At 65.5% G+C, this 53,985-nt stretch carries 60 protein-coding genes, 1 tRNA gene and 3 pseudogenes (1 of these 64 running past the window's edge); 25 read left to right on the top strand and 39 right to left on the bottom strand.

Translation table 11 applies throughout. The features are described 5' to 3' along the window. Positions 1-94, bottom strand: partial view of a hypothetical protein gene (locus QM712_RS15525; protein ID WP_415023985.1) — the start only. Its footprint begins 107 nt before the window's first position; only the first 94 of its 201 coding nucleotides appear in the window; its start codon is at positions 92-94; its stop codon lies beyond the left edge, outside the window. A 475-nt stretch (positions 95-569) separates the two neighbouring features. On the opposite strand from QM712_RS15525, the pseudogene QM712_RS15530 reads away from it, so the two are divergent. Beyond that, a pseudogene (locus QM712_RS15530) lies at positions 570-764 on the top strand (DUF6496 domain-containing protein); the annotation flags it as partial. A 30-nt stretch (positions 765-794) separates the two neighbouring features. Here QM712_RS15530 and QM712_RS15535 read toward each other — a convergent pair. Further along, positions 795-1,858 (bottom strand): annotated as a pseudogene (locus QM712_RS15535) (ROK family protein). A gap of 152 nt (positions 1,859-2,010) precedes the next feature. Between QM712_RS15535 and QM712_RS15540 the strand changes: the two are divergent. After that, positions 2,011-2,526: a ferritin-like domain-containing protein gene (locus QM712_RS15540; RefSeq protein ID WP_415023986.1), complete on the top strand. Its 516-nt coding sequence runs from the start codon at positions 2,011-2,013 to the stop codon at positions 2,524-2,526. Positions 2,527-2,535: 9 nt separating this feature from the next. On the opposite strand, the gene QM712_RS15545 is transcribed toward QM712_RS15540, so the two are convergent. From QM712_RS15545 to QM712_RS15560, 4 genes are read right to left on the bottom strand one after another with little or no spacing between them, the layout of a single operon-like run. After that, positions 2,536-3,027, bottom strand: a complete 492-nt coding sequence (locus QM712_RS15545) for a hypothetical protein (protein ID WP_415023987.1) — start codon at positions 3,025-3,027, stop codon at positions 2,536-2,538. Then, positions 3,024-3,371: a DUF3147 family protein gene (locus QM712_RS15550; protein WP_415023988.1), complete on the bottom strand. Its 348-nt coding sequence runs from the start codon at positions 3,369-3,371 to the stop codon at positions 3,024-3,026. Before QM712_RS15550 ends, QM712_RS15545 begins: the two co-directional genes overlap by 4 nt. Then, positions 3,368-3,973, bottom strand: a complete 606-nt coding sequence (locus QM712_RS15555; protein ID WP_415023989.1) for a cupin domain-containing protein — start codon at positions 3,971-3,973, stop codon at positions 3,368-3,370. The genes QM712_RS15550 and QM712_RS15555 overlap by 4 nt, the downstream gene beginning before the upstream one ends. Continuing rightward, a complete protein-coding gene (locus QM712_RS15560) occupies positions 3,960-4,538 on the bottom strand; it encodes a phosphatase PAP2 family protein (protein ID WP_415023990.1) in 579 nt (192 codons plus the stop codon). The genes QM712_RS15555 and QM712_RS15560 overlap by 14 nt, the downstream gene beginning before the upstream one ends. 148 nt (positions 4,539-4,686) lie before the next feature. Here QM712_RS15560 and QM712_RS15565 point away from each other — a divergent pair, with 148 nt between their 5' ends. The 7 genes from QM712_RS15565 to QM712_RS15595 all read left to right on the top strand — a co-directional run bounded on the left by QM712_RS15565 (position 4,687) and on the right by QM712_RS15595 (position 7,708). Continuing rightward, positions 4,687-4,890 carry a hypothetical protein gene (locus QM712_RS15565; protein WP_415023991.1) on the top strand — a complete coding sequence of 68 codons (204 nt, stop codon included), beginning with the start codon at positions 4,687-4,689 and terminating at the stop codon, positions 4,888-4,890. A 19-nt stretch (positions 4,891-4,909) separates the two neighbouring features. After that, complete coding sequence (locus QM712_RS15570; RefSeq protein WP_415023992.1) at positions 4,910-5,308, top strand: low affinity iron permease family protein; 399 nt, start codon at positions 4,910-4,912, stop codon at positions 5,306-5,308. A gap of 45 nt (positions 5,309-5,353) precedes the next feature. After that, complete coding sequence (locus QM712_RS15575) at positions 5,354-5,686, top strand: SemiSWEET family sugar transporter (RefSeq protein WP_415023993.1); 333 nt, start codon at positions 5,354-5,356, stop codon at positions 5,684-5,686. Beyond that, positions 5,670-6,305 carry a cysteine hydrolase family protein gene (locus tag QM712_RS15580; RefSeq protein WP_415023994.1) on the top strand — a complete coding sequence of 212 codons (636 nt, stop codon included), beginning with the start codon at positions 5,670-5,672 and terminating at the stop codon, positions 6,303-6,305. Before QM712_RS15575 ends, QM712_RS15580 begins: the two co-directional genes overlap by 17 nt. A 31-nt stretch (positions 6,306-6,336) precedes the next feature. Next, positions 6,337-6,573, top strand: coding sequence for a zinc-binding dehydrogenase (locus QM712_RS15585; RefSeq protein ID WP_415023995.1), 237 nt, complete (start codon positions 6,337-6,339; stop codon positions 6,571-6,573). 155 nt (positions 6,574-6,728) lie between these two features. Then, a complete protein-coding gene (locus QM712_RS15590; protein WP_415023996.1) occupies positions 6,729-7,049 on the top strand; it encodes a hypothetical protein in 321 nt (106 codons plus the stop codon). A gap of 38 nt (positions 7,050-7,087) precedes the next feature. Further along, positions 7,088-7,708, top strand: a complete 621-nt coding sequence (locus QM712_RS15595; protein ID WP_415024047.1) for a hypothetical protein — start codon at positions 7,088-7,090, stop codon at positions 7,706-7,708. 132 nt (positions 7,709-7,840) lie between these two features. Here the strand turns inward: QM712_RS15595 and QM712_RS15600 are convergent. From QM712_RS15600 to QM712_RS15610, 3 genes and pseudogenes are all read right to left on the bottom strand, one after another. Further along, positions 7,841-8,090 (bottom strand): annotated as a pseudogene (locus tag QM712_RS15600) (hypothetical protein). Positions 8,091-8,335: 245 nt separating this feature from the next. Then, the gene (locus tag QM712_RS15605) at positions 8,336-9,655 is read right to left on the bottom strand and encodes a PQQ-dependent sugar dehydrogenase (RefSeq protein WP_415024048.1); all 1,320 of its coding nucleotides are present in this window, start codon (positions 9,653-9,655) and stop codon (positions 8,336-8,338) included. After that, complete coding sequence (locus tag QM712_RS15610) at positions 9,655-10,089, bottom strand: DUF2231 domain-containing protein (protein ID WP_415023997.1); 435 nt, start codon at positions 10,087-10,089, stop codon at positions 9,655-9,657. The genes QM712_RS15605 and QM712_RS15610 overlap by 1 nt, the downstream gene beginning before the upstream one ends. Before the next feature lie 217 nt (positions 10,090-10,306). On the opposite strand from QM712_RS15610, the gene QM712_RS15615 reads away from it, so the two are divergent. Next, positions 10,307-10,942, top strand: a complete 636-nt coding sequence (locus tag QM712_RS15615; protein ID WP_415024049.1) for a PepSY domain-containing protein — start codon at positions 10,307-10,309, stop codon at positions 10,940-10,942. Between the two features lie 930 nt (positions 10,943-11,872). On the opposite strand, the gene QM712_RS15620 is transcribed toward QM712_RS15615, so the two are convergent. The 3 genes from QM712_RS15620 to QM712_RS15630 form a co-directional block, all read right to left on the bottom strand. Beyond that, positions 11,873-11,949, bottom strand: a tRNA-His gene (locus tag QM712_RS15620). A gap of 191 nt (positions 11,950-12,140) precedes the next feature. Beyond that, on the bottom strand, positions 12,141-12,575 hold the full coding sequence (locus tag QM712_RS15625) for a phasin (RefSeq protein ID WP_415023998.1): 435 nt from the start codon (positions 12,573-12,575) through the stop codon (positions 12,141-12,143). A 603-nt stretch (positions 12,576-13,178) separates the two neighbouring features. After that, the gene (locus QM712_RS15630) at positions 13,179-13,562 is read right to left on the bottom strand and encodes a phasin family protein (protein WP_415023999.1); all 384 of its coding nucleotides are present in this window, start codon (positions 13,560-13,562) and stop codon (positions 13,179-13,181) included. Positions 13,563-13,877: 315 nt separating this feature from the next. Between QM712_RS15630 and QM712_RS15635 the strand changes: the two genes are divergently transcribed. Then, complete coding sequence (locus QM712_RS15635) at positions 13,878-17,363, top strand: PAS domain-containing protein (RefSeq protein ID WP_415024000.1); 3,486 nt, start codon at positions 13,878-13,880, stop codon at positions 17,361-17,363. Between the two features lie 184 nt (positions 17,364-17,547). On the opposite strand, the gene QM712_RS15640 is transcribed toward QM712_RS15635, so the two are convergent. From QM712_RS15640 to QM712_RS15695, 12 genes are all read right to left on the bottom strand, one after another. Next, positions 17,548-18,720 (bottom strand): thiolase family protein, encoded by a 1,173-nt coding sequence (locus QM712_RS15640; protein ID WP_415024001.1) that lies wholly within the window; start codon positions 18,718-18,720, stop codon positions 17,548-17,550. A gap of 299 nt (positions 18,721-19,019) precedes the next feature. Next, entirely contained in the window at positions 19,020-20,609 is a 1,590-nt protein-coding gene (serA, locus tag QM712_RS15645; RefSeq protein WP_415024002.1) for a phosphoglycerate dehydrogenase, read from the bottom strand. Between the two features lie 19 nt (positions 20,610-20,628). Beyond that, a complete protein-coding gene (locus QM712_RS15650; RefSeq protein ID WP_415024003.1) occupies positions 20,629-21,405 on the bottom strand; it encodes an enhanced serine sensitivity protein SseB C-terminal domain-containing protein in 777 nt (258 codons plus the stop codon). A gap of 74 nt (positions 21,406-21,479) precedes the next feature. Further along, the gene (locus QM712_RS15655) at positions 21,480-22,652 is read right to left on the bottom strand and encodes a phosphoserine transaminase (protein WP_415024004.1); all 1,173 of its coding nucleotides are present in this window, start codon (positions 22,650-22,652) and stop codon (positions 21,480-21,482) included. 79 nt (positions 22,653-22,731) lie between these two features. Continuing rightward, the gene (locus tag QM712_RS15660; RefSeq protein ID WP_415024005.1) at positions 22,732-22,938 is read right to left on the bottom strand and encodes a hypothetical protein; all 207 of its coding nucleotides are present in this window, start codon (positions 22,936-22,938) and stop codon (positions 22,732-22,734) included. A 158-nt stretch (positions 22,939-23,096) separates the two neighbouring features. Next, on the bottom strand, positions 23,097-23,561 hold the full coding sequence (locus QM712_RS15665; protein ID WP_415024006.1) for a GNAT family N-acetyltransferase: 465 nt from the start codon (positions 23,559-23,561) through the stop codon (positions 23,097-23,099). A 17-nt stretch (positions 23,562-23,578) separates the two neighbouring features. Beyond that, positions 23,579-24,169: a glutathione S-transferase family protein gene (locus tag QM712_RS15670; RefSeq protein ID WP_415024007.1), complete on the bottom strand. Its 591-nt coding sequence runs from the start codon at positions 24,167-24,169 to the stop codon at positions 23,579-23,581. Between the two features lie 74 nt (positions 24,170-24,243). Beyond that, complete coding sequence (locus QM712_RS15675; RefSeq protein ID WP_415024008.1) at positions 24,244-25,131, bottom strand: outer membrane protein; 888 nt, start codon at positions 25,129-25,131, stop codon at positions 24,244-24,246. 168 nt (positions 25,132-25,299) lie between these two features. Beyond that, entirely contained in the window at positions 25,300-26,136 is an 837-nt protein-coding gene (locus QM712_RS15680; RefSeq protein WP_415024009.1) for an outer membrane protein, read from the bottom strand. Positions 26,137-26,363: 227 nt separating this feature from the next. Beyond that, positions 26,364-27,614 carry an MFS transporter gene (locus tag QM712_RS15685; RefSeq protein WP_415024010.1) on the bottom strand — a complete coding sequence of 417 codons (1,251 nt, stop codon included), beginning with the start codon at positions 27,612-27,614 and terminating at the stop codon, positions 26,364-26,366. Positions 27,615-27,795: 181 nt separating this feature from the next. Further along, on the bottom strand, positions 27,796-29,139 hold the full coding sequence (gene glmM / locus QM712_RS15690) for a phosphoglucosamine mutase (RefSeq protein ID WP_415024011.1): 1,344 nt from the start codon (positions 29,137-29,139) through the stop codon (positions 27,796-27,798). A gap of 233 nt (positions 29,140-29,372) precedes the next feature. Then, positions 29,373-29,540, bottom strand: a complete 168-nt coding sequence (locus QM712_RS15695; protein ID WP_415024012.1) for a hypothetical protein — start codon at positions 29,538-29,540, stop codon at positions 29,373-29,375. A gap of 92 nt (positions 29,541-29,632) precedes the next feature. Between QM712_RS15695 and QM712_RS15700 the strand changes: the two genes are divergently transcribed. Then, the gene (locus tag QM712_RS15700) at positions 29,633-30,769 is read left to right on the top strand and encodes an L-lactate dehydrogenase (protein ID WP_415024013.1); all 1,137 of its coding nucleotides are present in this window, start codon (positions 29,633-29,635) and stop codon (positions 30,767-30,769) included. Positions 30,770-30,867: 98 nt separating this feature from the next. On the opposite strand, the gene QM712_RS15705 is transcribed toward QM712_RS15700, so the two are convergent. The 8 genes from QM712_RS15705 to QM712_RS15740 all read right to left on the bottom strand — a co-directional run bounded on the left by QM712_RS15705 (position 30,868) and on the right by QM712_RS15740 (position 39,830). Then, on the bottom strand, positions 30,868-31,494 hold the full coding sequence (locus QM712_RS15705; protein ID WP_415024014.1) for a hypothetical protein: 627 nt from the start codon (positions 31,492-31,494) through the stop codon (positions 30,868-30,870). Positions 31,495-31,550: 56 nt separating this feature from the next. After that, on the bottom strand, positions 31,551-32,396 hold the full coding sequence (locus tag QM712_RS15710) for a shikimate dehydrogenase (RefSeq protein ID WP_415024015.1): 846 nt from the start codon (positions 32,394-32,396) through the stop codon (positions 31,551-31,553). 51 nt (positions 32,397-32,447) lie between these two features. Continuing rightward, on the bottom strand, positions 32,448-33,092 hold the full coding sequence (locus QM712_RS15715; protein ID WP_415024016.1) for a YoaK family protein: 645 nt from the start codon (positions 33,090-33,092) through the stop codon (positions 32,448-32,450). 288 nt (positions 33,093-33,380) lie between these two features. Further along, the gene (locus QM712_RS15720) at positions 33,381-35,123 is read right to left on the bottom strand and encodes a SulP family inorganic anion transporter (protein ID WP_415024017.1); all 1,743 of its coding nucleotides are present in this window, start codon (positions 35,121-35,123) and stop codon (positions 33,381-33,383) included. Positions 35,124-35,175: 52 nt separating this feature from the next. After that, positions 35,176-35,484 carry a helix-turn-helix domain-containing protein gene (locus tag QM712_RS15725; RefSeq protein ID WP_415024018.1) on the bottom strand — a complete coding sequence of 103 codons (309 nt, stop codon included), beginning with the start codon at positions 35,482-35,484 and terminating at the stop codon, positions 35,176-35,178. A 266-nt stretch (positions 35,485-35,750) separates the two neighbouring features. Beyond that, positions 35,751-37,799 (bottom strand): elongation factor G, encoded by a 2,049-nt coding sequence (locus QM712_RS15730; protein ID WP_415024019.1) that lies wholly within the window; start codon positions 37,797-37,799, stop codon positions 35,751-35,753. A 185-nt stretch (positions 37,800-37,984) separates the two neighbouring features. Beyond that, positions 37,985-38,467 carry a DUF992 domain-containing protein gene (locus QM712_RS15735; RefSeq protein WP_415024020.1) on the bottom strand — a complete coding sequence of 161 codons (483 nt, stop codon included), beginning with the start codon at positions 38,465-38,467 and terminating at the stop codon, positions 37,985-37,987. Between the two features lie 160 nt (positions 38,468-38,627). Beyond that, entirely contained in the window at positions 38,628-39,830 is a 1,203-nt protein-coding gene (locus QM712_RS15740; RefSeq protein ID WP_415024021.1) for a pyridoxal phosphate-dependent aminotransferase, read from the bottom strand. 627 nt (positions 39,831-40,457) lie between these two features. Here QM712_RS15740 and QM712_RS15745 point away from each other — a divergent pair. The 4 genes from QM712_RS15745 to QM712_RS15760 all read left to right on the top strand — a co-directional run bounded on the left by QM712_RS15745 (position 40,458) and on the right by QM712_RS15760 (position 42,605). Further along, positions 40,458-41,108 (top strand): glutathione S-transferase family protein, encoded by a 651-nt coding sequence (locus QM712_RS15745; RefSeq protein WP_415024022.1) that lies wholly within the window; start codon positions 40,458-40,460, stop codon positions 41,106-41,108. A gap of 152 nt (positions 41,109-41,260) precedes the next feature. Continuing rightward, a complete protein-coding gene (locus QM712_RS15750) occupies positions 41,261-41,437 on the top strand; it encodes a hypothetical protein (RefSeq protein WP_415024023.1) in 177 nt (58 codons plus the stop codon). 73 nt (positions 41,438-41,510) lie between these two features. Beyond that, on the top strand, positions 41,511-41,669 hold the full coding sequence (locus QM712_RS15755) for a hypothetical protein (RefSeq protein WP_415024024.1): 159 nt from the start codon (positions 41,511-41,513) through the stop codon (positions 41,667-41,669). A gap of 129 nt (positions 41,670-41,798) precedes the next feature. Further along, positions 41,799-42,605, top strand: a complete 807-nt coding sequence (locus tag QM712_RS15760; RefSeq protein WP_415024025.1) for a PAS-domain containing protein — start codon at positions 41,799-41,801, stop codon at positions 42,603-42,605. A 14-nt stretch (positions 42,606-42,619) separates the two neighbouring features. On the opposite strand, the gene QM712_RS15765 is transcribed toward QM712_RS15760, so the two are convergent. Beyond that, entirely contained in the window at positions 42,620-42,805 is a 186-nt protein-coding gene (locus tag QM712_RS15765) for a hypothetical protein (RefSeq protein WP_415024026.1), read from the bottom strand. On the opposite strand from QM712_RS15765, the gene QM712_RS15770 reads away from it, so the two are divergent. Both QM712_RS15770 and QM712_RS15775 read left to right on the top strand, forming a co-directional pair. Continuing rightward, a complete protein-coding gene (locus QM712_RS15770; RefSeq protein WP_415024027.1) occupies positions 42,795-43,250 on the top strand; it encodes a GNAT family N-acetyltransferase in 456 nt (151 codons plus the stop codon). The genes QM712_RS15765 and QM712_RS15770 overlap by 11 nt on opposite strands. Positions 43,251-43,515: 265 nt before the next feature. Then, a complete protein-coding gene (locus tag QM712_RS15775) occupies positions 43,516-44,460 on the top strand; it encodes an aldo/keto reductase (RefSeq protein ID WP_415024028.1) in 945 nt (314 codons plus the stop codon). 27 nt (positions 44,461-44,487) lie between these two features. Here the strand turns inward: QM712_RS15775 and QM712_RS15780 are convergent, their stop codons facing one another. The 3 genes from QM712_RS15780 to QM712_RS15790 all read right to left on the bottom strand — a co-directional run bounded on the left by QM712_RS15780 (position 44,488) and on the right by QM712_RS15790 (position 47,733). Then, positions 44,488-44,811: an antibiotic biosynthesis monooxygenase family protein gene (locus tag QM712_RS15780; RefSeq protein ID WP_415024029.1), complete on the bottom strand. Its 324-nt coding sequence runs from the start codon at positions 44,809-44,811 to the stop codon at positions 44,488-44,490. Positions 44,812-44,953: 142 nt separating this feature from the next. Beyond that, positions 44,954-46,174: a DUF1501 domain-containing protein gene (locus tag QM712_RS15785; protein WP_415024030.1), complete on the bottom strand. Its 1,221-nt coding sequence runs from the start codon at positions 46,172-46,174 to the stop codon at positions 44,954-44,956. After that, positions 46,171-47,733, bottom strand: coding sequence for a DUF1800 domain-containing protein (locus tag QM712_RS15790; RefSeq protein WP_415024031.1), 1,563 nt, complete (start codon positions 47,731-47,733; stop codon positions 46,171-46,173). Before QM712_RS15790 ends, QM712_RS15785 begins: the two co-directional genes overlap by 4 nt. Positions 47,734-47,847: 114 nt before the next feature. Here QM712_RS15790 and QM712_RS15795 point away from each other — a divergent pair, with 114 nt between their 5' ends. The 3 genes from QM712_RS15795 to QM712_RS15805 all read left to right on the top strand — a co-directional run bounded on the left by QM712_RS15795 (position 47,848) and on the right by QM712_RS15805 (position 49,267). After that, positions 47,848-48,054: a hypothetical protein gene (locus QM712_RS15795; RefSeq protein WP_415024032.1), complete on the top strand. Its 207-nt coding sequence runs from the start codon at positions 47,848-47,850 to the stop codon at positions 48,052-48,054. A gap of 140 nt (positions 48,055-48,194) precedes the next feature. Beyond that, positions 48,195-48,791: a hypothetical protein gene (locus QM712_RS15800; protein WP_415024033.1), complete on the top strand. Its 597-nt coding sequence runs from the start codon at positions 48,195-48,197 to the stop codon at positions 48,789-48,791. Beyond that, a complete protein-coding gene (locus QM712_RS15805) occupies positions 48,788-49,267 on the top strand; it encodes a hypothetical protein (RefSeq protein WP_415024034.1) in 480 nt (159 codons plus the stop codon). Before QM712_RS15800 ends, QM712_RS15805 begins: the two co-directional genes overlap by 4 nt. A 16-nt stretch (positions 49,268-49,283) precedes the next feature. Here the strand turns inward: QM712_RS15805 and QM712_RS15810 are convergent, their stop codons facing one another. From QM712_RS15810 to QM712_RS15820, 3 genes are all read right to left on the bottom strand, one after another. Beyond that, complete coding sequence (locus tag QM712_RS15810) at positions 49,284-49,982, bottom strand: glutathione S-transferase family protein (RefSeq protein ID WP_415024035.1); 699 nt, start codon at positions 49,980-49,982, stop codon at positions 49,284-49,286. A 120-nt stretch (positions 49,983-50,102) separates the two neighbouring features. Continuing rightward, on the bottom strand, positions 50,103-50,333 hold the full coding sequence (locus QM712_RS15815; protein WP_415024036.1) for a hypothetical protein: 231 nt from the start codon (positions 50,331-50,333) through the stop codon (positions 50,103-50,105). Then, positions 50,330-51,109: a TSUP family transporter gene (locus QM712_RS15820; RefSeq protein WP_415024037.1), complete on the bottom strand. Its 780-nt coding sequence runs from the start codon at positions 51,107-51,109 to the stop codon at positions 50,330-50,332. The genes QM712_RS15815 and QM712_RS15820 overlap by 4 nt, the downstream gene beginning before the upstream one ends. 309 nt (positions 51,110-51,418) lie before the next feature. Here QM712_RS15820 and QM712_RS15825 point away from each other — a divergent pair, with 309 nt between their 5' ends. The 4 genes from QM712_RS15825 to QM712_RS15840 form a co-directional block, all read left to right on the top strand. Beyond that, positions 51,419-52,336, top strand: a complete 918-nt coding sequence (locus QM712_RS15825) for a LysR substrate-binding domain-containing protein (RefSeq protein ID WP_415024038.1) — start codon at positions 51,419-51,421, stop codon at positions 52,334-52,336. 99 nt (positions 52,337-52,435) lie between these two features. Then, positions 52,436-52,657, top strand: a complete 222-nt coding sequence (locus QM712_RS15830; RefSeq protein ID WP_415024039.1) for a hypothetical protein — start codon at positions 52,436-52,438, stop codon at positions 52,655-52,657. 62 nt (positions 52,658-52,719) lie between these two features. Beyond that, positions 52,720-52,950, top strand: coding sequence for a hypothetical protein (locus QM712_RS15835; protein WP_415024040.1), 231 nt, complete (start codon positions 52,720-52,722; stop codon positions 52,948-52,950). Between the two features lie 93 nt (positions 52,951-53,043). Then, a partial coding sequence (locus QM712_RS15840; protein WP_415024041.1) for a DEAD/DEAH box helicase family protein occupies positions 53,044-53,985 on the top strand: 942 nt, incomplete at its 3' end.

Genomic DNA, 53,985 nt, shown 5'->3' on the forward strand with positions numbered 1-53,985 from the left:
AGGCTTCCCTGGCCTTCTCTCGAAGACGAGTGGCCTCGGCGGCGAGGCGCTCTTCGAGAGATTTCGTCTGCTTGAAACGGTGCCGCTCCGTCATGTCGGTGCGTCCTCATTGGCCCGGTAGCTGCAGCCGCGCGCGGCGGCACCACCATGAAAGGGCCCATGGCCGTAGCTTGCGGTCCAAGCATTCGAAATTCCAGCGGTATATTTCGCGCCCTCGGAGGAACTTTTCGCTGCAGTCCTCGGGCCGGCGATCACATGCCTGACGCCGCGGCATCTCCCGACGCTGCCATCCAATCCTCCAACAGGTCTTCGGGATCATCCTCCGCAAGCCGCCGGTCCCGTCTCCAGCGGTCCCGCGCGCGTTTGCGCAGATCTCGTCTTGAATGACATCGCATGTCGTCTTGCCTTCTCGCGCCGTGAAAACGGAGGAGGAAGATCGCCGTTCTTAGTCGCAAGAGGCCCCGGACCGTCACCGTGTTTCCGACGAGGAACGAATCATTCAGCGCGCTATTTTCCCGAACGACCACAGAGGCGGTCGCAGGCCCGCTCACTCGACCAAGGAAAAGCAGATGGCGCGCAAAGCGAAGAAGCGGAAATCATCCAAGAGTTCGAGCAGCGATGTCAAAAGCGAGATGCGCCGCTACAAGAAAGGCAAGGCGAAGAGCGGCAAGGCCGGCAAGGGTGGCAAGGTCAAGAGCCGCAAGCAGGCCATAGCGATCGGCCTCTCGAAGGCGCGCAAGAAGGGCAAGAAGGTCCCGAAGAAAAAGAAGTAGCCTTGCCGGACAGCGGCTCGGTCAGCCCTTTCCGTTGCTGCGGTTGGTGAACCGCGCGTTTCCGAGACCCGTCCCGATCGTCAGCACACCCCAGCGCTTGACGTCCTGCATGAACGGCACTTCCGAGAGCCCCTGCACGACGCCGTCGTTATGCATCACGATGGCCGTGTCGTGCTCGCCGATCTGGGGAATGCCTTCGACCAGGCTGGCCGGGAGGTTGAACTTGCTGCTCTCCCAGTTGCCCGGCAAGTTCTGCGCGCCCTTCTCGATGGACCCGTCGCGCTCGGTGACGCCAGGGCAGGCGACTTCGATGAAAGGCGCCAGTCTGAGCCCTTCCTTTTCCGCCTTCGCGAGCAGGTCCTTGAGCATCTTCACCATGCGCTTGACCGCCTGCTCGCGGCTCGCTCGTCGTCGGCATGACGCCAGAGCTCGGACATCCAGACGCACGCCTTGGACAGATCCTCGGCCTTCTTGCGCCGGGTCTCCACGACCCCACAGCGGATATTTGTACCGCCGATGTCTACGGCCAGTATCGAGTCGTGGCTCTCGAATATCCACGAAGGCGCGAGGTGCAGCGCTCCGATCAGACCGGCGTCGTCCGGATGATGCCGGATCGGCACCATGTCGATCTTGAAATCTTCGGCCCGCAGGATGATCTCGGTACGGGCGATGGCGAGTTCTCCGAGCCGGCTGTCGCGAAAGCCGCCACCGACCACGATGCGCTCGGTCTTTTCCCAGGCTTTCGATTTCAGGAAGCGGCGCGTGACGTAAGCCAGCTCCTGGGCGAATTCCTCGATCGCGCTGTGGACCACGGCCGACGCTTCGGTGTCGTCGCCGACAAGGATGTCATCGAGCAGTTTCTTGCCGATTTTCTCCGTCGGCTCCTTGCCGAAGGGATCCTCGCCGGTCTTGCGCAGCGGCTTGCGCCACTTCTCGAGGATGTCACGGAACGCGCCCTTGCTGGCGCGGTCCCCGATGAATCCTTCGTCGTCCTTCAGTTCGATGTTGAAGCCGTCGATCTCCACGGAGGGCAAGCGGGAGGCGCCGTGGGCGGCGATGCCGGTAGTCGTGACGGTGTCGGACATTCTGAACTCTGAACAAGCCACCGATGCGCGGCCCGTCCGGTAAACCTCGAGGGCGAAGCCGTAGTTCCTAAGGCCGCCCCCGTTGCCGCAGGCGGGAACGCGGGCCAGCCGCATGCGTTCATGTGCCATCATTGCGAAAGGATAAATCGATTATGGGCCTCTTCACCAAGGACATCAAAACCATGGACGACCTGCTAATCCACGGTCTGCAGGACATCTACTACGCCGAGCAGCAGATCCTCAAAGCGTTGCCGAAGATGATCGACAAGGCCACCAACCGCGACCTGGTCACGGGCCTGAAGAACCATCTGGAGGAGACCAACAAGCAGGTCGAGCGGCTCGAGAAGGCGTTCGCGAAGCTCGGCAAGGAGCCCAGCGGAACGAAGTGTCCGGCCATCGACGGCATCATCAAGGAAGCGGACGAGACCGCCGGCGAGATCGAGGACAAGGCTGTGCTGGACGCCGCAATCGTCGCCAACGCACAGGCCGTCGAGCACTACGAGATGTGCCGCTACGGCACCCTGATCGCCTGGGCGGAGGAGCTCGGACACGACGAGATCGTGCGCTTCCTCACCACCAATCTCAACGAGGAGAAGGCTGCGAACACCAAGCTCAACACGGTGGCGCTGCGCAAGGGCGTCAACGCCAAGGCCTCCAGCGCGGCCTGATGCGGCCCATCAAAACGAGCGTCTTCGCGGTTGCGCCGAGGCGCTCGTTTCCCAAGCTTTACGCGGACGCCGAGCAACCCGCAGCTTCCGTCGTATGAACCAAGCCGTCACCGACACACACAGCCACGCCAGGGACGCGCCAGCAAAGGCGCCGGCGACGCTGCGCTCGACCAGCAGCCAGAATACGGCTGCGAAAGCCAGCATATCGAAGGCCCCGAGGGCAGTTCCTGCGGCGTCCAGCGCGGCCGCCTCCCGTCCGCGACGCTCGCCGGCCAGTCCTGCCTCGTGCTTCCGTCGGATCTCGTGCTTCTCGATCAGCGTCGCGCTTGCGCAGAAGATCGCCGGAAGCGCGAGAAAGAGACCGCCGACCGAGGCGCCGTAGCGACTGCTGGCGAGGCCGGTGAAAACCGTCGCCGCTCCGCCGAGCGCGAACCGGACCACATACTCGTACCAGCGCCCCTCCCGCAACGAAGATGGCGAAACGCGGATCGGCGTCGTCATGTGTGGCCTCCCGCGAGCGACCAGAGCCCGAAGGCGGCCGCGAACCAAACCGCGATCGACAGCAGCGTCGCCGGCAGCGCCCGCAGGCACGCCCGCATCAACAGTTGGCAGACGACGACGCTGTAGACCGCCAGCGCAATCGCGCCGGCCATCATAGACAGGGTCTGCGACGCCGCATAAGATTCGCCATGCTTCCAGATCGCGATGCCAAGCGTCGCGAGCGCCACCGACGGCGCGGCGCCGAACAGGCCCGCGAAGCTCTTGGGCCTTAGCACGTCTCCCAGCATCGCGAACGCCGAAACCACGGCCCCGCCGACCAGGAAGCGGATGACGTACTCGGTCATTTCGGCTTCTTCCAGAGCTTCACGAGCGGGCCATCCGCGCCATACACCGGATCCTTGCGCGGGACCGGCACCTTCGGGATCGTCTTCAGCGCTCGCGGGCGGTCCTCCACTGTCGTGCATTCGTCGTAGGTGCCGGCCGGCGGATAGGCACCGACGACGAGGAAGTCGTCGTCCGCCGAGAGGCATTGGTGACCGGTCCCCGCCGGCAGGATTGCGACGTCGCCGGCCTTCAGCGTGAAGATGCGGCCCTTGTTGCCGCCGAAGCGCACCCGGCCCTTGCCACGGGCGATGCCCAGCACCTCGTGGATGCGGGAGTGATAGTGGACGTAGTCGTAGATGCCGTCGCGCCAGGTCTCTCCCCAGCCGTTGGCTTCGAAGAGGTCCTCCATGACCACCGCGGGATCGTGGCCGTCGGCGGGCTCGACAGCGCCCCGATAGATCACGAACGGCCACCGCGGATGGTTCGGAATGAGACCGTCGTCCTTGAAGCGGACTTTGTGAGGCTTCCTGGGCCGCGCCAGGCGGGCGGCTTCCTTCTTGCCTGGCCGTCCCATGCCGGTCGCGCGCTGAACGTACTCCTTCACGTCTTCAAGAATCGGCACGATCTTCCTCCTTCGATAGCGGATAGCCGGTCCAGAAGCGCATCAGACGCTCGATGAGAGCGCCGAGCACGAAGCCCGCGACGACGTCGCTGGCCCAGTGCGCCAGCACGACGATGCGCGTCAAAGAGAGGCCGACGGCCAACGCGCGTACCGCCCTCCGCGGACCGGACGGCAGCGTGCCCGCAGCGGATGCCAGCGCGCCCATGTGCAGGGCGTGCCCCGACGGGAAGGCATCCTCTCTCTTTCCGGAGAAGGAGACGCCGTGCACATGGCCGAGAACCGTCTTGCGGTCCGGGCGGGTCTGGTCGAACACCGCCTTTAGACCGTGCGGAAGCAGCGAGGCCGCGACCGTGACCAGCAGCGCGTGATTGCCAGCACGTTGGAGCTGTTCAGATCTACCTCGCGACGCAATCCAGCCGACAAGCGCCAAGGCCATGAGGATCTTCTCATCGGCGCCCCAGGTCAGACCGCGCGAGACGATCTCCGCGCGATGGTTGGTGTTGCGCGCCACCGTCCGCGCGATCTGCACGTCCGCCTTCGTCGGCTTTACGGTCAAAACAGCCATCACCTCGTCCGCAGCGGCAATCTGCGGTACCCGCAGTGCCTCGTTCGAATTGCACTTGCCACCACAACGTTCGACGGAGTTCCAGGTTCATCCGGCTGTCATGGAACCCGGGGCTCGCCATCGGCATTGGAAAGCGATCGGAGGCATCGTGCGGAAGAAGCGAAGTGCGCATTGGCTGATAGCGAGCGGGACCGCGATCGCAGCATGTCTCGTCGCCGGCTATCTGCTGATCGGCGAAAAGCACTCCGGCGCAGTTCACGCCGATTCCGGCGTCACGACCGAGCAAGCGGCATCCCAAGCCGGCGCCAAGGTTCTGCCCACCGATCCTCCGCTCAAGCTCGAGCCGAAGTAGCCCAGAGGAGACCAGGAAAATGCGCGCCAACCTGCCGGTCGGGAATGCTTCGTCGACTTCACAAGCCAAGGGCGACTGGTTCGCCCGTCTCGCAGTGGCAACCTCGCGGATCTCCGGTCGGCCGGCAACCTTCCTGCTCGCCGTCGCCGTCGTGGTGATCTGGGCGGTAACGGGTCCGCTGTTCGGCTTCAGCGACACTTGGAAGCTGGTCATCAACACCGGCACGACCATCGTGACCTTCCTCATGGTGTTCCTTATCCAGGCCACCCAGAACCGCGACACCCTCGCGCTGCAGCTGAAGCTCGACGAGCTGATCCTCGCCACCAAGAACGCACGCAACGAGATCGCCGGCATCGAGGAGGCCCCCGACGAGGAGATCGAGAGCGCCAAGGTCGAGGTGCTCAAGCGGGCCGGCTAGGCTCCGAAATAGGAACGGCGGAAGCCGGCCCGTCGTTTCCGCCCAGTGACGACACTCGCCCCATACATCGGCGGCATCGCCGCCTTTCTCGCCTCGTTGTCTTACGTCCCCCAGGTCCAGAAGGCCTGGCCTCGCGGGTCTACGGCGGACCTGTCGCTGGCCATGCTCACCTCGTTGACGCTCGGCCTCTCCCTTTGGATCGTCTACGGCATCGTGCAGGGCGACTGGGTCATCGTCGGCTCGAACCTGGTCGGGGCGACCCTCGCGGGCATCGTGCTCGGATGCAAGATCCGCGACCTGTCGCCGGTGCGGGGAAAGCGACCCGGTCTCCCGATCGCGGCCATCGTTCGAGGAAAGAGTCATGGCGAAAGAAGGTGACCTGACCTACGGGCCTCCGGGCGCCAATGCAATCCATATCTGCGTCGATATGCAGCGCATGTTCGCGGAAGCCACGGACTGGAAGATGCCCTGGCTGCCACGTGTGCTGCCGAACATCGTAAAAATCGCAGCGGCCAATCCGGAGCGTGCCCTCTTCACCCGCTTCATCCCGGCGAGAGCGCCTGGCCAAGGTGTGGGCATGTGGCGGCACTACTACGAGCGCTGGAGTTCCATGACCATCGATGAACTGGGCTCGGAGATGGTCGATCTCGTCCCGGACCTCGCGCATTTCGTGCCGCCGGCCCGCACCTTCGACAAGTACGTCTATTCGCCATGGACGGGAAGCGACCTGCACGCCCGGCTGCGTGAGGCCGCGGTCGATACGATCATCGTCACCGGCGGCGAGACCGACGTCTGCGTTCTGACGACCGTGCTGGGCGCGGTCGACTGGGGATTTCGGGTCGTTCTCGCGACGGATGCGCTCTGCAGCTCCGCAGACGAGACGCACGACAACATGATGAACATCTACATGAACCGGTTCGGGCAGCAGGTCGAATGCGTCACGACGGAAGCGCTTCTGGCGAATTGGCCCGGAAACGCAACGGGGCTGGTGCGATGACCTCGGCGCCAACGTATTCGTCCGCCTCGTCATGCGTTTCCTGTCGCGACGCGTATTCGCGGCCAGCAGACAGACCGGGGTCGGCTACTACCGATTCCTCACAGCATCGAATGGCGCGCAACTCGCCGACGTTGCCCGTCTGGTCGACGCCGGCGCCATCAAGCCGGTCATCGACGAAATATTTCCTTTTGAGCAGCTGTCGGATGCCTTCCGCCGTCTGGAGAGCAAACGCGCAAGGGGAAAAATCGTACTCTCGCTCAAGCCATAAGAGACCGGAACGGGACCGAATGTGCTTAAGCGTTGAATGCCGGCACCTGAATGCGCCTTTCTGATCCTGTCCGTCGACTGCCCGGTTGCTTGTCGGAGAACGATGGAACTTCGGACTTCTCGACATGTTGTGTCGGTCCACTACTGGAGGACGACATGAACAAGACTTTTCTTCTGCTGTTGACGGCTACGTCGCTTCTGACTGCTCCGTCGTTCGCGCAGAACCCGCCGGCGACGGATCGGCCCAACAACAGCGCTGTCAACAGCTCGGGTCAGAACAATTCCGATAGGCCGGTTTCCGGTGCCAACAGCTTCACCGAGAGCCAGGCCAAATCGAAGATCGAGGAAGCCGGCTACGCCGACGTCACTTCTCTGAAGAAGGACGAGAACGGCGTCTGGCGCGGCAAGGCCAGCAAGGGCGGCGCCTCGACCGAGGTCAGCCTCGATTTTCAGGGCAACGTGAACGCCGCCAAGTGACCGATCGCAGCAGCGAGACAATGGATAAGGATTCAAAAATGACCGTCACGATTTCACGTCTCTATGACAAATATTCCGATGCGCAGCGCGCGGTGACCAGCCTGGAGACGGCCGGCGTGCCGCATTCCGACCTGAGCATCGTCGCCAACAATTCCGAAAACTGGTATGGCAGCGACAAGAAGGTCGATCGTGACCGCGACGGAGTCGACGATCGTGCCGAAGGTGCGGTTGCGGGGGCGGGCGTCGGCGCAGGACTAGGCGGTGCCGCCGGCCTACTCGCCGGTCTCGGTCTGTTGGCTATTCCGGGCCTTGGTCCGGTCGTCGCCGCCGGATGGCTGGCTTCCACCGCGCTTGGCGCCGCCGCCGGCGGTGCCACGGGTGGCGTGGTCGGGGCATTGACCCAGGCTGGTGTGTCTAACGAGGACGCACCGCTTTACGCCGAAGGCGTGCGACGTGGCGGTACCCTGGTTTCGGCCCGCGTTCCTGACGCGGATCGCGCACGATATGAAGCGATCCTCGATCAGTCCGCCGTCAATCTGCGCGACCGCAGTGCGGCTTGGCACAAGGCGGGATGGAAGACTTACGATCCATCGGCACAGCCTTACGGCGCGGAGGAGGTCCGGAGAGAGCGCCAACTCTACGGCACCGGAGTTAGGTGAGGATCAAGCGGCCCGCCCAAGGCGGGCCGCTTTTTGTTACAACCACGGTCGGGCGGAGACAGGCCGGAAAAGGCCTCTCACGGCCCGTCGCCGGAACGGATCCTACGATCTCCACTCAGTCTCAAGGCGTTCCTATTCGCACTCGGGGCACGTGTCGCCGACCGAGTCGAGAACCTCGCGGACCTCGGCAACGGCCTGGTCCGGCGATAGCCCGGACGGGGGGTCCTCGCGAGCCACATCGAAGGCGTGCTCCCGCGCGTGCGGGTCGGCCCGGTCCTTCGCCCACCCGTGCTCCGTGGATGGAGCCTGCTTCCTGCAGGACACGTATCGCCCATGCACGCAGCGTTCGAATCGCAGGCTGTCGTTCCTCGTTATCATCGATGTCGCTCCCGCAGGAACGAATCCCTCCGCACAGCGTTTCGATCCTAGCGGTATCACGGAGCAGGGATTCGCAATCGGCAGGGCAGAACCTCTCCTACTGCGCCCGTCAGGACTCTGCGTCGCGCCGCAGCTTTAGGGCTCATCAGCTGGGGCGTTCATCCAGGTCTCGACCTCGTCGCACCGTCAGGATCACCGGCACGGCCATCGGATGGACCTCGGGGAAGCAACGCTGTGCCAGTGTCTTGGCTAGGGCTTCTTTTGGTCCGCGCTTACGCGCCACACGGTATTGCCAGTGTCGTCGGCGACCAGCAGGGCGCCTGTGCGGTCAAGCGCAACGCCCACGGGGCGACCGCGGACCGTATCGTTGTCACTGCCGAGAAATCCGGTGACGACCGGGACGGGTTTGCCCTCCGGCCGGCCATTCACCAGCGGCACGAAAACCACCTGGTACCCATTAACCGGTGCACGATTCCAACTGCCGTGCTCCCCGACGAAAATGCCGCTCCTAAACTCAGGTGACAGCGTTTCGCCTTTGGTGAATGCGAGGCCGAGGGCCGCCACATGTGAACTTAGACCGTAGTCGGGCTTGATCGCCTTGGCCACCAGATCGGGTCGCTGCGGATGGACGCGGACGTCCACATGCTGGCCCCAGTAGCTGTAAGGCCAGCCGTAGAAAGCGCCCTCTTGGACCATGGTGAGATAGTCCGGGACTAGGTCCGGTCCGATTTCGTCCCGCTCATTGACCACCGCGAACAGCCGGCCTGTTTCGGGATCGACCGCTAGATTGGTCGGATTGCGCGTACCCGACGCAAAAATGCGCTTCGCGCCGGTCTCGCGGTCAACCTGATAAATCGCGGCACGCCCCTCTTCGGCGTCGAAGCCGTTTTCGGTGATGTTGCTGTTGGACCCGACGCCGACATAGAGCTTGGACCCATCCTGGCTTGCAACCATCGCTTTGGTCCAGTGGTGATCTATCGGGCCGGCCGGAAGTTCCGCAAGTTTCGTACCCGGCTCCGTGATCTTGGTCTGCCCGAGCGAGTACTTGAACGCTATGATCGCGTCCGTGTTGGCAACATAGAGCATCCCGCCTACATACGCCACGCCATAGGGCGAGTGAAGGTGGTCGACGAGAACCGTCTGCTCTTCCGGCATTCCATCGCCGTCGGCGTCCCGAAGTAGTGTGATGCGGTTGCCTCCCTTGGCGGCAGTTCCTGCTTTTGCTTTCACCTTGCCTTGGATGAAGTCCTTGGGCCGGAAAGCTGTGGTGCCGGGACTGTTACCTTCGACGACCAGGATGTCGCCGTTCGGCAAAGGATAGACGATGCGAGGATGCATCAGCCCCGTCGCCATCGCCTGAACTTTTAATCCTCCGGCAGCAGTCGGAGTCTCCCCCGGCTTCCAGCCAACTTCCTTGGGGACTTTCATGGGCGGCAACAGATAGTTTCGAGGCTCCGGCAGATAGGGATCCGATCCGTATTGCCGCACGGGATCACCGCCCTGGTCGCCACAGGCGGACAGTGCGAACAGGGCGCAGATGGCCGGCAAAGTCTGCAGAGTCGAACGGATCACGGGCGGTCTCCGGCCGCGGGCATTCGAACCGTAGTCACCTTCCATCCGTTGAAGGCGGCCATCAGCAGCAGAATCGTCACGATCGCGGAGATCGTGATTCCCTGCGGCACGACCGAGGTCCACGCATCGCGGCTGTGGATGAAAATATTCAAGAGAGAGAGAGAAGCGGCCGCCGCAACGAGCAAGAAGGAGAGCCAATTTATCCGCGCGGCGCGGCCGGTCAGAAAATCGATGATCAGGACAATCGTGGCGAGGAGAGCCATGATCAAGCCCCCAACAATCAGCCACGACGACATGTTGGCCCACTGCCAGTTCGATGTTTCCCAATACATGATGTCGCCAACCGACGCGGTAATCAGCAGGGTCGCCCCAGCGCCGATGAAAATGGGGTGCAATAGCGTTTTAGGGCCGGCGGGAACCAAACTGGCCATCTCCAAAACATTGCCTCCGCGTCAAGTCGGCGCCCCTCTTGCTCGGCGGAAAACGCAGTAGCACCACAGCGGTTCCTACTCTTCGACACGGGCGCATTTCCGTCGATGACAGCACGGTCACAGACTGACAAGAAGCTGGTCAACGACGATGCGGCCGCCAATCCGAATGCGCGCCTCTGCCCGGATGTCGCTTGAGAGCTGATGGCTGCCAGAGAACATATTCCCCCATTGTCCGCGCCCTAGTCGTCATAGGCGACACGTTACTTCACGCCAAGCTGCTTCTGGGCTTACCAGGCAAACTGTTCCGCGGTGTGATGGGCGTGCCGTTTCTCGTCGCCGTCGTCTCAGGCGTCGTTGTGTATGGACCGGCGATGCGCAAGATCAGTTTAGGCACAACCGATCGCGACTGGCCACATGGCTCGACGTCCATAATCTACTTGGTGCCGTCACCATTCTGTGGATCTTTGTTGTCGGATCGACGGGAGTGCTGAACACGTGGGCTGATCTGCTCGTCAAGGCGTGGCAATATGGCCAGCTCGCAGAGATGGTCGGCGAACATGGCGACCGCCCGCGCCCGGCAAAGCTCGCCTTCGTCGAGGCGGCCTTCGCATCGGCACAAGCGAAACTGCCGAGCATGACGCCGTCGTTCGTCGCGTACCCCGGCTCGATGTTCTCCAGCAAGAGTCACTATGCCATTTTCATGCGCGGGAGCTGCTCGAGCCCGTGCTCATCGATGCGAGCGATGGATCCTTCACCGATACGCGCGACATGCCGTGGTACGTTGCGGATCCTGCTTCTGTCGCAGCAGCTCCATTTCGATGACTGTGGCAGAACGCCGTTCAAGATCGTGTAGGCCGCACTGGGACATTTACACGATAATGGTTCTGATCACGAGCCTTCATCTTTGGGGCAAAGCGGCGTCCGAAACGGGGTGAGACAGCCCGAACGCGTGTTCAACGTCGAACGCGCCCGGAGCGCTTGATGCAACGCGTACGTTCGATCGCGCGTAGCCTATCGGCTATCTATCGCTGGCCGGCCACCATAGCCGCCGCGTCTGCTTTCGGATTGATCTTCGCACTGCTGGGCGACGGGACATGGGAGGCCGCGTAGTGGTTTCTGCTCGGGTTGCCAGTGGCCATTGGCCTTTATTTCCTGGCTCGCCGCCCAAGCAATCCATGACGGTCCGTTATGGCCCGTCGCGTCGTTTCGCTGCGACGCGACACCCGGTTGCAGACATCGCGCCTCGAGAGTACACAGCGCAGAGTGGAATTCCAGCAATTACAGCAGTCTAGGAATACCTACAGCGATTGAGGTTGTGATAAAAGCCGGTGGGCTGCGCTTCTCCCGCATGCCTCTCAAGATGTGACGAAGAATAAAAACTGGAGGACAAGAGCGAGTTCCCTCGGTTCGATCTGCAGCAATGGCCGTCGCGTTATGTTCTTATTCGCACGCAGCTCGCAGTCTCCGCTGGTTTTTGCCCGACGGATGTGACCTCTCCGAAATTAAACTCCTGTTTCAGCGTGACAGGGCCGAGTTCGCAAACGCACTTTCGCGCCATGACGCTTGGTAGTCACCCGAGAGATATGGATTTCTCGCATCACCTCTTGAACCACATCATCCTGCCAGGAGAGACGTACTTTGCAGGTCGCTTAAGCGGATTTTTGAACTCCGCCCCGTCCGAGCAAATTTCACTCCGATCGCGCGTTTTGATTGCCGTGGTAGCTAGGTGGTAGCTAGCGACCTTTGGCCGTCGCACGTATACAATCTAGGTCATTGATTTTGCTGGTACAGTTGGGTGGGCTCGAACCACCGACCTCCTGTTCCACAGACAGGCGCTCTAACCAACTGAGCTACAACTGCATCCTTGCGAGCCGCCCGGGGGCGCCTTGGACAGGCTGGTCACCGAGGGGGGCTGGACGGGGCGGAAACTAGGTGCAACGGCCTGCTTTGGCAAGGCCGCAATCCCTTCGAATCGTCCCTTGGTCAACGTTATTTCCAAAGCAAAACCCGGGCCCTGCGGCCCGGGTTTCCTGATCGAACGCTCCGGCCGCTCAGGCGGCGGGCTTGTAGAACTTCGAGGCCGAGGCCTTGATCGGCTCGGCGGTCTCGGCGGCGACGCGCTGGCCGATCTCGACGAGCTCCTTGGCCTGGGCCTGGAACGTCTCGATCTGCTTGCGGGCATGGCCGGTCCACAGCTCCATCGCCTCCGACGGCGACTTGATGCCGAGCAGCTCCTGGGCGAAGTCCAGATGAGCGCTGGTGTTGGCCTTCATGAATTCCATCACCTTGGCGGTGTACTCGCTCGCGCCCTTGGAGGCGGAGGTGAACACGGCTTCGATGGTGCCGTTCTGGCTCTCGGCAGCATCCTTGAACTTGGCGTAGCTCTCGCGGGCCTGCGAAACGCCCTTCTCGGCGAACGCACGCATCTGCTCCGGGACCTCGAACGGAATGATCGAGGCGGAGAAGGGATCAGTCGCACCTGTCATGGTTGTCCTCACGATAATGGAAAAATGGAGTGAGCCTTCCGGCGCGCCCGCCCGGCCCCAATCCGGGCCTTGGAATTCGGCGGGTACGAAGACTGGAAACGCGAAACAACGAGATGGCTCGCCCAGCGCCCAGCACTATCGCTGCCTAACATGTCAACATTGTGCATCGCAATGCAATGTGGGGTGCGGCGCGATAAATTAATCGCGGGCAGGATGAGGTTCCGCTGCGGGGGAACCCGTGGTTGCAGGTGCCTGGTGATGGGCGGAGGGCCGGCCTGCATGGTTCGAGACGCCCGCTTTCGCGGGCTCCTCACCATGAGGGGTGAGAGGTGAGATCGCCGCGAGGGCTGGAAGTGGGGCGTTCCGGCAGTCCCATTGCCGTCATTCCGGGGCGCGCGGCGCGCCCGGACTCCACGGCGGTGCGGGCACGGTGGAGCAATGGACTTCCGGGTTCGCGACTACGTCGCGCCCCGGAATGACGAGGAGGGTTGGTGCCCTCGGGGCTGGTGCCGCGAGGGATGGTGCCCGGGGCGGTTGCCTGGGGCTGGTGCCGACGGGGTTCGTGCCCTGGGAGCTAAATGCCCTGGCGGCCAGCCCCGGGGGCTAGTGCCGGGGCTTGGTCGCGTCCAGCGCGGCGCGGCTGACGATCTGGCCCATTTCGCTGGCCTGCGCCGCGAGGCTGCGCATCTGGGCCTGCACATATTCGCCGTGCAGGCGCATGACCTCGGAGATGTCCCGGGCGTGCACCAGCGACTGGGCATAATCGAGCGAGGACTGCACATTGGCTTCGGCGAAGGCGATCGCGCGGGTGCTGATGTCCCGGGCGCCGGCCCGCATGGTCGCGCCGTGCTCGCCGATCGAGCCCGCGGCGGCCTCGGCGTTGGCAAGCAGCTTCTCGAATGCCTCGCGCGCCTGTTTGAAGCTCGATTCCGCCATGGATCGCATCTCCGGCGGAATCTCGAAACGCTCATGGGCCTGATCGGTCATGCCTGCCACTCCTGTTGCCTGTCCCGGCTTCGCTTGTCCCGGCCGCGCCGCTGTCCCTGCGGGGCGCCCGCCGCAAGGCTAGCAGCGCCGGGTATTGCGGATGTGACGCCAGCCGCCGCTTTCGCGAATCCCGGGTGCAACGCTGGCGCGGGCTTGCGGGTTCGGCCACATTAAGGTTATCGCGGCTTAAGGCCGCCCCCGAGGGACCGGGACGTGGACCTGCCCGTGCCCCCGGGCGATACTAACCCTTTCTTAAGGCTGTCATTCCCGGCAGCCCCAGGCGCGATACGTGACAGCCAGAAGCAAGCCGGTCGGATGACGAGTTCGGATTTCCAGTTGCAAGGCGTGGGCGACCCGCGGCTGGCCGTGCATGCGACCTCTCCGCTGCCCGCCTGGCTCTGGTCGCTCGACGGCGCCCGCGTGCTGTGGGCCAATCCGGTCGGCGCGAAATTCTTCGGTGCGGCCCATGCCGCGGCGCTCGCGGCCCGGACGTTCGGCCCCGCCGATCCCCATCGCCGCCAGGTCGCGCAGCTCGGCCGCCGCCTTCCCGCCGGAGACGCCGTCAGGCTGGAGCGGCTGCGCGGCTTCGGCGCGGCGCTCGGCGCCATGATGACCTGTGCCTGCGCGCGGCTCGCATTTCCCGACGGCAGCCAGGGTGTTCTCGTCACCGCGCTGGATCCGACCGGGCGCACCATGCCGCTGGTCGAGCGGCTGCATCGCCTCGTCGACGGCGCGAAGGTGCCGATGGCGGCGTTCGCGCCCGACGGCCTGTTCGTCGGCGCCAGCGAGGCCGCGCGCCCGCTGCTCGGCTTCCGCGATCTCGGCGAGGCCGGGCTCGACCAGGCGCGCAGCGACGCGCTCGCCAACGGCCGCGTCGAGACGCCGATCGGCATCGGCCAGATGGTGCTGCAGCGGGTCGGCCATGGCGCCGATATCGGACTGATCGCGATGATCGAGCCTGCCGCGCAGCAGGCAGCGACGGCGACAACGGATGCCGCGCAGGCGACGGCAAGCGCCGCGCAGGCGACGGCGAGTGCCGCGCAGGCGACGACAAGCGCCCCGCCGGATATCGCCGAGCCCGCCGCGCGCGCGGACACGCGGCCCGCGTCCGATGTGCCGCCGCCCGCGGCTCCGGCCGCGGCGAACGATCATGCGCCGCCCGCGCCATCGCGCGAAGCGCCGTCTCCCTTTGCATTGTTCGATGCCTTCGCCGAGCCGGCGGCGACGCCCGCGCCGGTCGAGACATCCGCGCCGGTGGCGGCGATCGAGACTGCGCCGCCCGCGAGCGAGCCCGCGACCGACATCGCCGCGATCCAGGATGCGGTTGACGACGCGATCGAACAATCCGCTCTCGAACCGATCGACGCCGCGCCGCAAACGCCGGTTGAAAACCCGCCATCAGCCATCGTATCGCCGCAGGCCGCGCCGATGACGACCGGCATGGTCGAGCCGCCGCCGGAACATGCGCAGCCGCCCGCGCCGCGCCAGACTCCGCTGCGCTTCCTCTGGCAGATGGATGCGGAGGGGCGCTTCGTGCTCGGCTCCGACGAGTTCATCCGCCTGATGGGCGCGCACACCGCGGCCGGTTTCGGCCGACCCTGGCGCGAGATCGCCGACGAGTTCGCGCTCGATCCGGACGGGCGCGTCGCCGAGGCCCTCGCCACGCAGGACACCTGGGCCGGGATCACGGTGAACTGGCCCGCCGATGGCGGCGAGCATCTGCCGGTCGAACTCGCGGGCCTGCCGGTCTATGACGGCGGGCGCAATTTCGCGGGCTTCAAGGGCTTCGGCGTCTGCCGCGATCTCGACGGCCTCAACCGGCTCGAAGCGCTGCGCCGCTTCGAGCTGTTCGCCGAACCGCCCGTGCCGGTGGCGCTGTCCGCCGATGTCCCGGGACCGGAGCCGGAGGCCGAGACCGCTGCAAAGCCTCCCGAACACGAGCCGCCCGCTCCCGAACCTGAAATCGAACCTGAACCTAAACCTGACCTGCCCGAACCCGTCACCGAAGCGAATTCACACCCAACCGATCTGGAAACACCCGTGGAAACGCCTCCCAATGTCGTGCCGTTCCGCGCCCCCGGCGATGCGCGGCCACCGACGCTGACCCCGGTCGAGAACAGCGCCTTCAACGAGCTTGCCCGGCAATTGTCCGAACGGCTCGAACGCGAGCGCGAGACGCTTGCCGCCGCAACATCGGAGCCCGCCGCCGGCGAGATCACGCCGGAGCCGACACCGACCGAGCCGGAGGCACCGCACGCACCGGCGCAATGGCTGACCGAACCTGCGCCGCCCGCACGCGGCGACAGCGCGCGCGACCGCACGCTGCTCGACCTGCTGCCGACCGGCATCCTGATCTACCGCCTCGACCGCCTGCTCTACGCCAACCCCGCGTTCCTCGCACGCATGGGCCATGCCAGCCTGAGCGCGCTGGAGGATGCCGGCGGGCTGGACGCGCTCTATGTCGAGCCCGGCGTCTCGGCGGCAAGCAGCACGTCGCAGGCCGGCACGCCGGTCACGATCAGCGCGACGCAGCCCAACGGCGAGCATCCGCTCGCGACCACGGAAGCGCATCTGCACACGATCGACTGGAACGGCGAATCCGCGCACGCGCTGATCTGCGCGCTGCCGCAGGCCGCGCCTGCCGTCGCCGAGCCCGTCGTCACGCCGCCCGCGCCGGAGCTCGACGCCGGCGAAGCCGATGCCGAGGATCTCGCCGCGATCCTGGACACCACGGCCGAAGGCATCGTGATGTTCGACGCCGAAGGCAACATCCACGCCTGCAACCGCAGCGCCGAGGCGCTGTTCGGCTATGACGGGCAGGCGCTGCTCGAGCAGAATCTCGTTACCCTGTTCGCGCCGGAGAGCCAGCCCGTCGTCATCGACTATCTCGACAGCCTCAAGGGTCAGGACATCGCCAGCCTGCTCGACCATGGCCGCGAGGTGCTGGGGCGCGAGAAGAAGGGCGGCGTCATTCCGCTCGCGATGATCATGGGCCGCACCCGGCCCGATGGTCCGAACTTCTTCGCCGTGTTCCGCGACCTGTCGCAGAGCAAGAAGGGCGAGAGCGAACTGAAGCAGGCGCGGCGCCTCGCCGACGGCGCCGCCAACGCCAAGGCCGACATGCTGGCGCGGATCAGCCACGAGATCCGCACGCCGCTGAACGCCATCATCGGCTTCGCCGAGGTGATGATCTACGAGCGCTTCGGCGCGCTCGGCAACGAGCGCTACGGCGAGTACATGAAGGACATCCGCGCCTCCGGCGAGCGCGTGATCTCGATCATCGACGACCTGCTCGAGCTCTCGCGCATCGAGACCGGCAAGCTCGACCTCAACTTCGCCAACCTCAACCTGAACGACCTCGTCGAGGCCTGCGTCGTGGTGATGCAGCCGCAGGCGAACCGCGAGCGCATCATCATCCGCACCTCGCTCGCCCATGCGCTTCCGCAGGTGCTGGCCGATGCGCGCGCCTCGCGCCAGATCACCATGAACCTGATCTCCAACTCGATCCGGCTCGCGAGCGCCGGCGGCCAGGTCATCGTCTCCACCGCGCTGACCGACCGCGGCGAGGTCGCCTTGCGCATCCGCGACACCGGCCATGGCCTGTCCGAACGGGAGGTCGCGGCCGCGATGGAGCCGTTCCGCACCCCGCCCCCGGGCGATGCCTCGGACAGCGCGGCGCTCAGCCTGTCGCTGACCAAGGCGCTGGTCGAAGCCAACCGCGCGCAGTTCCACATCAGGAATGCCGGCCATTCCGGCACGCTGATCGAGGTGGTGTTCGCGCCGGCGCTGGCGAGCGCGTAGAGCCTCAAGCAATCCGGATCGATCGTCATTCCGGGGCGCGCCTCTTGGCGCGAACCCGGAATGACGGTGGCGACCGGATGAGCGGCGGGTCCCTCACTCTTCACGCCAGGCTGGCTCGAGAAAACGCCAAGCAAAAAGGGCACGGCTTCCGCCGTGCCCTTTCGCATTCACGCTAGTCTGGTTCTCAGCTATAGATCTCGAACAGGCCGGCGCCGCCCTGGCCGCCGCCGATGCACATGGTCACGACGCCCCACTTGGCCTTGCGGCGCGCGCCTTCCTGGAGAAGATGGCCGGTGAGACGGGCGCCGGTCATGCCGAAGGGATGGCCGATCGCGATCGAGCCGCCGTTGACGTTGTACTTGGCGGGATCGATGCCGAGTTCGTCGCGGCAATACAGGCACTGGCTGGCGAAGGCCTCGTTGAGCTCCCAGAGATCGATGTCGTCGATCTTGAGGTTGTTGCGCTTGAGCAGCTTCGGGATCGCGAAGACGGGGCCGATGCCCATCTCGTCCGGCTCGCATCCGGCGGTCGCCCAGGCGACGAAGCGGCCGAGCGGCTTGAGGCCGCGCTTCTCGGCGTCCTTGGCTTCCATCAGCACCACGGCGGCAGCGCCGTCCGAGAGCTGGCTGGCATTGCCGGCGGTGACGAACTTGCCGGGGCCCTTGACGGGCTCGAGCTTGGCGAGGCCCTCCATCGTGGTCTCGGGCCGGTTGCACTCGTCGCGATCGACGACGTAGTCGACGATGCTCTCGGCCTTGGTCTGCTTGTCGACGACCTTCATCTTCGTCTTCATCGGAACGATCTCGTCCTTGAACTTGTTCGCCTGCTGGGCGGCGGCCATGCGGCGCTGCGACTCCAGCGAGAACTCGTCCTGATATTCGCGGCTGAGCTTGTAGCGCTCGGCCACGATGTCGGCGGTGTCGATCATCGCCATGAAGATGTCGGGCGCGACCTTCAGCAGTTCGGGATCGATCGATTCCTTCGGCGAGGGGCCGCCGGGAATCGAGATGCTCTCGACGCCGCCGGCGACGATGCAGTCGGCGCCGTCGGAGCGGATCGAGTTCGCGGCCATCGCGATGGTCTGCAGGCCCGAGGAGCAGAAGCGGTTCACCGACACGCCGGCCGTGGTCTTGGGCAGGCCGGCCAGCAGCGCGGCCTGACGGCCGATATTCGGCGCGCCATGGGCGCAATTGCCGAGATAGCAATCCTCGACATAGTCCTTCTCGACGCCGGCGCGGTCGACCGCGTGCTGGATGGCGTGGGCCGCCAGCGACATCGGCGGCGTGATGTTGAACCCGCCGCGGCCGGACTTCGCCAGGCCCGTGCGCGCATAGGAAACGATGACGGCTTCACGCATTGTTTTCTCCCTTTCGACGATTGGTACGGAGCGTCCTGGCGCCATTGGTACACAAAGTTGGCGGGCCTTGGGGAAAATAAAGCGCGGCACGGCCTCAACAAAAACGCCGCCCTCGCGGGAGGGCGGCGTTGTTCCGCATGTCGGAATATATGATGACCATCATTCCGGGGCGCAGGAGCGCCTTTCGATCCCTGCCACATGCCCGGACTTGCGCCGGGCAGCAACGATTTTCCGCGCGCGAGGCGACAGGTGGATGGCCGGATCAGGCCCGGCCGTGACGGCAGACGGCGGCCGGCGCGTCAGAACGTCAGCGCCTTGACCTGCTTGACCTGCGGCAGGGCCTGCACCTTGGCAAGCAGGTCCGGCGGCACCACGCCGTCGACCTCGACGAGCGCGATGGCGTCGCCGCCCTGCTCGACGCGGCCGAGATGGAAGGTCGCGATGTTGATCTTGGCATCGCCCAAGAGCCCCGCGAACTTGCCGATGAAGCCAGGCTTGTCCTCGTTGGTGACGTAGATCATCGACTTGCCGAACTCTGCATCGACCCGGATGCCCTTGATGTCGACGAGGCGCGGCTTGCCGTCGTGATAGACGGTGCCGGAAACCGAGCGCTCCTGGCGTTCGGTCGCGACCGTGACGGTGATCAGGCTCTCGTAGTCGCTCTGCGCGGCGCGCACGATCTCGTCCACCACCATGCCGCGCTCCTTGGCGACGACCGGCGCGGAGACCACGTTCACCTCGCCCAGCATCGGCCGCAGCAGGCCGGACAGCACCGCCGAGGTGATCGCCTTGATCTTCATCTCGGCCACCTGCCCCTCATAGGTGATCTCGACCTTGAGGATGCCGCTCTCGGTGAGCTGGCCGGCGAAGGAGCCGAGCTTCTCGGCGAGCGCGATGAACGGCTTCAGCTTCGGCGCTTCCTCCGCCGTGATCGAGGGGAAGTTGACGGCGTTCGAGATCGCGCCGGTGAGCAGGTAGTCCGACATCTGTTCGGCGACCTGAAGCGCGACGTTCTCCTGCGCTTCGGTGGTGGAGGCACCGAGATGCGGCGTGCAGATCACATTGGGATGGCCGAACAGCACGTTGGCGGTGGCCGGCTCCTCGACGAAGACGTCGAAGGCGGCGCCGGCGATGTGCTTGGAGTTGAGCGCGTCGACCACGGCCTGCTCGTCGACGAGACCGCCGCGGGCGCAGTTGATCAGGCGCACGCCCTTCTTCATCTTGGCGATCGCGGCCGCGTCGATGATGTTCTTGGTCTTGTCGGTCAGCGGCGTGTGCAGCGTGATGAAGTCGGCGCGCCTGAGCAGCTCGTCGAGCTCGACCTTCTCGACGCCGATGTCCTTGGCGCGCTCGGGCGACAGGAACGGATCGAAGGCGACGACCTTCATGCGCAGGCCGAGCGCGCGGTCGGCGACGATCGAGCCGATGTTGCCGCAGCCGACGACGCCGAGCACCTTGCCGGTGATCTCGACGCCCATGAAGCGGTTCTTCTCCCACTTGCCGGCCTGGGTGGAGGCGTCGGCCTGCGGGATCTCGCGCGCCAGCGCCAGCATCAGGGTGATGGCGTGCTCGGCGGTCGTGATCGAATTGCCGAACGGCGTGTTCATCACGATGATGCCCTTGGCGGTCGCCGCGGGAATCTCGACGTTGTCGACGCCGATGCCGGCACGGCCGATCACCTTGAGGTTGGCGGCCTTGTCGAGGATCTTGGCCGTCGCCTTGGTCGCGGAGCGGATCGCGAGGCCGTCGTAATTGCCGATGATCTCGGCGAGCTTGTCCTTGTCCTTGCCGAGATTGGGCTGGAAGTCGACCTCGACGCCGCGATCTTTGAAGATCTGCACGGCGGCGGGGGAGAGCGCGTCGGAAATGAGAACTTTCGGTTTGGTCATGGGAGGGCCTGCCTGGCTGTTATCTGAAGAGTTTCTGGAACAAGCCGCGCTTGGCGGCGGGAATCGGAATGCCGGTACGCAAGGTCGATGCGAGTGAACTGTCCTCGAGCGGGACGGCATCGAGCGGCCGTCCCTTCAGGACATCGCCGGCGACCGCGCGATTGATCGCCGCCTGCACTTTCGACCACGATCCCTCGTGATCGACGCCGAGCATCCAGCTCTGCTCGGCATGCCCCGCCCGCGCCGCCAGCATCAGCCAGGCGCCGCGGATCGATTTCACCGTACCGAACTCGCGCGAGAGCGCCGAGATCAGCGCCTCCGGTACGTCGCTGGGATGGCCGAGCAGCAACTGCTCGCCCGCGGGAATCGTGATCGTCTCGGCGCCTTCCTCGAAATGGCCGGCGAGCAGCCGTTTCACCTCGGCAGGGGTAAATTCCTTGCCGTAGTCGGAGCCAGGATTGAGCACGAAGGATGCCTCCGGGTAGCGGCCAAACAGATCACGCGTGCTGTCGGGGGCGACGACGTGATCGCCACCGAACCAGGCACGCGCCCGGGAAGGCGCAGTGAAGAAAGGAAGGAACCGCTCTCCGCCGCGCGTCACGCTCGGCATCGAAAGCCTGGTTCCTTCCGGAATGATTGCATGGCCGTCCGGTCCCGGCGCGATGCGGCCCGCTTCGGGCACCAGCACCACGACGGTCTCGGCGTCGAGCAGCGCCCGCGCGAAGGCCGGACGTTCCGACGGCTCCTGCGCGGCACGCATCAGCATGCGCTCGATCTCGTTCTCGGGTTCGAACATGACGGGCCTGTGGAGATCAGGCCGCGCGGAGAGATCCGCCCGGCATCAACTCACGGCGTTGCGAGACTGCCTTGTCAGGCAGCCTTGGGCAGCGCGGCCTTGGTCTCGGCGAAAGCCCAGTCGATCCACTGGGTCAGGATCTCGACATCCTTGGCCTCGACGGTCGCACCGCACCAGATGCGCAGGCCTGCCGGCGCATCGCGGTAGTATGCGAAGTCGAAGCCCGCGCCTTCCTTCTCGACCAGCGCGACCAGCTTCTTGCAGAAGTCGGCCTGCGCATCCGCCGGGAGCGAGGTGATGGCGGGATCGGTGAACTTCAGACACACCGACGTGTTGGAGCGGATCGAAGCATCCTTGGCCAGGAAGTCGACCCAGGGCGTCTTCGCCTTCCAGTCGGCGAGCACCTTGGTGTTGGCGTCCGCGCGCGCGATCAGCGCCTTGAGGCCGCCGATCGACTTGGCCCAGTTCAGCGCGTCGAGATAGTCCTCGACGCAGAGCATCGACGGCGTGTTGATGGTCTCGCCGACGAAGATGCCTTCGTTGATCTTGCCGCCCTTGGTCATGCGGAAGATCTTCGGCAGCGGCCAGGCCGGCTTGTAGGTCTCGAGCCGTTCCACTGCCCGGGGCGAGAGGATCAGCATGCCGTGCGCGGCCTCGCCGCCGAGCGCCTTCTGCCAGGAGAAGGTGACGACGTCGAGCTTGGCCCAGTCGAGCGGTTGCGCGAACGCAGCCGAGGTGGCGTCGCAAATGGTCAGGCCTTCGCGGGTCGCGCTGATCCAGTCGGCGTTCGGCACACGCACGCCGGAGGTGGTGCCGTTCCAGGTGAAGACGACGTCGCTCTTGGGATCGACCTTCGACAGGTCGGGGATCTCACCATAGGCCGCGTTCAGCTTGGTGACGTCCTTGAGCTTCAATTCCTTGACGATGTCGCTGACCCAACCCTCGCCGAAGGATTCCCAGGCGAGCGTGGTGACGGGCCGCGCACCGAGCAGCGACCACAGCGCCATCTCGACCGCGCCGGTGTCGGAGGCCGGCACGATGCCGATGCGATAATCGGCGGGCACCTCGAGCACCTCGCGCGTCAGATCGATCGCGAGCTTGAGCTTGGTCTTGCCGACCTTCGCGCGATGCGAACGGCCGAGCGCTGCGTCCTTGAGATTTTGGGCGTTCCAGCCGGGGCGCTTGGCGCAGGGGCCGGAGGAGAAATGCGGCACGGTCGGCCGCGAAGCGGGCTTCGCTACAGTCATGTTCTACCCTTCCAGATAGTGAGCCTCCCGTTGGGGGGAGGTGTCCCGCCGCGGCTCTTACGGGAAACGGCTCACAGCGTCAAGGAAGTTCCGGCTCCTCACGGTGGAGTGATGGCGCCTCCGGCGCGATCTCAGGGGATTCGATTTCGCTGAGCGCATTCAGCAAGTCCGTTGCCTCACTGATCAACTGCGCGGCGCGGCGACGACTGCCGACTTTCAAAATGCTGTTGTCGTCGGCCTGCACGACATAGTCGTTGCCGACCTTGATCATCGAATAGCGTTTCATTGAAGTCCCCGAACCAACCGAGCCCGGTGTCTGACGCCTGCGTAACACCGTTCGTTCCCGGATAAACGCGCGCGTCAGCTGGGTAGTTTATCAGCTCTTAATTCATACGAATGCGCGATCCGATTTTGCAGATCGCGCAACGGCCACGACGAGCTGCTTCAAAAGCGGACAGTCATGCCGACATGACTCGCCGCGAAGCCGAGCCGCTTGTAGAAGCGCTGCGCGTCAACACGGCTCGAATGCGTCAGCAATTCGACGAGATTGCAGCCGCGCGCTTTCGCTTCCGTCACCGCCCATTGCACGAGCTGCTCGCCGATGCCGCGACTGCGACAATCGGAAGCGACGCGAACGTCTTCGAGCAGACCGCGCAAACCTCCTTGCGAACTGATGCCGGGCAGCACCGCAAGTTGCAGACAACCAACCACCCTACCCTCGCTCTCGGCGACGACGAGCGTGAGATTGGGATCGCGCTCGACGCGCTCGAATGCCGCGTAGTACGGCGCAGGCAGCGGATCTTCCATGCGCTCGCGGGCGCGGCCGAGATGATCGTCGGCGAGCATCGCCACGATCGCAGCGACGTCGTCCCGGCGCGCGGGACGAATGGCGACGGATTTGGCATTCATGTCGGGAAGCTCCAGATTCAACGCGCCGGCGGCAGGCCGAGATAAGCCTCGGTCTCGCCGATCCAGCGCCGGACGGCGGCATAGCGGCCGAGTTCGAAACCGCCTTCGTGCGCGAGGCGCGTATAGGCAAGCAGGGAGACGTCTGCCAGCGAAATCATGTCGCCCGCGAAGAATCGGCTCGTCACCAGATGACTGTCCATCCGGTCGAGCGCCGCATGGCCGCGCTTGACCTTCTCGGGATCGAGATCGGAAACGTTCTTGCCGAGATAGACCAGCTGGAAGCGGCACACCGCGATGTAGGGTTCGTGGCTGTACTGTTCCCAGAACAGCCATTCGTCCATCTTCGCCGCGACAAAGGCATCGCGCGGCACGAGCGCGCTGTCGCGGGCAAGATAACGGATGATGGCATTCGACTGCGCCAGCGCGCGGCCATCGTCGAACTCGACGGTCGGCACCTGGCCCGCGCCGTTCATCCGCAGGAATTGCGGCGTGCGCGTTTCGCCCTTGCCGGTGTCGATCTCAATCCATCGATAGGGCACCGCGAGCTTGTCGCAGACCCATTTCACCTTGAGACAATTTCCGGAATTGCTGTCGCCGTAGATCTTCATTGCCGCCGCCCGAATTCGGGCGACAGAGCATCAGGACGAAGCAGCCCTGTCAACCACAGAGCCGGGACACGGCATCAGAACTTGTAGCCGAGCCCGACGCGCGCGTTGTTCAGCGTCACCGACGTGTTCATAACTGGGGAAAACTGCACGTGCTCGTATTCGACGCGCGCGAACAAACCGCCCCACAGGCAGTATTCGAGGCCGATGCCGGCGGTCCAGCCGACCACGAAGGCGTTGGACTTGTGCTGGCTCTGCGTCTGCGACTGCGACGGAACGGGGTTCGTCGTTCCCGTCACGATCGTCGTGTTGCCGAATGCGTCCGTGACCGTCGTGTCGGTCCGCAGCGTCACGTTGCTGGTGACGGTGCGGGAGACGTCCATGCGGCCAATGGCAGCGCCGCCGAAGATGTACGGCATGAAGTCGCCGCCGTCCCAGCCCACGCGACCGCGCAACGTGACCATGTCCTTGACCTGCGCGGCAGCAGCGCCGGTCAGCGTCACGCCCCAATGGTCATAGGCGCCGGCGGGCACGGTGTCGCCAGGCGGGTTGACGATGTCGAGCGAGTTGGAGCCCTTCGACGAAGCCGCGAGATTGTTGAAATAGGTGTAGGTGCCTTCGAGACCGAGAATGGCATCGTACCATTGCCAGTTGCGGCCGACGAAGCCGCCGAAGCTGGTGCTCTGCGCGGTGTTCTTCTTGAGCAGCGACCAGGTCGACGTCGGCTGCTGCAGCACGCTGTCGCGGAAGATGTAGTTGGTCAGGCCGACCACGCTCTGCCCGAAATCGGACGAGTCGGTCGCGTAGCCGAACGTGCCGCCGGCGTAGAAGCCGTCCCAATTGTGCGTCGTCTTCGACAGACCGTCCGTGAAGCCGCCGCGCAGCACCGGCAGATCCGGCATATCGGCCGCGTGCGCGACAGACGCCGTTCCCAACATCGCCGCAACCAACCAAAGCCTACGCATTGCAACGCTCCATCGAACTCGAACTTTCGCCCGTGATCATGGCTCGTTAACCTTAACCAATGGTTGCGTTGGAGGCTTTCATCGCTGCCAGCAATGAAAAATACGCAAAGCAAAACGGCGCGGGAAAATCCCGCGCCGTTAAGAGACGTTAAGCGATCGAGCGAGCGATCAGCCCTTGGTGATGAGCGGCGGCGGCGCGTAGACCGGCGGGCTGTTGAGATCCCAGCGCACGCCGAGCTTCACGTCGTGCGAGGTGATGTCCTTCAGCTTGATCGAGCTCGGGCCGGAGATGCTGCCGTCGAAGGCGGTGTAGTTGCCGGGCGCGGCGTCGCCGAGGTTCATGTAGCTGTACGCGAGTTCGACGGTGAACCCGGGATTGACCTTGTAGGCGAGACCAGCATGCGCGGCCCAGGCGAAGTTCCACTTCCCGTTGTCGGCGAAGTAGGTGACGCTGTTGGACAGCGCGCCGGCGGTGTAGCGCATGCCGTCGTCACGGAAGCCGCTGAGCTTGTTGTAGGAGGTGCCGACGCCGGCGCCGATGAAGGGGGTGATGCACCACCAGGTGCCGAGGTCGACGTAGGCGTTGGCCATGAACACCCACTCGGACTTGCTGCCGGAATAGTTGTTCACGCCGATGTCGCCGGCACCGTAGGTCACGGTGTTGGAACCGTGCAGGTTGGCGCGGCCGCGCCACTGGCCGGTCACGTCGGCACGGAACCAGTTGTTGAAGCGATAGCCGGCGCCGAGGTCGAACAGCGGCGAGCTGTCGAAGCCGAGGCCGCTCGTCGTCGTCGGGTAAGTCTGTGCAACCGCGCTGTCGATCTTGCTGACGCTCTGGTTGGTCATGCCGACATCGCCACGAAGATACCAGCCGCCGAAATCAGCGGGGGGCGCCGGCGGCGCGTACATGGGGGGCGGGGCCGCGATCGGCATGTCGGCGGCGTATGCCATCGACGAGATCAGGGTTGCCGCACCCGCGGCAAGGAGAGACTTCACGCTACGCATTGGCTTCGTCCTTATGGCCGGTGAGGCAAAATACGGACGCCCCACGTTCTGGAAACTCACGGGCGGACGATGGCAGCAAATGCTTAAGCGCCACTTAACCCTAATTTTTAAGGTTGATTTTTTCTGACTTCGCACGCGCACGCAGCGCGAGCGTTGCAAAAATGCAGCGCTCGCGCGTCACAATCGCTAACGATGTGTGAAGGGGCGATAAGGCCGGAGAGGAAGTGTTAACGCACGTGCCGCGGCAGTTTCGGCAGGAACACGGCAAGCAGGCCGATCGCCGGCAGGTAGGCGCAGACCTGGTAGACGAACTCGATCGAGGTGTGATCAGCGAGCTTGCCGAGCACGGCCGCCCCGAGGCCGCCGATGCCGAAGGCGACGCCGAAGAACACGCCGGAGATCATGCCGAAGCGATGCGGCACCAGCTCCTGCGCGAACACGATGATCGACGACGTCGTCGAGGAGATGATGAGGCCGATGATCACGGACAGCACCGCGCTGCCGGCGAGACCGGCATAAGGCAGCGCCAGCGTGAACGGCAGCGCACCGAGGATCGAGATCCAGATCACGATCTTGCGGCCGAAACGATCCCCGAGCGGGCCGCCGAGAAACGCGCCGACCGCGTTCGCCGCCAGGAATACGAACAGATAGATCTGCGCCGCCTGGGTCGACACGCCGAAGCGGTCGATCAGGTAGAAGATGTAGTAGCTCGACAGGCTCGAGACGTAGAGCTGCTTTGAGAACAGCAGCGCCACCAGCACCGCGAGCGCGACGCCGACGCGGCGCGAACTCGGCGCGTCGGGATGCGCCTGAACAACCGCCGTCTTCTTCGCCTTGATCTGCGGCTCGTACCACCGGCCGATGCGCCACAGGATGACGATGGCGAGGAACGCGATCGAGGAGAACCAGGCGATGCTGCCCTGCCCGAACGGCACCACGATCAGGGCGGCCAGCACCGGCCCCATCGACGTGCCGAAGCTGCCGCCGAGCTGAAACACCGACTGCGCGAAGCCGTAGCGTCCGCCCGAGGCGAGCCGCGCGATCCGCGCGGATTCCGGATGGAACACCGCCGAGCCGAGACCGACCAGCGCGGCGGCGACGAGGATGACGAGATATTGGTGCGCGGCGCTGAGCAGCAGCAGGCCGAAGAAGGTCGAGGCCATGCCGATCGAGAGCGAATAGGGCTGCGCCTTCTTGTCGGTGTAGTGCCCGACCACCGGCTGGAGCAGCGACGCGGTGAACTGGAACGCCAGCGTGATCATGCCGATCTGCGTGAAGTCGAGCGCGTAGGTGTCCTTCAGGATCGGGTACACCGAAGCGATCAACGACTGCATGGTGTCGTTGAGGAAGTGCGAGAAGCTGATGCCGGCGAGCACGATGTAGGCCGGCCCCGCGGCCCTGGCGGCGGCCGGCGCCACGTCGTTGATGACGACGGGCTCGGTCAGCGTTTCCTCGGAGACGACGACAGGCTTGTTCAATGGAGTATCCCGGCAGGCGCGGCGAGCCGCAGCGCCCGCTCATTACGCTGCAACGCGCGGTAGAGCCACCGCCAATCGCCGATGGCAGGGATGCATGCGCCCGGTTTCACCACGAAACGGTCCGGCCCGCATGGTTCGAGACACCCGCTTGCAGCGGGCGTCTCGAAGGATGGCCGCGAGCTCAGGCCGCGGCCTGGCCGAGCGCCGAGACGATGGTGTCGACGACTTCCTCGACGAGGATGCGGTCCTCGCCCTCGCCCATCACGCGGATAACCGGTTCGGTGCCGGAGGAGCGGATCAGCAGGCGGCCATGGCCGTTGAGTCGTTTCTCGCCGTCGGAGATCGCCGATTTGACGTCGGAATCGTCGAGCGGCTTGCCGCCCTTGTGACGGACGTTCTTCAGGATCTGCGGCAGCGGATCGAAGCGATGACAGACCTCGGAGACCGGCCGGCGCAGCTTCTGCACCACCGCCAGCACCTGCAAGGCGGCAACGAAGCCGTCGCCGGTGGTGGCGTAGTCCGACAGGATGATGTGGCCGGATTGCTCGCCGCCGAGATTGTAGCCGCCGTTCAGCATCTGCTCGAGCACGTAGCGATCGCCGACCGGCGTGCGCACGAGATCGAGCCCCTGCCCCTTCAGGAACCGTTCCAGGCCGAGATTGGACATCACGGTGGCGACGATGCCGGGGCGCGACAGCCGCCCGTCTTCCTTCCAGCTCTGCGCGATCACGGCGAGCAACTGGTCGCCGTCGACGATGTGGCCGCGCTCGTCGACCAGGATGACGCGATCGGCGTCGCCGTCCAGCGCGATGCCGATGTCGGCGCGCATCTCGCGCACCTTCTTCGACAACGCTTCCGGCGAGGTCGATCCGCATTCCTTGTTGATGTTGAAGCCGTCGGGCTCGACGCCGATCGGCACCACGTCGGCGCCCAGCTCCCACAATGCTTCCGGCACCACCTTGTAGGCGGCGCCATTGGCGCAATCGATCACGACACGCAGGCCGTCGAGCGAAAGGTCGCGCGGCAGCGTGCGCTTGGCGAATTCGATGTAGCGATCGTGCACGCCGTCGATACGGCGGGCGCGGCCGAGGCTCGCGCTCTGCGCCAGCCGCTTGTCGAGGGATTCGTCGAGCAGCAGCTCGATCTGCTTCTCGACGTCGTCCGACAGCTTGAAGCCCTGCGGGCCGAACAGCTTGATGCCGTTGTCCTCGAACAGGTTGTGCGAGGCCGAAATCATCACGCCGAGATCGGCGCGCATCGACTTGGTCAGCATCGCGACGGCCGGCGTCGGCATCGGGCCGACCAGCAGCACGTCCATGCCGACGGAGGTGAAGCCCGCGACCATCGCGTATTCGATCATGTAGCCGGACAGGCGGGTGTCCTTGCCGATCACCACCCGGTGGCGATGATCGCCGCGCTGAAACGCGAGGCCCGCGGCCTGGCCGACCTTGAGCGCGAGCTCAGGCGTGATCAGTCCGTTGGCGCGGCCACGGATTCCGTCCGTCCCGAAATATTTGCGGCTCATATCGTCCCCCACGCAACAACCAGGGATCCCCACTACAACCACTAGGTGCCCGAACGGGCCCCGCATCCCTGATTTGCTGAGGTCTTATAAAGCCAACGCGGCTAACTTGGCTTCAAGAAATATGATGAATCATTACGGAACAGGGCCGCCGGCCGCCCCGGCAACCCATTGTTAACACTATATTTCCTGTGGAACCCGGAACCGGCCCGATCCGCGCCCTCTGCGCCCGTCCGCTAGTCCTTGCGCTTCACATGGCCATCGCCGCGACTCGGCGGCGGCTGGGTGACGCTGACGGGATCGGAGCCCGGGAAGGTCTCTTCCAGACCTTCCTCCAGCGCTTCGTCGAGGCGGCGCTTCTCCTTGGCCTCGTTCGGCGTCGGCTCATTGTGCGGCCTGGTCATGGCGCCCTCCTCGCAAACGATTTGGCTGTGCATCCAACCATGCTAGATGACCCCTGACATCTTCCGATGCAAGACGGGCCGGGGAAACGTTCATGAAGCACATCACCTGTATCGACGACCTTCGCACGCTGCATAAGCGCCGCGTGCCGAAAGCCTTCTTCGACTATTGCGACCGCGGCTCCTATGCCGAGGAAACGCTGCGCGCCAACCGCGACGACATGCAGGCGATCAAGTTCCGCCAGCGCATCCTGGTCGACGTCTCCAAGCGCGACACCTCGACCACGATCCTCGGCGAGCAGTCGACCATGCCGCTGATCCTCGCACCCGTCGGCCTTCTCGGCATGCAGCATGGCGATGGCGAGATCCACGCCTGCCGGGCCGCGCAGGCCGCCGGCATCCCGTTCACGCAATCGACGATGTCGATCTGCTCGATCGAGGACATCGCCGCCAATGTCGAGAAGCCGTTCTGGTTCCAGCTCTACGTGATGAAGGATCGCGGCTTCATCAAGGACCTGGTCCAGCGCGCGATCGCGGCCAAGTGCAGCGCGCTGGTGCTGACCGTCGATCTCCAGGTGATCGGCCAGCGCCATGCCGACATCAAGAACGGCATGACGGTGCCGCCGGAATGGTCGCTGTCCAAGCTGCTGGATTTCGCCAGCAAGCCCGCCTGGGTCTCCGGCGTGCTGCAGGGCAAGCGCCGCACCTTCGGCAACATCGCCGGCCACGTGAAGAACACCGAGGATCTCAACCGTCTCGCGGAGTGGACCGCATCGCAGTTCGACACGTCGTTGAACTGGAAGGACGTCGAGTGGATCCGCAGCATCTGGCCGGGCAAGCTCGTCATCAAGGGCATCCTCGACGTCGAGGACGCCGAGGAAGCCGCCAAGACCGGCGCGCAAGCGCTGGTCGTCTCCAACCATGGCGGCCGCCAGCTCGACGGCGCGCCGTCGTCGATCGAGGTGTTGCCCGAGATCGTCGACGCGGTCGGCTCCAAGATGGAGATCATGTTCGACGGCGGCATCCGCTCCGGCCAGGACGTGATGCGCGCGCTCGCGCTCGGCGCGAAGTCCTGCATGATCGGCCGCGCCTATGCCTACGGCCTCGGGGCCGGCGGCCAGGCCGGCGTCGCCAAGGCGATCGACATCATCCAGAAGGAGCTGCTCACGACCATGGGCCTGTGCGGCGTCAACCGGATCGACGAGATCGACGACCACATCATCGCGGTGTGAGCCGCGGCGGCAATGACGACCGGTGTCCCGGACAGGCGCGCAGGCGCTGATCCGGGACGACCACGGCGTTCGCGGCGCGGTGTGCGCCGTGAAGACCCTCACATCGGCGGCGTCAGCCCGTCGCGACCGACGCTGACGCGATTGGCTTCCAGCGAGCCGTCGGCCAGCGGCTTGACGAAGGCGATGATCTTCGCACCCGCCTTCAAATCCGACTTGTCGCCGGGCACGTAGGTGACGACCGGCGTGTCGGCCGAGACGAACACCTTCTTCTCGCCGTCCTTGTATTTGACCAGCAGCGTGTGCCCGTCATTGCCGACCACGCTCTCGGCCACCGTCGCATTGGTCATGCTGGAATTCGGCTTCAGGTCCCAGGGACGGGAGCCCTCGCCGGTGCCGCGCATGCTCTCCGGAAACACATGCACCTCGACGGCATTCTGGCCGCCATCCGGGCCCGGCACCGTCGTCGCCCCGATGAAGGAGCCGACCTTGATGTCCCCGAGACCGATCTTCGTGATGCCGGCGACGCGCAGGTCGGAGGCGATGTGCAGCTTGACCTCCTCGCCGCTGCGCGACTTCACCTGCATCGTGTCGCCATCGACGGTCTCGATGGTGCCGCGCACGCGCGTCGGCACCGGGGCCTTCTGCGCGAAGGCACAGAGGGTCGAAGTCGCCACCATCGCGACCGCAATGAGCGGACGTGTGAAAGTTGCACGTTGAACAGCCATGACAGTCTCCGATTGCCCCCACGGACATAGAACTCCGGAGACGAGGGGCTATTCTTTCAAGACTTTGTGAGATCGGCCTCGATCAGCGCGCGCAGCTCGGCCGTCACCCGCGGCCTTTGGCCGAACCACAATTCGAAGCCGCGCACCGCCTGGTGCAGGAGCATGCCGAGCCCGTCGGCGGTCTTCAGTCCGCGCGCCTGCGCAGCCGCCAGCAGCGGGGTGATCAGCGGGACATAGACGAGGTCGGAAACCACGGCCGACTGCGGCAGGCGCGCCACGTCGACCTCGAGCCCCGGCTGGCCGTGCATGCCGAGCGAGGTCGTGTTCACGAGAAGTTTTGCCCGCGGCAGCACCTCGTCGAGCGCATCCCATCCGATCGGGTGTACGTTCGGGCCGAACTGCTGCGCGAGCGTCTGCGCGCGGCCGAGCGTGCGATTGGCAAGATGGATGCGCCGGACGCCGCGTTCGCGCAGGCCGAACACCACCGCGCGTGACGCGCCGCCCGCACCGAGCACCAGCGCCTCCTCGGCCGCGTCCCAGCCGGGCGCGCTGGCGTCGAGATTGTTGATGAAGCCCTCGACGTCGGTGTTGGTCGAATGCAGTTCACCGTCGGCAAACCACAGCGTGTTGGCGGCACCGACGGCCTTCGCGCGCGGATCGGGCGTCGAGAGCGCCAGCACATCCTCCTTGTGCGGGATGGTCACGTTGGCGCCGACGAAGCCGCGCAGCGACAGGCGCAACACGAAGTCGCGCAGATCATCCGGCGGAACCGCCTCGATGACATAGCCGCCGGCGATGCCGAGCGTACGCAGCCAGTAATGATGGATCAGCGGCGACCGCGAATGCGCGGCCGGCCATCCGATCAGACAGGCTGCGGGAGCCGCCTTGGTCACTGTCGTCATTCCCTTACGATCGATATCGGGGGCGATCCATTTCGCGTCCCGCAGGCTCTGTCAAGCGCGCGAGCGCCGCACGGCCGCCGCGACGATCGCTGCCAATGCGAGCGCTGTGCCTGCTGCGAACCAGATCGCGGCGAGATTGATACGGACATAAGCGAGCGCGCCGGCCGCCGAGCCCGCGACGAGCGCCGCCCAGAGCAGCAGGTTCGGCGCCCAGCTCCAGCGCGGACCACCGTTGAGGCTGGCGGCGAGGAGCTGGCCCACCTTGACGAGGGCACCTGTGACATAAGTGAGTCCGAGGCCTGCGCCGCCGTCGATCTGGAACACCGCGTTCTCCAGGCCCATCGCCAGCACGATCCCCGCAATCGCAAGGCCCGACATCCCGAACGCATGGCAGAGCGCGGCGGCTCCCAGCAGCACGGCTTCGATGAGCAGCAGGCGGGGCTGCCGCTCTGCGCCGCCACCGAGCACGACGAGACTGCCGGCCGCGGCTCCCGCCACGAACAGCGCGATCAATCCCAGGGCCTGCGCGGCCGGCCACCACTGGGCTTCGGCCAGGCTCACGCCGAGGCGGGTGGAATTGCCGCTCATGAACGACACGAACAGGCCGCCGAGATGCAGGTAGCCGACGCCGTCGACATAGCCCGCGAGTGCGCTGAGCGCGCAGGCGAGCGCGATATTGCGCCGCGAATCCAGCATTCCCTGTCCCACCGCCGTGACGTCACGTCAGTGTCGGTCAAATCGAGCGGCTTGAGAAGTGCGCGGCTTCGGCGTGCGACGCTAAGATCGATGCGCGGATCTCACCTTCCCACCGCGGTGGCCGGATTGCGCTTGGCAATGCGAAGCAACGTCCCATGCAGCCGGGGTGAAGGCCGCAGCGCATCGCGAGACTGTGCCCCTCACCCGGATCGCATTCGCCGATGCGATCCGGCCTCTTCCCTTCGCGCGACGTGACGCCCGGGCGCGCCGAAGTCCGGTAGCGCAGCGCTAGTCCGCTGCTGCCTTGTCGACCGCATGCGCCTTGATGTCGGCCACGGCGCGCTCGATCGTCTCGCGATAACGTGCGCGCGGCGGCGTCACGCCATGGGTCAAAAGCGCGCGGCGGACCGTCGGCGAGGCGCCGGTGATGAAGAGGCGGATGCCCTGACGATGCGCCTTGGCGGCGACGCGGCCGAGCACGTTCGCCGCCGTCGAGTCCAGGAACGGCACCGCGGCGAAGTCGACGACGAACGCCTTGCGCCGGTCCGCGATGCCGTCGAGCACGCTTCCGATCGCTGATGCGGCGCCGAAGAAGAACGCGCCCGTGATGCGATAGACCAGCACGTCGCGATCGACGGCGAGTTCGGGATCATAGGGCACGCGTTCTCCGTCACTGTCGTCGGGACGGTCGGCATCGACCAGCGGCGTGCGCTCCTCGATGCCGGTCACCTCCGCCATGCGGTGGATGAACAGCACCGCGCCGAGCGCGAAGCCGACCAGGATGCCTTCGGTCAGATCGCGGAAGATCGTCAGCAGGAAGGTTGCGAGCAGCACGACGGCATCGCCCCAGGAGGAGCGCAGCAGCGTCGCGAATTCGCGCTTCTCCGCCATGGTCCAGGCGACCACGACCAGCACGGCGGCGAGCGCAGCCAGCGGGATGTAGCTCGCCAGCGGCGCTGCGACCAGCATGAACAGCAGAAGCACCACCGCGTGCAGCATACCCGCGAGCGGCCCGCGCGCGCCCGCTCGGATATTCGTGGCTGTGCGCGCGATGAGGCCGGTGACGCAGATGCCGCCGAACAGGGCCGAGGCGATGTTGGCGGCGCCCTGCGCGACCAGCTCGCAATTGGAGCGGTGACGTCGTCCGGTCATGCCGTCGGCCACCACGGCCGACAACAACGATTCGATGGCGGCGAGCAGCGCGAACGCGATCGCATCCGGCAGCACCGCGATCGCCTTCTCCGGCGAGAAGACAGGCCATGCGGGCGACGGCAGCTCGCGCGGTATTCCGCCGAAGCGGGTCCCGATCGTTTCCACCGGCAGCGACAGCGCCGCAGTCACGACCGCCGCGAGCACGACGGCGATCAGGATGCCGGGCCAGGACGGACGCCAGCGCCGCAAGCCGGCGATGACGAGAATGCTGCCCACGGCAACGGCCAGCGCGGACGGATTGACGGTGCGCAGGCCGCCGGCGAGCGCCACCAGCTTGGGAATGAATTCGCTCGGCTCCTTTGCGGACAGCGTGATCCCGGCGAGATCACGAAGCTGGCTTGCGAAGATGATCACGGCGATGCCGGCGGTGAAGCCGACCGTGACCGGATAGGGAATGAACTTGATGTAGGTGCCGATCCGCAGGAAGCCCGCGGCGACCAGCAACAGACCCGCCATCAGGGTGGCGAGGATCACGCCGTCGACACCGTGACGCTCGGCCGTCACCGCGACCAGCACGATGAACGCGCCCGCCGGTCCGCCGATCTGGAAACGGCTGCCGCCGAGAAGCGACACGACGAAGCCGCCGACCACCGCGGTGTAGAGGCCGCGGTCGGGGGTCACGCCCGAGGCGATCGCAATCGCCATGGACAGCGGCAGCGCGACGATCGCGACGGTGAGGCCCGCGAACACATCAGCGCGGAGATCCGCAACGCCATAGCCTTCGCGCCAGACGGTGACGAGCTTGGGCAGATAGAGTTCGGCGAAGGTCGGCTGACGAAACTGATGCAGGCCGCCGGCCCGCTCGCTGATGATGCTCATGCCCACGATGCTCCACTGCATCGTGCGGCCGCGATCCGGACGCGACGGTGCGTTAGCTCACTTGCTTTCGGGCACGATCATCGCTGCGACCATGCCCCACTCGGCGCGGCGGGCCCGGCTCCTTCAGACGAACGCCGCGTCCACCGCCTTCGCTGCGCGCCTGCTCGCCGATCAGCTCCACCCCGGCCCGGTCGAACGCCTCGACCACCTTGATCAAGGTCTCGACCACGCCGCGCACGTTGCCCGTGCTGGCCTCCATCCGCTGGATGGTCGGGAGCGAAACGCCGGCGAGCTCCGCCAAGGTCTTCTGGTCAATGCCGAGCAGCGCGCGGGCTGCCCGCATCTGGAATGACGTGATCACCTTGGCCTCACGTATCAGGGTTTATAAGTGATAGTCTATACGTATACAATGATGTAAAATACATCAATCGCAGGCGCATGCAAGTCCTTCCATTCGTCATCGCGAGGAGCAAAGCGAAGAGGCAATCCAGGCCGCCTTCGGGGGACAGCCAGGATTGCTTCGCTGCGCTCGCAACGACGAGGGGAGACGGCTGTGACTTGATCTTCCCTCTCCCGACACGATCGGGAGAGGGAAAGAGCGGGAGGCGCCTTACCGCACGGACCGCGTCACGCCGCGTGCTGATGTGCGGCGATGATCTGATCGGCGGCGCGCCCGGTGACCTCGGCCATGTGGTCGAACTGGCGCGTGAAGCTGCCGGCGCCGGCGGTTGCCGAGCGCAGCTCCACGATCAATTCGCCGATCTCGGCTTCCGGCATCATGGCCCGCACACAGTCCCAGCCGCCCCAGCCGTCGCGGGTGTCGAAGCCGAGGATCTGTCCGCGCCGCGCCGACAGGATCGCGTTGATCCGCGCGGTCGCATCCGTCGGACAGACGATCTCCACCATGTGGATCGGCTCCAGCAGCACCGACTGGCATTGCGGCAGGCCTTCGTTGAGCCCGACGCGCGCCGCCGTACGGAAGGCGAGGTCGGAGGAATCGACGCTGTGATAGGAGCCGTCGGTCAGCGTCACCTGCAGATCGGTGACGGGAAAACCGAGCGGGCCGCGCGCGAGCCCGTCGACGACGCCCTCTTCCACCGCACCGATGTAGTTGCGCGGCACCGCGCCGCCGACGACCTTCTCGGCGAACTTGAAGCCTTCGCCGCGCGCCAGCGGCCTGATGTCGAGCACGACGTCGCCGAACTGGCCGTGGCCGCCGGACTGCTTCTTGTGGCGGCCGCGCTGGGTGATCGGCTTGCGGATGGTCTCCTGATAGCCGATCGCGGGCGGATGCGAGGTCACCTTGACGCCGAAGCGATCGCGCAACCGCTCGCTCGCGACGCGCAGGTGCATTTCGCCCTGTCCCCACAGCACGGTGTCGTGGGTCTGGGCGTTCTGCACCACGATGAGGGAGGGATCCTCCTCATGCAGCCGCGCCAGCGCCTGGCCGAGCTTGACGTCGTCCTTGCGATCGGTGGCCGCAATCGAGACCGCGAGCACCGGCGGCGTCGGCTCCACATTGATCAGGGATGCCGGCTGGGTCTTGCCGCCCGAGACGATCTCGCCTGTCTTGATCGGATCGAGCTTGCCGAGCGCGATCGTATCGCCGGCCTCCGCCGCGGGGCGCTTGGTGTCGTAGGCGCCGTTGACGGCGAGGATGCCGGAAACGCGGCTTGCGCCGCCGGAGGAGGATTGCAGCGTGGCACCGTCGTCGAGATGGCCGGCAAGCAGCCGGGTCAGCGACAGCTTGCCGCCGTGCTGCGAGTGCAGCGTCTTGAAGACGTAGCCGAGCGCATCCTTGCTCTCGGGCGCGCCAAGCCGCTTCGCCGTCTCCGCAATGCCGGGCGCCTCATGGCGCAGCGCCTTCATCAGGCGCAGCACGCCGTTCTCGCGCGCGGCCGCACCGAGCAGCACGGGGCAGATCAGCCCCTCGCGCAATTCGCGGGCGAGATCGTCGAACACGGCATCGCGCGGCGGCTGGATGTCCTCCAGCAACTGCTCCATCAGCGCGTCGTCATGATCGGCGAGCTTCTCCAGCATCGAGAAGCGGGCCTCCTTCTCGCGATCGAGATCGCCGCCTTCGAGCGCGATGACCTCCGAGGCCTTGTGCTCGCGATAGACGAACGCGCGCTCCAGCGCGAGATCGACGAAGCCCTCGATCAGATCGCCCTTCCAGATCGGGATCTGGCGCAGCACCAGCGGCACGCGCGAGGCCGGCTGCAGGGTTGCGAGCGTCTCGCGGATGCGCTTGTTGGCGCGATCGATCTTGTTGAGGAACAGGAAACGCGGAATCTTCAGCTCCTCCAGCTCGCGCAGGATGATCTGAAGCTGCGGCAACTTCTTCTCGTCGGCCTCGCACACCACGACTGCGGCATCGACCGCGGGAAGTGCGGCGCGCATGTCGTGGGCGAATTCGACGGAACCGGGACAATCGAGGAAGGTATAGCTGTCGCCCATGAAACTCGTGGTGGCGGCAGTCAGGCCGACTGTCATCTTGTGATGACGGGCCTCGGCGCTGGCGTCGCCGACGGACGTTCCGGCATCGACGCTGCCGGCGCGCGGGATGGCTCCGGTGCGCGCCAGTATCGCTTCGAGAAGAGTGGTTTTACCGCTTTGGAAAGGGCCCACCAGCGCAATGCACCGTGGACCTCGGGGACTTCTGACGTCTTGTCCCATTCGCCGCCTCCTTCATCTGGAGCTCGGCCCATGATTGGGTCGGCAGCAATGGATGCTCTGCCGGTCCCCATCGTTTGGCAAGCGCGAAACGTCGCTGCGCTGCGTCGTCAATTAGACCAAGCCCCGAGGGCGGACGCCCATGTCCTCCCGCGGGAAAAGGTCAATACCGCACACCGTCGAGGCGCTTAGCGGCCCGGGCGCAGTTCCAGGCTCTCGAGTCCGGCTGCGACGTTGAGTCCGACCTGGCCCTGAACGCTGAGCGGCTGGAGCGCGATCGAATTGTTGGAGCCGCCGACCAGCACGTTGCCGCCGAGACCGACACCGACCGAAGCGCTGCCCTGCGCGCCGGCATAATTGCCGGAGAGATCGCCCGGACCGAGCCGGTCGACCGGCGCGAACACGCCCCAGGCGAGCGCCGTCTCCTGGGTGATGCCGAGGTCGATGCCGACCTTGCGGATCGTCGCAACGTAGCGATCCTCGGGCAGGCCCTCGGCGCGCAGGACGCAGCCGAGATTGGTCACCGATCCGACCACGAAGCCGATGCTGGCGCCGCCACGGCACTCGAGCACGCCGACGCGCACCATGCGCTGCTGCTGTGCGCTGCCGCCCGCGGTGGAAACGACCAGGCTCGCGGCGGTGAGTCCGGCGAGGAGGAGTGAGCGGCGCATGAATGTCTCCGGCGATGAATGTGATGCGAGCAGAGAGAGCCCCTGATCCGGGGCGCGCGACGTTCTATGCCACAAGAGCCCTCGGGGGACCAGATCGCGCGCGGCAAATAAAAAGGCCCGCCGGGAAGGCGGGCCTTTTCAATGTCTTGTTGCGATCGGATCAGCGCAGATTACCGCAGAAGCGCTGGATGCGCTTGCAGGCGTCCTCGAGATCCGAGGTCTTGGTCGCGTAGGAGATGCGGAACGCCGGCCCGAGGCCGAAGGCCGAGCCCTGCACCACGGCGACGCCTTCGGTCTCCAGCAGCTCGGTGACGAATTGCTCATCGTTCCCGATCACATTGCCCGACGGCGCCTTCTTGCCGATCGTGCCGGCGCAGGACGGATAGACGTAGAACGCACCCTCGGGACGCGGACATTCGATGCCGTTGGCCTGGTTGAGCATGGAGACGACGAGGTCGCGGCGCTCCTTGAACACCTTGTTGTTGGCGGCGATGAAGTCCTGCGGACCGTTCAGCGCTTCCACCGATGCCCACTGCGAGATCGAGGACGGGTTCGAGGTCGACTGCGACTGGATGGTCGACATCGCCTTGATGAGCTGCGCCGGGCCACCGGCGTAACCGATGCGCCAGCCGGTCATGCAATAGGCCTTCGACACGCCGTTCACCGTGAGCGTACGGTCGTACAGGGCGGGCTCGACCTGCGCGACGGTGGTGAACTGGAAGTCGTCATAGACGAGGTGCTCGTACATGTCGTCGGTCATCACCCACACATGCGGATGCTTGACCAGCACGTCGGTGAGCGCCTTGAGCTCGGCGCGCGTATAGGCCGCGCCGGTCGGGTTCGACGGCGAGCACAGGATCACCCATTTCGTCTTCGGCGTGATCGCGCGCTCGAGCGCCTCGGCCTGGAGCTTGAAGCCGGTCGCGGCGGTGCAGATCACCGGCACCGGCTCACCGCCGGCGAGCGCCACCATCTCGGGATAGCTGACCCAATAGGGCGCCGGGATGATCACCTCGTCGCCCGGATTGATGGTCGCCATCAGCGCGTTGTAGAGCACCTGCTTGCCGCCGGTGCCGACGATGATCTGGTTCGGCTTGTAGACGACGCCGTTCTCGCGCTGAAACTTCGCGATGATCGCGTCCTTCAGCTCGGGGATGCCGTCGACCGCGGTGTACTTGGTCTTGCCGGATTCGATGGCGTGGATCGCGGCGAGCTTGATGTTGGCGGGCGTGTCGAAGTCGGGCTCGCCGGCGCCGAGACCGATGACGTTGCGGCCCGCCGCTTTCAGCGCGCGTGCTTTATCCGTGACCGCGATGGTCGCGGACGGCTTCACACGGTCGAGCGCAGCGGCAAGGAAGGACATCATCATCTCCTGGCGAGCGTCGTGAAGCCCTGAGCGTTCACGACTCTGATTGTGGGAATGCAGCCACCCTAAAACGTGAGCCGCTGCACCGCAAGAAAACTTCGCCCAGATCCCGGAAAAGTTTACGAATTCTAGCGGTTCGAAGCCGGATTCAACGCAATATCCCGCAACTTTGCCGCCGGAATCCCTCATATCCGGCAAGGCCTGTCCTCGGAGCAATTTTGCGTGCTGAAATCGTGAAGCCTCGGCATCGTCATGCCCGGCTGGCCGGGCATCCGCGTCCCTTGTGCCGTGTGGCGTGGATAAGTTCGGACGCAGGAGAGCGGGGCGAGGCCGTGCTTCGGACCGCCATGCCCGGCCATGACGGTGTGGAAGCATTGACGTCCCAACTCGAAATGCTCCGCCCGTTCACGAATGCACAACGCAATTCGTCCACGCGTTGACGCAAGCGTGATCCGATTTTCATCGGTGTGCGACAATGATCTTCCGTGGCGCTGCAGTGCAGTAGGGTTTTCGAGTTTTTCTATCGCGCAGCCCTTGCGGTGGATTCGCATCGGCATCATTGTTTAGCCGCGTTGCGGAGCAACAAGCTCCGCGCCTTCCCGTCCTCGAAATCGAACTCCCGGAATGTACAAGCTCTATTCGATGCAACGCTCCGGCAACAGCTACAAGGTTCGCCTTGCGCTTGCGTTGCTGAACTTGCCCTACGAGGCGATCGAGGTGGACATTCTGCGCGGCGAGAGCCGCACGCCGGATTTCCTGGCGAAGAATCCCTCCGGTCAGGTGCCGCTGCTCGAGGTCGGCGCCGACCGCTACCTTGCCGAATCCAACGCCATCCTGTGGTACGTCGCCATCGGCACGCCGCTCGCGCCGGAGACCCGCATCGAGCGCGCCGAAGCGCTGCAATGGATGTTCTTCGAGCAGCACGCGCTCGAACCGAATATCGGTGCGGCCTATTTCTGGCTGTCGCTGGTCAAGGGCGGCCGCGACCTCCAGACCCACGCGCTGGAGGACTGGATGGAGCGCGGCTACGGCGCACTCCAGGTGATGGAAAATCACCTCAAGACCAACGCCTATTTCGCGGCGCGCCAGCTCACGGTCGCCGACATCGCGCTGTACGGCTACACCCACGTGGCGGACCGCTGCGATTTCGACCTGTCGCCCTTCCCGGCCATCCGGGACTGGCTGAAGCGCGTCGAGGCCTCGCCCGGTTTCGTGTCCATGGACTGGCGCCCCGCCGACATCGACGATCCAGCCTCGATCGCAGCCAGCGCCTGACCGCCCGATCCGGCTGGAAACAGCGGGCATAACGCCGACCGCCGCCCCAATATTGCCATGATTGGGACGGCAGCGCCGCAATATTGCCGGTTGAAACTGTGAAATTGTTCGATGTCGCGGGTGATTCGCCCGCACGTCGAAGGATTTAGACCATGATTCGGACGTCCGGCCCGGTTGGCTTTCAGGGCCGCCCCGCCACCGTCGCGTCTTCCCGGTTGACCCACGCGGTGGCGGCCTCGCTCACCATCGCGGCGCTCTCGCTCTGCCTGATCGTCACCCTCACGGTGCTGTCGACCAAGGCGACCATGGCGATGGCCCTGCCGCTCTGATCTCCATTTCATCCTGGACCGGCCTTCAAGGCACCGCGTGACCCGCGCCGATCGACATCGCGACAGGACATCGATGAAATCGCCTGTGCTAGTCGTTGCGATCACCCTGACTGCGGCCATCCTGGTCGCGGCGTCGCTGCTGATCGTGACCGGCACGCGCAGGAACACCGGCGCGCTGACGCTGAACGCGCCGGCGCTGCAGCACCGCGCCAAGCACGGCAATTTGGCCTAAAATCATCCGAAAGCTTTGCGCTCCGCAGCAAGGCCGGCTTAAGCGCGCTGCGCGAAACCCCACCGCGTCCGCGGAACGATCGGTCAGTGTTGCGGCCTTACCTCGTTCGGGGAAGAGCGAGACACGGCCATGCGGTTCGATTGGCGTACGATCTCCGGTCCGGCGCTGACGGCAGCGATTGCGCTGCTGGCAATCGTGCTCGATCGCCATCTCGACGCCCCCTCGCCCGCACCGCTGTTCGTCTGCGTCGTGGCCATCGCCGGCGTGCTGTTCGGCTTCGCCTCCGCCACGGCCTCGGCCGCGATGGCGGTGATCGGCGCGGCGCTGTTCCTGCTCCATCACCGCGCCGTCCCCGGCCATGCCGATCTGGTCGAACTCGGCCTGCTGGCGGCGACGGCGGCCGGGACCGCCATCGTCACCGGGCTCATGCGCGAGCGCCTGCTCGGCTCGGCGGCCGCCGAACGCCACGACCATGACGCCGCCGCGCGGCTCTCGGCCGCGCTCGACCAGGTCGATATCGGCATCGTGCTGCTCGACGCCGAGACCCGTGCCGAGTTCATCAACCGCGCGTTCCGCGACTATTTCGCGCTGCCCGACGCGAAGGCCGAGGACAAGCCGCCGTTCATCGCGCTGATGTATCACGGCCGCGACACCGGGGCCTTCGAACTGCCCGAGGACGAACTGGGCATCTTCATCGCGCGGCGCATGGAGATGGTGCGGACCGGCGATGCCACGCCGATCAACATCAATCTCGCCAATGGCGAAGTGCTGCGCTTCGTCTGCACCGTGTTGCCCGACGGCGGCCGCATGCTGGTCTATACGCCGGTGACCGACCTCGTGCGCCACACCGACGCGCCGTCACGCGCCGACTACTACCGCTCGCTGCGCGATCCCGCGAACCGCAGGCTGATCCGCTATCTTCGCGCGGCGGAGTGACGAGTTCGCGGCCGTCACGGCTCGAGATGCGCGCTGATCCCGAGACCGCCGAAGCCGGGCATGGCGAAGGATGAACCGCGCGCAAAGCCTTCTCCAGGTGCGAAAGCAGCATGATTGATCGGCGATGCCGTCATCACGTATGAATGACGCTTCATCGGGCCGTTGCCCGGCAGGATCGCGGACATCCAGATGTCACTCACCATTCGCCCCGTCACGAAGCAGGATTACGACCAGTGGCTGCCGCTGTGGGATGGCTACAACGCCTTCTATGGCCGCTCGGGCCCGACCGCACTGCCGGTCGAGATCACGCGCGTGACATGGCAGCGTTTCTTCGACGCCTATGAGCCGGTGCATGCCCTCGTCGCCGAGAGCGACGGCCGCCTGCTCGGACTGACGCACTATCTGTTTCACCGCAGCAGCACGGCGATCGAACCGTCCTGCTATCTGCAGGACCTGTTCACGCTCGAGCCCGCGCGCGGCAAGGGCGTCGCCTCGGCGCTCATCCACGGCGTCTACGATCGTGCAAAGCTCGCGGGATCGCCACGCGTCTACTGGCAGACGCATGAGACCAATGTCAGGGCGCAGAGCCTCTACGACAAGGTCGCGGAGCGATCGGGCTTCATCGTCTACCGCAAGATCTTCTGATCTCGCTCGCGGCAGAGCCCTGTGGATAAGTCTGCCTGTCACCGGCGCGTAACACTGCGGGCCTAGGTTGCACCTGCGTCTGATCTGGCCCCCCGTCACCGATCAAGCGCCCCAAGCGGTCCCCGTCAGTCGCCGCGTCTGACAGGGGCCGCATTTTTTTGCCCGAAATTCCGCCGTCGGCATGGCTGCAGCGCGGCCGGCGCCTTGCTGCCGGGACACGGCGCGGTCACAATGGCCGCGGCTTTTCGTTTGACAGGGACCTCCCATGGAAATTCGTAATCTCGGCGCCTCCGGCCTTCGCGTGTCCGCGGTCGGCATCGGCTGCAACAATTTCGGCCAGCGCACGGATCTGGAGACCTCGCGCAAGGTGATCCATCGCGCGCTCGATCTCGGCGTCACGCTGTTCGACACCGCCGACATCTATTCGAACATGGGCGGTTCGGAAAACGTGCTCGGCGCCGTGCTGGGCGATCGCCGCAAGGACATCGTGCTGGCGACGAAATACTCCAAGCCGATGGCGGAGGACGGCACCAAGCAGGGCGCCTCGCGGCGCTACATCATGGACGCGGTGGAAGCGAGCCTGAAGCGATTGAAGACCGACTACATCGATCTGTACCAGCAGCACGACTACGACCCGCTGACGCCGATCGAGGAGAGCCTGCGCGCGCTCGACGATCTCGTCCGCCAGGGCAAGGTGCGCTACATCGGCAATTCGAACTTTCCGGCCTGGCGGATCGCCGAAGCCGAGTACGTCGCGCGCGCGATGAATGTCAGCCGCTTCGTCTCCTGCCAGGACGAGTATTCGCTCGTCGTGCGCGACATCGAGAAGGACCTGTTGCCGGCCGCGCAGGAATACAAGCTCGGCCTGCTGCCGTTCTTCCCGCTCGCGAGCGGACTCCTGACCGGCAAGTACAGGAAGGGCGAGGCCGCGCCAGGCGATACCCGCTTCGGCAAGGTGCCGCGGCTGCGCGACCGCTACGTCACGCCGCGCAACGAGGACATCGTCGAAAAGCTCACGGCCTTCGCCAAGGCGCGCGGGCACAGCATGGTCGAGCTCGCCTTCTCCTGGCTCGCCGCGCGTCCGCAGGTGTCGAGCGTGATCGCCGGCGCCACCCGCGTCGAGCAGGTCGAGGAGAACGTCAAGGCGATCGCGTGGAAGCTCAGCGCGGACGACATGGCGGAGATCGACAGGATCACCCTCCAGAACTGACGCCTTGCACTCCCCGGACGCGGAGCGCTACTTTGCGCCGCGTCCGACCGTCTGCATCACCTCGAAGCCTTCGAATTGGGGATGGCCGAGATAGAGCGGCTTGTTGTCGCCCGCCTTGTGATGCGCCGCGCGGAACGCCTCCGACTTGGTCCACGCCTCGAACGAGGCGTGGTTCGCCCACACGGTGTGCGAGGCATACAGCGTGTGGTCCTCGAGTTCGGGGCCCCTCAGCAGATGGAATTCGACGAAGCCCGGCACCTTGTCCAGATGGGTGTCGCGCGAGAGCCAGACCTGCTCGAAGGCGGCCTCCGATCCCTTGGTGACGCGGAAGCGGTTCATGGCGATGTACATGCGGGTGGTCTCCTGATGATGCTCAGGCGATTATCTCGTCATTCGGGGACGCGCCGCAAGGCGGGCCCGGAATCCATTCTCCAACAGAGCCGGTGGATGAATGGATTCCGGGCTCGCGCTGCGCGCGCGCCGGAGTGACGGCTTAGACGACCAGTCCCTGCATCGGTCGCGCGGAGGCGCTGTCCGGAAAGACCGTTTCCGCCAGCACGCGATCCGACAGGCCGAACTGCCCTTGCAACACGCCCTTGATGACCGAGCGCAGATCGGTGGTCGGCTTGAGGTCGCGGCCCTGGTAGAGGCTGGCGAGCTTGAGGCCCGGCCAGTCGGAGATAACGCGGCCGCCCTTCACCGCGCCGCCGGCGAGCAGGGCGATCGTCCCGGTGCCGTGGTCGGTGCCATCGGTGCCGTTGATGCGCGCGGTGCGGCCGAACTCGGTTGCGACCACGACCACGGTGTCGCGCCAGCGATCGCCGAGACCGCTCTGGAATTCGGCGAGCGCACCGTCGAGCCCGCCGAGCAGAAACGCCAGACGTCCGACCGGACCGCCTTCGTTGGCGTGCGTGTCCCAGCCGTCGAAGGCGAGCGCGGCGATACGCGGGCCGTCATCGGCCGCCATCAGCTTGGCCGCGCCACGCGCGACCTGGCGCATCTGCACGGCCGCGTTGCCGCCCTTCGGCTTCATCTCGTCGCCGCTCGCGGCCTTCTCGAGTTGAAGACCTTGCGACAGCGCCGTCGCCAGAGCCGGATCGCGGTGACGATAGAGATCGACCAGCCGCATCGCGGTGTCGTCGTCGGCCTGCGGCAACGCGACCGGCGCCCAGCCGACGGTCGGCGCATTGCCGCGCAGCACCAGCGGCGTGGTGGGACCGACCGCAAGGCCGCTCGAGACGCGCTCGCCGCGCGGCAGTGCTTCGAACGCGCGGTTGAGCCAGCCGGACTGCACGCGGCCGGGACCGGCATAGCCGCTTTCGAGCACGTCCTGGCCGTCGAAATGCGAACGATCGCGGTACGGCGTCGCGACGGCGTGGATCACCGCGGCATGCGACTCCCGATACATGCGCGAGAATTCCGGCATCGCCGGATGCAGCGCGAAGAAGGAATCCAGCATGATCGCCGGATGCGCGCCATCCTTTGCCAGCGCGATCGATCCGTGCAGGCCGGCATAGTCGGGATCGCCGACCGGCGCGACGGTGGCGAGCCCGTCGAGCGCACCGCGCAGGATCACGACGACCAGCCGCGGATCGCGGCCGTCAGCCGCGCGCGCGAATTTCGGCAGATAGGCCCAGGCCGCGAACGAGGCGCCCGCGAGCAGGAGGCCGCGGCGCGAGGTGATGAGCCGGTTCTCGGTGCAATCCATCGTCATCTCCTTTGCATTTCCGGCGACATCAGGAGCAGCGCCAGCGCCTGCTGGCGGGACTCGGCACGCTCGATGGTCCGCCGCGTCTCGGTGGAGGCCGCATCCGCCGCCGCGAATTCCAGCAGGTCGAGCGGATCGATGTTGTTGCCGAGCCGCGCGCCCATCTGCGAGGCGATATCGAGCCTGAGCTTCAGGCCTTCGGGCGCGGCCCATGCGGCGCCTGTGTCGGGGAAGCCATTCGGCCCCGCCGGCGACCACAGCGGCTGGCCCAGAAGGTTCAGGCTGTTCAGATAGGCGCCGGGATCCTCGGGAACACGCGCGAGCAGCCGTCCGCTCGCGACCAGAAAATCGTAGGGCGAGCGCATCTTGGTAAGCGGCGCCCGCCACGCCTCGTCGGAATCGACCAGCGCGGTCGCAAGCGCCCTGAGATCACCGTCGGTCTTGACGAAGACCTCGCGCAACCGCGCAACCAGCGCCGGCGGCGGATCGTCGGCGACGAAGTGACGGACCAATTTCGTGGCGATGAAATTCGCCGTCGAGGGATGGCGCGCGATGTCGGCGAGCGCGGCCTCGCCTTGCGCAACACCCGTCGCCTCATAGGTCCTGCCCAGCAGCACCTGCGGCCCGGGCTGATGCGCATTGACGTTGAACACGAAGGCGCCGGGCGCCCCGAGCCGCCCCTGCCGGCCGGCAAAGGTCCAGCCGGTGATGATGCGCGCGAGAGAGGTGACGTCCTCCTGCGTATAGCCGCCGCCGACGCCGAGCGTGTGCAGCTCCATGATCTCGCGTGCGAGATTCTCGTTGAGCCCGCGCTTGCGATTCTGCCCCGCGCGCGAGTCAGGGCCGAGCGATTGCTGGTTGTCGAGAAAGAACAGCATCGCCGGATGCTGTTCGACCGCTTTCAGCATGTCCGCGAAGCGCCCGAGCACATGCGGGCGGATCGCCTCGCGCTCGAACGCGCCGGCCCACATTCGCGCCAGTTCGCCCTTGGTCGCGGAGATGCAGAAATGGTTGGACCAGAACACGACGAGCCGCTCGGTGAAGCCGCAATCGACCAGCGTCGCGCGCTGCAGCCGCGCCAGCGCTTCGGCACGATAGGTTTTCTGGATGACATTGAGCGGCTGCGGCGCGGGCTTGGCGGCCTGCGGCGCGGCGGCTCCCGGCTGCATGGCGTCGGGCTTCGGGGCATTGTCCGCCGGCTTCGTTTCGGCCATCTGGCCCGCGATCTCGGTCATCGCCGCGTTCAGGGACAGGTTACGGCGCGGCGCAGGCTTCGGATCGGCCGGCGCCTGCGCGGCCGGGGCTTCGGTCGGCGTGCCGGCCTTGGCGGCCGCCTCGCGCGCCTGCTTGACCTGATCCTGATAGGCGAACACGGCCTCGGCGAGTTGCGGCGTCGATTGCAGGCCGGGAGCCTCCAGCAGCACGCCGTTGGGCCGGGCGAGTTCCGCTTTCACGAAACCTCTGGGATCGGAGCCCGCGTTGATGAGGTCGCCGGACGCGCCGCCGCGGGCGCCGAAGCCGAAGCGGTTGAGCGCAACGAGGGCGGCTTGCGAATCGCGGGCCATCGATCTGTCCTTCGCATCTTCGTGAGCGCTTTGCGAGCCTGCGCGCGCCGCATAATATACTGCGGCAAGACATGAACCCGACATGAAAATGACGGCGAAGCTTCGGCGTAGATCATGACAAATTCGAAAGAATCATCGTTGCAGGCTCCGGGTACCCGCCGCCTCCTTTGTGCCCGCTGCGGCACCGAATTCGGCTGCGACCTGTCGGGAACATGCTGGTGCGCGGAGGAAACCGCGCGCCTGCCGATGCCGGTCAAGGGCGAAGACTGCCTGTGCCGGGAGTGTCTGCGGAAAGCGGCCACGACCGCAGCAAAGCCGTGACAACGCCCGCGAGATAGGACCGCGCGAAATCAGGTGATCCCCTTAGATCTCCGTTTACCCTCACGGGGTGGAACTCGCTTATTGATACACCCCTTAACCAGACACGGTTAGGTTGCGCGGCGTCAATCCGAGTACGCTGCATGAGCCGCTTCATCCTCCTGACCTGCATGGCCTTCGTCACTGCCTTCGTCGGCATCTCCTGGGCGTTGCGCGGATTTCCGACCACGTCCTTTTCACCGATCGGCGAATTGAAGCCGACGCTCAAGGCGACGTTCGGCGACGAGAGTGCCAAGGCCTACGAGCGCAAGAGGTGGGAAGCGGAACACACCGCGCAGAGTGACAAGGACCCGAAGCTCGATGCGCTGCGAATGGACGCGTTGCAGGCCGGCACCGCCTACGCAATGTCGCCGTGCGATGGCACGATGAAGGCCAATCTCATTGCGGCCACGTCGGCCTATGTGCGCGGCTACATGCAGATCTACGACTGCCCGAATCCGGCCCTGGGGATGTTCTGCAGCGAAACGAAGCGCGACCAAGCCAACGCCGCGTATTCGACGCCGCTCGACATGCGCGTCAAGGCTGCGCTCCAGGAAGCCTTCGAGCAGAAGGGCGTCGTCCAGGAGGATTTTCCCGCGGATATCCGACTTGCGGTGCTGGGATTCTCCGGTCCCGGCCTCTGGTCCGAACCATCACCTGTCTGCCTGCCGCGGCAGCGCGCGACAGCGAGCCGCAAATGAGCCGCGTCTGGTTTCTCATCTGGGCAGTTATCATCTGTCAGGTCGGAGCATGGGCGTTCGCGCCCGAATCCAAAGTGCCCCAGGCGGCCCCGACGGACGGGCCGGGATATGGCAGCAACGAAAACTACGCGGTGGACGGCAGGGTGAGACAGCGTGAGAGCGCCATCGCCACGCTCGAACAGCCTTATGGTGCCCGTTGCGCGCAAGACGGCCGAAAGCAGTTCATCAGCGGTCTCAACGAATATTACTATCAGCGCCAGAACCAGATGGAGCGCTACCCCGAAACATTCGGCAAGCCTGGCGCCGACTATATCGCGAAGCAATGGTCGACCGGAGAGGACCGCCGCATCGAGCGCCTCACTCAGGAAGCGTATGCGCAAGGCTATCTGACGCTCGCTGATTTGAACAACGTCGCGCGCAGGCTGGTCGAAACCGTGGTGAGGAACGAGCGCGTGACGGGCAAAGCCTGCGCGTAACGGCAGGCGCATCCATCTACACCGCATACCCCGGCGATGTCCGCGCCATGCCGCCGAATGCATCGAGCAGCTTGTCGCGCCATGCATAGACGGGATCATCGGCTTCGAGCAGGCTGAACGGGCTGACGACGCGCGCCCATTGGAAACCGCCGAACACGATGTAGTCGGCGTAGTTCGGCGCGCCGCCGCCGAGATAAGGCTGCCGCTTCAGCGTCTGGCGCATCACCTCGAGCGATTTGCGGAACCCGGCCACGCCGCTGTCGCGGCTCGCCATGATTTCTTCCAGGCTCTTGCCGCCGAAACGCGCCTCGCGCGACTGGCGAAAATAGGCGGCATCGACCTCGGCCAGATTCTTCGGAATGTCGGCGATGATCAGCGGAAAGATGCCGCCGACGATGGCGATGTCGCCCCAGGCGTTGATCATGCGCGCCATCGCACGGCCGCCCTCGCCGCCGAACAGCGACGGACGATCCGGGAAATTGTCTTCCAGATAATTCGCGATCGTCCAGGAATCGACCACCGGCTTGTCGTGATGCAGCAGCACCGGGACCTTTTCCGAGCCGTGCGGCGCAATCGCGCTCTTCTCGGTAAAGCGCCAGGGCAGCGATTCCGCCGACAAACCCTTGTGCGCGAGCGCCATCCGCGTGCGCCAGCAAAACGGGCTGAACGGACGCGCGGCATCGGTGCCGACGAGTTCGAAGAGTTTGAGCGACATGCAACACCTCCACCCGCTCCGTCATTGCGAGGAGCTCTTGCGACGAAGCAATCCAGGCTGCCGCGATGGAGGCATTCTGGATCGCTTCGCCTGCGCTCGCAATGACGATATGGAGAGACGTCAGCGCCCGTTGGTGCGGAGCAGTCTCGCGCCGTCCGCCGTCACCGCGATCGTCAACCCGACGCCGGGGAGCGTTTCGCGCGCGACATAGCCGCGATCGGCGGCGTCCTCCCAGATGGTGAGGCGCGGGCACGAGGTCTTCCAGGTCGAGACCACCTCGGCATAAGCGCGCGGCTCGCGCGCAACCCATTCCACGAAATCGAGCACCAGGGGATCGGCCGTCTCGCTCATTGCAAACCTCCCTTGTCGAAGGCCGCCAGCACCGGCGTGCGAAGCAGGAGCCAGCCGCCATAGGCGATGTAGTAGCAGGCGATGGTGGTGATCAGCTTGTTCGACCAGGCCACGAATTGCTGGTCGGTCATCGCCTCGAGGATGCGCCGGGCCAGCGTCGTGCCGAGCATGGAAGCGGCGATCGCGACGCCTGCCAGCATGGGATCGAGCGTCGCCGCCTGGTCGATGACGCCGCCGAAATAGATCAGCTTGGTGAAATGGCTCGCGAGCTGGCACATCGCCTTGGTCGCGACCTTCTCGCGCCGGCCGAAATTACCGCCGAGGAAGAAGGTATCGAGCAGCGGTCCCGATACACCGGTCATCAGCATCAGGCCCATGCAGATCGAGCCGTAGGCCGTGCCCTGCCAGACACTGTCGGGATTGGGCTTGACGTTCGCAGGCAGGAGGCGCGCCATGAACGGCGTGACGCCGAGCAGCAGCAGCGCGACCGGCTTGTCGGGCACGTAGCGGGTGAGCGACCACGCCGCGAGCGCAACCGCGCAGCCGATCAGGTAGACCGCGACCGGGCGCCAGCGGATATGCGCGCGCCACAGCAGGGCGCGCCACCCGTTCGAGGCCATCTGCGTGATCGCGTGCAGCACCATCGCGGTCGGCAGCGGCATCAGGGCCAGGAGCACGCCGATCAGGACCAGCCCGCCCGCCATGCCGAACAGCCCCGACAGAAACGCCGTGGCGACCATCAGCAATCCAAGGGCAGCGATCACGATGGGCGTCACGAGAAGGTTTCCTTTGATGACACTTTGCGGACGCAGACTGCTCATTCCCACTCGCCCCTCCTGTAGGGAGAGAGCGGGGGTGAGGGTGAGGCTCTGCAGAGCCGGCGAGAGTTGGACTTGCGGAAAAGTCCCCCCTCACCCGCCACGCTTCACGTGTCGGCCCCTCCCCGCAGGCGGGCAGAGGCGAAGAGCAGCGCGCCCCTCGAGAAAAATCGGCATGAATGACCCGAATATTTCTGCCTCGCTTGCTCCCTTCGCGCAAACTGAGTTATCTTGGCCTGGCATCAGCTTTCCTGAGGGTATGAACGCTTGCGGCGGCTGCTCTTTCTCAACGGCATCAAGGCATTCGAGGCGGCAGCACGGACCGGCAGCTTTGCTGCGGCCGGGCTCGAGCTCAGCGTGTCGGCGGCCGCCGTCAGCCGCATGGTGCATCTGCTGGAGGAACGGCTCGGCGTGGCGCTGTTCGAGCGCAAGGCCAACCGCCTCGTGCTGACGCAGCCGGGCCGCGCCTATCAGAGCGGGCTGACGCCGATCTTCGATGCATTGGCCAGCCTCACCGCGCAGGTGACCGCGCCTTCCAGCGTCCGCGTGCTCACCATCGGCGTCGGACACACCTTCGCGATGCGCTGGCTGATCCCGCGCCTGTCGGAGTTTCGCAGCGAGGAGCCGGACATCGAGGTGCGCTTCACCACCGGCGGCGCATCGGTGCCGTTCGGCGAGGACTGGAGCTGCGGCATCAAGCTCGGCACGGGCGACTGGCCGGGACTCGTTTCCGAGCCGTTGTTCGCCGGCGATCTCACCCCGGTCTGCGTGCCCCGCCTCGCCACCAGCCTGAAGCGGCCCGCCGATCTCAGGGGCCCGAGCCTGATCCGCGTCGCGCATTCGCCGGAGGATTGGCCGATCTGGCTCAGGACCGCGAACCTGACGCGGATCAACGCGCGCGGGCCGGAGTTCCAGTTCTACGGGCAGGCCCTTCAGGCCGCCGCCGACGGCCTCGGCATCGCGATGGGAATCCGGCCCTATATCGACGACGATCTCGCCGCCGGCCGCCTGATCGCGCCGTTCGACCTCTCGGTGCCCAAGGGCATGCGCTGGTATCTCGTCTATCGCAGTTTCCAGACCGAACAGCGCGATTTCGCCGCGTTCCGGCGCTGGATCATGCGCGCCGCAGCGGAGCCCGCCGCCCGTCCGGCCAGGCGGATCGGCCGCGCCGCCGTCCGGAACTGAGCGCGCCGAGGGCAAAAAAGCCCGCGCCTGTGAACGGCTTCACATACGTCGATCCGGAAACGTGGTCTCCTGACCCTCTAAGGAAACGCGGGGACGACCATGACGACCCTCTACGACGGCTTTGACATCGAATCCTTCGAAGCAGGCAAAGGACTTTGGCACGCCCGGATCAGGCGCGCCGATTTCAGCCCGGTTGCCATCGACGGCGTACTGTTCCCGGCCATGGAGGTCGGTTTCGCCTGGCCCGACCAGGATGCCGCGATCGCGGACGCCAAGCACCACATCGATCGCTTTCGCCGCCGGGCCGACAGCGACGAATAAGCGACCGGGGCCGTCTCTGGGGACGACAGGAGACGGCGCGGCGCAAAACGGGGGAACCGGTCATGTCAGTCATTGAAATCGAAAATCCATCGCGGTCGCGGATCTACACGCGGCCCGTGCTCTCCAATTGTCCTGAATGCGACGGCGATCTGAGGGTGCTCCGCGTGATCGGAGGCCGCGCCGGTTGCGAATACTGGACCATGCGCTGCACCGATTGCGGCGGGATTCATCTCGACATCCTCAAGCCGCGCCCCGTGGGCGAGGACGCCGACGAACCATCACCCGCGGCGTAATCGTCAGGGCTGCTGCCAACCTGCTGTCAGCAGGCTGATCCGGGACGGGCATTCGCCCTTTTCTGAAAGGCGGACTCGTCCCATATTCGCCCCATGGCGAAGAAACCTGCATCCTCCGAAAAATCCGGCAAATCCCCGAAATCCAAGGCTCCGAATTCGAAGGCGCATCGCCCTGACGTGCAGCCGATCGGGCCGGCTCTGGCCGAACTGCTCAATCCCGCGATCAATCGCGGCGATGCCGGGCTTGGATCGGGCACCGGGCTGCAGCCGCCGCCGGACAATTCGCGCGACCGCCGCGCCGGCGGCGAGGCGGCGGCGCATCGCGCGCGTGCCTCGACGCCCAAGGAGTTTCCGCAGGACAAGACGCGGCCCATGCCGCTGCGCCCGAATCCGCAACCGCCCGGTGCGCGCCAGTCCACGCAGGCGACCGGACTGGAGGAGGCGCCGCAGGCCAATTACGGCACCGCGGCCACGATCCCGACGCTCGATCCGGAACTGGCGCGCCAACTCGGCCTTCCCACCGAAGAGGACGACGCCGAGGCCCTGGCGCGTCCGCCGCGCAACAAAATGGAGGCACTCGGCGTCAAGGCGACCGCGGAGGCGCTGGAAGCGCTGATCCGCGAAGGCCGGCCCGAATTCCGCAAGGACGACGGCTCCATGAAGGTGTGGACGCCGCATCGGCCGCCGCGCCCGGAAAAGTCCGAAGGTGGCGTGCGCTTCGAGATCAAGTCCGAGTACCAGCCGCGCGGCGACCAGCCGACCGCGATCGCCGAGCTCGTCGAGGGTATCGAGCGCAACGACCGCTCGCAGGTGCTGCTCGGCGTCACCGGCTCCGGCAAAACCTACACCATGGCCAAGGTGATCGAGGCGACGCAGCGCCCGGCCCTGATCCTGGCGCCGAACAAGACGCTCGCCGCGCAGCTCTATGGCGAGTTCAAGAACTTCTTCCCCGACAACGCCGTCGAATATTTCGTTTCGTACTACGACTACTACCAGCCGGAAGCCTACGTCCCGCGCACCGACACCTATATCGAG

Source organism: Bradyrhizobium sp. (assembly GCF_047605465.1).
In the GTDB taxonomy this organism is placed as follows: Bacteria; Pseudomonadota; Alphaproteobacteria; order Rhizobiales; family Xanthobacteraceae; genus Bradyrhizobium.

Bases quoted from the DNA above. Each gene is read 5' to 3' on its own strand.
- QM712_RS15810 (WP_415024035.1), bottom strand. From the start codon at position 49,982: ATGTCGCTCAAACTCTTCGAACTCGTCGGCACCGATGCCGCGCGTCCG.
- QM712_RS15830 (WP_415024039.1), top strand. From the start codon at position 52,436: ATGACGACCCTCTACGACGGCTTTGACATCGAATCCTTCGAAGCAGGC.
- QM712_RS15750 (WP_415024023.1), top strand. From the start codon at position 41,261: ATGATTCGGACGTCCGGCCCGGTTGGCTTTCAGGGCCGCCCCGCCACC.
- QM712_RS15815 (WP_415024036.1), bottom strand. From the start codon at position 50,333: ATGAGCGAGACGGCCGATCCCCTGGTGCTCGATTTCGTGGAATGGGTT.
- QM712_RS15540 (WP_415023986.1), top strand. From the start codon at position 2,011: ATGGGCCTCTTCACCAAGGACATCAAAACCATGGACGACCTGCTAATC.
- QM712_RS15745 (WP_415024022.1), top strand. From the start codon at position 40,458: ATGTACAAGCTCTATTCGATGCAACGCTCCGGCAACAGCTACAAGGTT.
- QM712_RS15720 (WP_415024017.1), bottom strand. From the start codon at position 35,123: ATGAGCATCATCAGCGAGCGGGCCGGCGGCCTGCATCAGTTTCGTCAG.
- QM712_RS15595 (WP_415024047.1), top strand. From the start codon at position 7,088: ATGACCGTCACGATTTCACGTCTCTATGACAAATATTCCGATGCGCAG.
- QM712_RS15550 (WP_415023988.1), bottom strand. From the start codon at position 3,371: ATGACCGAGTACGTCATCCGCTTCCTGGTCGGCGGGGCCGTGGTTTCG.
- QM712_RS15730 (WP_415024019.1), bottom strand. From the start codon at position 37,799: ATGGGACAAGACGTCAGAAGTCCCCGAGGTCCACGGTGCATTGCGCTG.
- QM712_RS15640 (WP_415024001.1), bottom strand. From the start codon at position 18,720: ATGCGTGAAGCCGTCATCGTTTCCTATGCGCGCACGGGCCTGGCGAAG.
- QM712_RS15710 (WP_415024015.1), bottom strand. From the start codon at position 32,396: ATGACGACAGTGACCAAGGCGGCTCCCGCAGCCTGTCTGATCGGATGG.
- QM712_RS15580 (WP_415023994.1), top strand. From the start codon at position 5,670: ATGGCGAAAGAAGGTGACCTGACCTACGGGCCTCCGGGCGCCAATGCA.
- QM712_RS15755 (WP_415024024.1), top strand. From the start codon at position 41,511: ATGAAATCGCCTGTGCTAGTCGTTGCGATCACCCTGACTGCGGCCATC.
- QM712_RS15655 (WP_415024004.1), bottom strand. From the start codon at position 22,652: ATGACTGTAGCGAAGCCCGCTTCGCGGCCGACCGTGCCGCATTTCTCC.
- QM712_RS15665 (WP_415024006.1), bottom strand. From the start codon at position 23,561: ATGAATGCCAAATCCGTCGCCATTCGTCCCGCGCGCCGGGACGACGTC.
- QM712_RS15770 (WP_415024027.1), top strand. From the start codon at position 42,795: ATGTCACTCACCATTCGCCCCGTCACGAAGCAGGATTACGACCAGTGG.
- QM712_RS15675 (WP_415024008.1), bottom strand. From the start codon at position 25,131: ATGCGTAGGCTTTGGTTGGTTGCGGCGATGTTGGGAACGGCGTCTGTC.
- QM712_RS15660 (WP_415024005.1), bottom strand. From the start codon at position 22,938: ATGAAACGCTATTCGATGATCAAGGTCGGCAACGACTATGTCGTGCAG.
- QM712_RS15680 (WP_415024009.1), bottom strand. From the start codon at position 26,136: ATGCGTAGCGTGAAGTCTCTCCTTGCCGCGGGTGCGGCAACCCTGATC.
- QM712_RS15650 (WP_415024003.1), bottom strand. From the start codon at position 21,405: ATGTTCGAACCCGAGAACGAGATCGAGCGCATGCTGATGCGTGCCGCG.
- QM712_RS15800 (WP_415024033.1), top strand. From the start codon at position 48,195: ATGAGCCGCTTCATCCTCCTGACCTGCATGGCCTTCGTCACTGCCTTC.
- QM712_RS15715 (WP_415024016.1), bottom strand. From the start codon at position 33,092: ATGCTGGATTCGCGGCGCAATATCGCGCTCGCCTGCGCGCTCAGCGCA.
- QM712_RS15670 (WP_415024007.1), bottom strand. From the start codon at position 24,169: ATGAAGATCTACGGCGACAGCAATTCCGGAAATTGTCTCAAGGTGAAA.
- QM712_RS15585 (WP_415023995.1), top strand. From the start codon at position 6,337: ATGCGTTTCCTGTCGCGACGCGTATTCGCGGCCAGCAGACAGACCGGG.
- QM712_RS15735 (WP_415024020.1), bottom strand. From the start codon at position 38,467: ATGCGCCGCTCACTCCTCCTCGCCGGACTCACCGCCGCGAGCCTGGTC.
- glmM (WP_415024011.1), bottom strand. From the start codon at position 29,139: ATGAGCCGCAAATATTTCGGGACGGACGGAATCCGTGGCCGCGCCAAC.
- QM712_RS15625 (WP_415023998.1), bottom strand. From the start codon at position 12,575: ATGACAGGTGCGACTGATCCCTTCTCCGCCTCGATCATTCCGTTCGAG.
- QM712_RS15775 (WP_415024028.1), top strand. From the start codon at position 43,516: ATGGAAATTCGTAATCTCGGCGCCTCCGGCCTTCGCGTGTCCGCGGTC.
- QM712_RS15700 (WP_415024013.1), top strand. From the start codon at position 29,633: ATGAAGCACATCACCTGTATCGACGACCTTCGCACGCTGCATAAGCGC.
- QM712_RS15705 (WP_415024014.1), bottom strand. From the start codon at position 31,494: ATGGCTGTTCAACGTGCAACTTTCACACGTCCGCTCATTGCGGTCGCG.
- QM712_RS15695 (WP_415024012.1), bottom strand. From the start codon at position 29,540: ATGACCAGGCCGCACAATGAGCCGACGCCGAACGAGGCCAAGGAGAAG.
- QM712_RS15805 (WP_415024034.1), top strand. From the start codon at position 48,788: ATGAGCCGCGTCTGGTTTCTCATCTGGGCAGTTATCATCTGTCAGGTC.
- QM712_RS15740 (WP_415024021.1), bottom strand. From the start codon at position 39,830: ATGTCCTTCCTTGCCGCTGCGCTCGACCGTGTGAAGCCGTCCGCGACC.
- QM712_RS15630 (WP_415023999.1), bottom strand. From the start codon at position 13,562: ATGACCGATCAGGCCCATGAGCGTTTCGAGATTCCGCCGGAGATGCGA.
- QM712_RS15545 (WP_415023987.1), bottom strand. From the start codon at position 3,027: ATGACGACGCCGATCCGCGTTTCGCCATCTTCGTTGCGGGAGGGGCGC.
- QM712_RS15785 (WP_415024030.1), bottom strand. From the start codon at position 46,174: ATGACGATGGATTGCACCGAGAACCGGCTCATCACCTCGCGCCGCGGC.
- serA (WP_415024002.1), bottom strand. From the start codon at position 20,609: ATGACCAAACCGAAAGTTCTCATTTCCGACGCGCTCTCCCCCGCCGCC.
- QM712_RS15835 (WP_415024040.1), top strand. From the start codon at position 52,720: ATGTCAGTCATTGAAATCGAAAATCCATCGCGGTCGCGGATCTACACG.
- QM712_RS15590 (WP_415023996.1), top strand. From the start codon at position 6,729: ATGAACAAGACTTTTCTTCTGCTGTTGACGGCTACGTCGCTTCTGACT.
- QM712_RS15780 (WP_415024029.1), bottom strand. From the start codon at position 44,811: ATGTACATCGCCATGAACCGCTTCCGCGTCACCAAGGGATCGGAGGCC.
- QM712_RS15790 (WP_415024031.1), bottom strand. From the start codon at position 47,733: ATGGCCCGCGATTCGCAAGCCGCCCTCGTTGCGCTCAACCGCTTCGGC.
- QM712_RS15760 (WP_415024025.1), top strand. From the start codon at position 41,799: ATGCGGTTCGATTGGCGTACGATCTCCGGTCCGGCGCTGACGGCAGCG.
- QM712_RS15795 (WP_415024032.1), top strand. From the start codon at position 47,848: ATGACAAATTCGAAAGAATCATCGTTGCAGGCTCCGGGTACCCGCCGC.
- QM712_RS15610 (WP_415023997.1), bottom strand. From the start codon at position 10,089: ATGGCCAGTTTGGTTCCCGCCGGCCCTAAAACGCTATTGCACCCCATT.
- QM712_RS15570 (WP_415023992.1), top strand. From the start codon at position 4,910: ATGCGCGCCAACCTGCCGGTCGGGAATGCTTCGTCGACTTCACAAGCC.
- QM712_RS15635 (WP_415024000.1), top strand. From the start codon at position 13,878: ATGACGAGTTCGGATTTCCAGTTGCAAGGCGTGGGCGACCCGCGGCTG.
- QM712_RS15560 (WP_415023990.1), bottom strand. From the start codon at position 4,538: ATGGCTGTTTTGACCGTAAAGCCGACGAAGGCGGACGTGCAGATCGCG.